This window comes from Stenotrophomonas acidaminiphila, from assembly GCF_014109845.1.
GTDB lineage: Bacteria > Pseudomonadota > Gammaproteobacteria > Xanthomonadales > Xanthomonadaceae > Stenotrophomonas > Stenotrophomonas acidaminiphila.
The window spans coordinates 1811164-1866396 of the sequence record NZ_CP043567.1 but is presented as its reverse complement, the minus strand read 5'-3'; the positions used below and the strand labels follow the sequence as shown (position 1 = coordinate 1866396).

At 68.5% G+C, this 55233-nt stretch carries 57 protein-coding genes and 1 pseudogene (2 of these 58 cut by a window edge); 35 read left to right on the top strand and 23 right to left on the bottom strand.

What is annotated here, in order from left to right; genetic code table 11:
* On the top strand, positions 1-702 hold the 3' end of the coding sequence (gene ybaL, locus F0P95_RS08555; RefSeq protein WP_182336570.1) for a YbaL family putative K(+) efflux transporter. It extends 996 nt beyond the left edge of the window; the window shows 702 of its 1698 coding nt (coding positions 997-1698); its start codon lies off the left edge, out of view; its stop codon occupies positions 700-702.
* A gap of 23 nt (positions 703-725) precedes the next feature.
* Here the strand turns inward: ybaL and F0P95_RS08550 are convergent, their stop codons facing one another.
* Positions 726-1631: a LysR family transcriptional regulator gene (locus F0P95_RS08550; protein WP_182336568.1), complete on the bottom strand. Its 906-nt coding sequence runs from the start codon at positions 1629-1631 to the stop codon at positions 726-728.
* A 122-nt stretch (positions 1632-1753) separates the two neighbouring features.
* Here F0P95_RS08550 and F0P95_RS08545 point away from each other — a divergent pair, with 122 nt between their 5' ends.
* Complete coding sequence (locus F0P95_RS08545) at positions 1754-2404, top strand: NAD(P)-dependent oxidoreductase (RefSeq protein WP_182336566.1); 651 nt, start codon at positions 1754-1756, stop codon at positions 2402-2404.
* A gap of 90 nt (positions 2405-2494) precedes the next feature.
* On the opposite strand, the gene F0P95_RS08540 is transcribed toward F0P95_RS08545, so the two are convergent.
* Positions 2495-3781, bottom strand: coding sequence for an O-acetylhomoserine aminocarboxypropyltransferase/cysteine synthase family protein (locus tag F0P95_RS08540; RefSeq protein WP_182336564.1), 1287 nt, complete (start codon positions 3779-3781; stop codon positions 2495-2497).
* A 32-nt stretch (positions 3782-3813) separates the two neighbouring features.
* On the opposite strand from F0P95_RS08540, the gene F0P95_RS08535 reads away from it, so the two are divergent.
* Positions 3814-5469 (top strand): recombinase family protein, encoded by a 1656-nt coding sequence (locus tag F0P95_RS08535; protein WP_182336562.1) that lies wholly within the window; start codon positions 3814-3816, stop codon positions 5467-5469.
* A 98-nt stretch (positions 5470-5567) separates the two neighbouring features.
* On the opposite strand, the gene F0P95_RS08530 is transcribed toward F0P95_RS08535, so the two are convergent.
* The 4 genes from F0P95_RS08530 to F0P95_RS08515 all read right to left on the bottom strand — a co-directional run bounded on the left by F0P95_RS08530 (position 5568) and on the right by F0P95_RS08515 (position 7442).
* The gene (locus F0P95_RS08530) at positions 5568-6398 is read right to left on the bottom strand and encodes a hypothetical protein (protein ID WP_182336560.1); all 831 of its coding nucleotides are present in this window, start codon (positions 6396-6398) and stop codon (positions 5568-5570) included.
* A gap of 21 nt (positions 6399-6419) precedes the next feature.
* Positions 6420-6560 carry a hypothetical protein gene (locus tag F0P95_RS08525; RefSeq protein ID WP_180847868.1) on the bottom strand — a complete coding sequence of 47 codons (141 nt, stop codon included), beginning with the start codon at positions 6558-6560 and terminating at the stop codon, positions 6420-6422.
* Positions 6561-6609: 49 nt separating this feature from the next.
* Positions 6610-6849 carry a hypothetical protein gene (locus tag F0P95_RS08520; protein ID WP_182336558.1) on the bottom strand — a complete coding sequence of 80 codons (240 nt, stop codon included), beginning with the start codon at positions 6847-6849 and terminating at the stop codon, positions 6610-6612.
* A gap of 245 nt (positions 6850-7094) precedes the next feature.
* Positions 7095-7442, bottom strand: coding sequence for a hypothetical protein (locus tag F0P95_RS08515; protein WP_182336556.1), 348 nt, complete (start codon positions 7440-7442; stop codon positions 7095-7097).
* 270 nt (positions 7443-7712) lie between these two features.
* Here F0P95_RS08515 and F0P95_RS08510 point away from each other — a divergent pair, with 270 nt between their 5' ends.
* A complete protein-coding gene (locus tag F0P95_RS08510) occupies positions 7713-8081 on the top strand; it encodes a helix-turn-helix domain-containing protein (protein WP_232528955.1) in 369 nt (122 codons plus the stop codon).
* On the opposite strand, the gene F0P95_RS08505 is transcribed toward F0P95_RS08510, so the two are convergent.
* On the bottom strand, positions 8071-8637 hold the full coding sequence (locus F0P95_RS08505) for a recombinase family protein (RefSeq protein ID WP_182336554.1): 567 nt from the start codon (positions 8635-8637) through the stop codon (positions 8071-8073). The genes F0P95_RS08510 and F0P95_RS08505 overlap by 11 nt on opposite strands.
* 104 nt (positions 8638-8741) lie before the next feature.
* Between F0P95_RS08505 and F0P95_RS08500 the strand changes: the two genes are divergently transcribed.
* On the top strand, positions 8742-9482 hold the full coding sequence (locus F0P95_RS08500) for a hypothetical protein (RefSeq protein ID WP_182336552.1): 741 nt from the start codon (positions 8742-8744) through the stop codon (positions 9480-9482).
* Positions 9483-9818: 336 nt separating this feature from the next.
* Here the strand turns inward: F0P95_RS08500 and F0P95_RS08495 are convergent.
* A protein-coding gene (locus F0P95_RS08495; RefSeq protein WP_139349468.1) for an IS3 family transposase occupies positions 9819-10975 on the bottom strand; the annotation gives its coding sequence in 2 pieces (ribosomal slippage) (positions 9819-10735 and positions 10735-10975; 1158 coding nt in all).
* A gap of 1193 nt (positions 10976-12168) precedes the next feature.
* Positions 12169-14754 (bottom strand): ATP-dependent chaperone ClpB, encoded by a 2586-nt coding sequence (gene clpB / locus F0P95_RS08490; protein ID WP_182336883.1) that lies wholly within the window; start codon positions 14752-14754, stop codon positions 12169-12171.
* A 384-nt stretch (positions 14755-15138) separates the two neighbouring features.
* Between clpB and F0P95_RS08485 the strand changes: the two genes are divergently transcribed.
* The 8 genes from F0P95_RS08485 to F0P95_RS08450 all read left to right on the top strand — a co-directional run bounded on the left by F0P95_RS08485 (position 15139) and on the right by F0P95_RS08450 (position 23058).
* Positions 15139-15633: a sigma-70 family RNA polymerase sigma factor gene (locus F0P95_RS08485; RefSeq protein WP_182336551.1), complete on the top strand. Its 495-nt coding sequence runs from the start codon at positions 15139-15141 to the stop codon at positions 15631-15633.
* Positions 15623-16624, top strand: coding sequence for a FecR domain-containing protein (locus F0P95_RS08480; RefSeq protein ID WP_198422032.1), 1002 nt, complete (start codon positions 15623-15625; stop codon positions 16622-16624). Before F0P95_RS08485 ends, F0P95_RS08480 begins: the two co-directional genes overlap by 11 nt.
* A gap of 119 nt (positions 16625-16743) precedes the next feature.
* Positions 16744-19548, top strand: coding sequence for a TonB-dependent receptor plug domain-containing protein (locus F0P95_RS08475; RefSeq protein WP_182336549.1), 2805 nt, complete (start codon positions 16744-16746; stop codon positions 19546-19548).
* A 16-nt stretch (positions 19549-19564) separates the two neighbouring features.
* Positions 19565-19864 carry a hypothetical protein gene (locus tag F0P95_RS08470; RefSeq protein WP_182336547.1) on the top strand — a complete coding sequence of 100 codons (300 nt, stop codon included), beginning with the start codon at positions 19565-19567 and terminating at the stop codon, positions 19862-19864.
* 5 nt (positions 19865-19869) lie between these two features.
* Positions 19870-21042 carry a cytochrome-c peroxidase gene (locus F0P95_RS08465; RefSeq protein WP_182336545.1) on the top strand — a complete coding sequence of 391 codons (1173 nt, stop codon included), beginning with the start codon at positions 19870-19872 and terminating at the stop codon, positions 21040-21042.
* A gap of 54 nt (positions 21043-21096) precedes the next feature.
* Positions 21097-21435, top strand: coding sequence for an HvfA family oxazolone/thioamide-modified RiPP metallophore (locus F0P95_RS08460; RefSeq protein WP_182336543.1), 339 nt, complete (start codon positions 21097-21099; stop codon positions 21433-21435).
* A 16-nt stretch (positions 21436-21451) separates the two neighbouring features.
* Positions 21452-22300, top strand: a complete 849-nt coding sequence (locus F0P95_RS08455; RefSeq protein ID WP_182336541.1) for an HvfB family MNIO-type RiPP peptide maturase — start codon at positions 21452-21454, stop codon at positions 22298-22300.
* Positions 22297-23058 (top strand): HvfC family RiPP maturation protein, encoded by a 762-nt coding sequence (locus F0P95_RS08450; RefSeq protein WP_182336539.1) that lies wholly within the window; start codon positions 22297-22299, stop codon positions 23056-23058. The genes F0P95_RS08455 and F0P95_RS08450 overlap by 4 nt, the downstream gene beginning before the upstream one ends.
* A 157-nt stretch (positions 23059-23215) precedes the next feature.
* Here F0P95_RS08450 and F0P95_RS08445 read toward each other — a convergent pair whose 3' ends face one another.
* The 3 genes from F0P95_RS08445 to F0P95_RS08435 form a co-directional block, all read right to left on the bottom strand.
* Complete coding sequence (locus F0P95_RS08445) at positions 23216-24067, bottom strand: energy transducer TonB (RefSeq protein WP_182336537.1); 852 nt, start codon at positions 24065-24067, stop codon at positions 23216-23218.
* A 332-nt stretch (positions 24068-24399) separates the two neighbouring features.
* Positions 24400-26007: a SulP family inorganic anion transporter gene (locus tag F0P95_RS08440; protein WP_182336535.1), complete on the bottom strand. Its 1608-nt coding sequence runs from the start codon at positions 26005-26007 to the stop codon at positions 24400-24402.
* A 77-nt stretch (positions 26008-26084) separates the two neighbouring features.
* Positions 26085-26558, bottom strand: coding sequence for a DUF3574 domain-containing protein (locus tag F0P95_RS08435; RefSeq protein WP_182336533.1), 474 nt, complete (start codon positions 26556-26558; stop codon positions 26085-26087).
* Positions 26559-26752: 194 nt separating this feature from the next.
* Between F0P95_RS08435 and F0P95_RS08430 the strand changes: the two genes are divergently transcribed.
* The 4 genes from F0P95_RS08430 (at position 26753) to otsA (ending at position 33258) form a co-directional block, all read left to right on the top strand.
* On the top strand, positions 26753-29188 hold the full coding sequence (locus F0P95_RS08430; RefSeq protein ID WP_182336531.1) for a TonB-dependent receptor plug domain-containing protein: 2436 nt from the start codon (positions 26753-26755) through the stop codon (positions 29186-29188).
* A gap of 95 nt (positions 29189-29283) precedes the next feature.
* The gene (gene otsB / locus F0P95_RS08425) at positions 29284-30027 is read left to right on the top strand and encodes a trehalose-phosphatase (RefSeq protein WP_182336529.1); all 744 of its coding nucleotides are present in this window, start codon (positions 29284-29286) and stop codon (positions 30025-30027) included.
* 85 nt (positions 30028-30112) lie between these two features.
* Entirely contained in the window at positions 30113-31894 is a 1782-nt protein-coding gene (locus F0P95_RS08420) for a glycoside hydrolase family 15 protein (RefSeq protein ID WP_182336527.1), read from the top strand.
* The gene (gene otsA / locus F0P95_RS08415; protein ID WP_182336525.1) at positions 31891-33258 is read left to right on the top strand and encodes an alpha,alpha-trehalose-phosphate synthase (UDP-forming); all 1368 of its coding nucleotides are present in this window, start codon (positions 31891-31893) and stop codon (positions 33256-33258) included. The genes F0P95_RS08420 and otsA overlap by 4 nt, the downstream gene beginning before the upstream one ends.
* 79 nt (positions 33259-33337) lie before the next feature.
* Here the strand turns inward: otsA and F0P95_RS08410 are convergent, their stop codons facing one another.
* The 4 genes and pseudogenes from F0P95_RS08410 to rluD form a co-directional block, all read right to left on the bottom strand.
* On the bottom strand, positions 33338-33766 hold the full coding sequence (locus F0P95_RS08410; RefSeq protein ID WP_182336523.1) for a thiol-disulfide oxidoreductase DCC family protein: 429 nt from the start codon (positions 33764-33766) through the stop codon (positions 33338-33340).
* Positions 33767-33830: 64 nt separating this feature from the next.
* A pseudogene (locus tag F0P95_RS08405) lies at positions 33831-34355 on the bottom strand (DUF4166 domain-containing protein); the annotation flags it as partial.
* Positions 34352-35131: a peptidoglycan editing factor PgeF gene (gene pgeF / locus F0P95_RS08400; RefSeq protein ID WP_182336521.1), complete on the bottom strand. Its 780-nt coding sequence runs from the start codon at positions 35129-35131 to the stop codon at positions 34352-34354. The gene pgeF and the pseudogene F0P95_RS08405, both read right to left, overlap by 4 nt.
* 3 nt (positions 35132-35134) lie before the next feature.
* Entirely contained in the window at positions 35135-36118 is a 984-nt protein-coding gene (gene rluD, locus F0P95_RS08395) for a 23S rRNA pseudouridine(1911/1915/1917) synthase RluD (RefSeq protein ID WP_182336519.1), read from the bottom strand.
* A 111-nt stretch (positions 36119-36229) separates the two neighbouring features.
* Here rluD and F0P95_RS08390 point away from each other — a divergent pair, with 111 nt between their 5' ends.
* Positions 36230-37114: an outer membrane protein assembly factor BamD gene (locus F0P95_RS08390; RefSeq protein WP_182336517.1), complete on the top strand. Its 885-nt coding sequence runs from the start codon at positions 36230-36232 to the stop codon at positions 37112-37114.
* Positions 37115-37426: 312 nt separating this feature from the next.
* Here the strand turns inward: F0P95_RS08390 and F0P95_RS08385 are convergent, their stop codons facing one another.
* Genes F0P95_RS08385 through F0P95_RS08375 form a run of 3 tightly spaced genes read right to left on the bottom strand, consistent with a single transcriptional unit; the run spans position 37427 to position 39278 of the window.
* Positions 37427-37747: a hypothetical protein gene (locus tag F0P95_RS08385; RefSeq protein ID WP_054663800.1), complete on the bottom strand. Its 321-nt coding sequence runs from the start codon at positions 37745-37747 to the stop codon at positions 37427-37429.
* The gene (murA, locus tag F0P95_RS08380; protein ID WP_182336515.1) at positions 37744-39015 is read right to left on the bottom strand and encodes a UDP-N-acetylglucosamine 1-carboxyvinyltransferase; all 1272 of its coding nucleotides are present in this window, start codon (positions 39013-39015) and stop codon (positions 37744-37746) included. The genes F0P95_RS08385 and murA overlap by 4 nt, the downstream gene beginning before the upstream one ends.
* A gap of 32 nt (positions 39016-39047) precedes the next feature.
* Complete coding sequence (locus tag F0P95_RS08375) at positions 39048-39278, bottom strand: BolA family protein (protein WP_054663793.1); 231 nt, start codon at positions 39276-39278, stop codon at positions 39048-39050.
* 52 nt (positions 39279-39330) lie between these two features.
* Here F0P95_RS08375 and F0P95_RS08370 point away from each other — a divergent pair, with 52 nt between their 5' ends.
* From F0P95_RS08370 to F0P95_RS08295, 16 genes are all read left to right on the top strand, one after another.
* The gene (locus F0P95_RS08370; RefSeq protein WP_182336513.1) at positions 39331-40332 is read left to right on the top strand and encodes a KpsF/GutQ family sugar-phosphate isomerase; all 1002 of its coding nucleotides are present in this window, start codon (positions 39331-39333) and stop codon (positions 40330-40332) included.
* 63 nt (positions 40333-40395) lie between these two features.
* Entirely contained in the window at positions 40396-40944 is a 549-nt protein-coding gene (locus tag F0P95_RS08365; protein WP_054663788.1) for a KdsC family phosphatase, read from the top strand.
* A complete protein-coding gene (gene lptC / locus F0P95_RS08360) occupies positions 40941-41516 on the top strand; it encodes an LPS export ABC transporter periplasmic protein LptC (protein ID WP_182336511.1) in 576 nt (191 codons plus the stop codon). The genes F0P95_RS08365 and lptC overlap by 4 nt, the downstream gene beginning before the upstream one ends.
* On the top strand, positions 41485-42024 hold the full coding sequence (gene lptA / locus F0P95_RS08355; protein WP_182336509.1) for a lipopolysaccharide transport periplasmic protein LptA: 540 nt from the start codon (positions 41485-41487) through the stop codon (positions 42022-42024). Before lptC ends, lptA begins: the two co-directional genes overlap by 32 nt.
* Complete coding sequence (gene lptB / locus F0P95_RS08350) at positions 42024-42743, top strand: LPS export ABC transporter ATP-binding protein (protein ID WP_182336507.1); 720 nt, start codon at positions 42024-42026, stop codon at positions 42741-42743. Before lptA ends, lptB begins: the two co-directional genes overlap by 1 nt.
* A gap of 42 nt (positions 42744-42785) precedes the next feature.
* Positions 42786-44204 (top strand): RNA polymerase factor sigma-54, encoded by a 1419-nt coding sequence (locus F0P95_RS08345; protein WP_182336506.1) that lies wholly within the window; start codon positions 42786-42788, stop codon positions 44202-44204.
* A gap of 58 nt (positions 44205-44262) precedes the next feature.
* Positions 44263-44577 carry a ribosome hibernation-promoting factor, HPF/YfiA family gene (hpf, locus tag F0P95_RS08340; protein WP_054663771.1) on the top strand — a complete coding sequence of 105 codons (315 nt, stop codon included), beginning with the start codon at positions 44263-44265 and terminating at the stop codon, positions 44575-44577.
* A 24-nt stretch (positions 44578-44601) separates the two neighbouring features.
* The gene (locus tag F0P95_RS08335; protein WP_182336504.1) at positions 44602-45054 is read left to right on the top strand and encodes a PTS sugar transporter subunit IIA; all 453 of its coding nucleotides are present in this window, start codon (positions 44602-44604) and stop codon (positions 45052-45054) included.
* The gene (gene hprK, locus F0P95_RS08330; RefSeq protein WP_054663764.1) at positions 45051-46001 is read left to right on the top strand and encodes an HPr(Ser) kinase/phosphatase; all 951 of its coding nucleotides are present in this window, start codon (positions 45051-45053) and stop codon (positions 45999-46001) included. The genes F0P95_RS08335 and hprK overlap by 4 nt, the downstream gene beginning before the upstream one ends.
* On the top strand, positions 45998-46876 hold the full coding sequence (gene rapZ / locus F0P95_RS08325; protein ID WP_182336502.1) for an RNase adapter RapZ: 879 nt from the start codon (positions 45998-46000) through the stop codon (positions 46874-46876). The genes hprK and rapZ overlap by 4 nt, the downstream gene beginning before the upstream one ends.
* A 65-nt stretch (positions 46877-46941) precedes the next feature.
* Positions 46942-47334 (top strand): PTS sugar transporter subunit IIA, encoded by a 393-nt coding sequence (locus tag F0P95_RS08320; RefSeq protein WP_182336499.1) that lies wholly within the window; start codon positions 46942-46944, stop codon positions 47332-47334.
* Complete coding sequence (locus tag F0P95_RS08315; protein ID WP_054663755.1) at positions 47327-47596, top strand: HPr family phosphocarrier protein; 270 nt, start codon at positions 47327-47329, stop codon at positions 47594-47596. Before F0P95_RS08320 ends, F0P95_RS08315 begins: the two co-directional genes overlap by 8 nt.
* A 55-nt stretch (positions 47597-47651) precedes the next feature.
* A complete protein-coding gene (gene ptsP / locus F0P95_RS08310; RefSeq protein WP_182336497.1) occupies positions 47652-49376 on the top strand; it encodes a phosphoenolpyruvate--protein phosphotransferase in 1725 nt (574 codons plus the stop codon).
* Positions 49377-49540: 164 nt separating this feature from the next.
* Complete coding sequence (gene mgtE, locus F0P95_RS08305) at positions 49541-50902, top strand: magnesium transporter (protein WP_054663749.1); 1362 nt, start codon at positions 49541-49543, stop codon at positions 50900-50902.
* Between the two features lie 70 nt (positions 50903-50972).
* Positions 50973-51239: a hypothetical protein gene (locus tag F0P95_RS08300; RefSeq protein WP_182336496.1), complete on the top strand. Its 267-nt coding sequence runs from the start codon at positions 50973-50975 to the stop codon at positions 51237-51239.
* 67 nt (positions 51240-51306) lie between these two features.
* Positions 51307-52107, top strand: coding sequence for a carboxylesterase family protein (locus tag F0P95_RS08295; RefSeq protein ID WP_232528949.1), 801 nt, complete (start codon positions 51307-51309; stop codon positions 52105-52107).
* A gap of 34 nt (positions 52108-52141) precedes the next feature.
* Here the strand turns inward: F0P95_RS08295 and F0P95_RS08290 are convergent, their stop codons facing one another.
* Genes F0P95_RS08290 through F0P95_RS08280 form a run of 3 tightly spaced genes read right to left on the bottom strand, consistent with a single transcriptional unit; the run spans position 52142 to position 54134 of the window.
* Positions 52142-53092, bottom strand: coding sequence for an aspartate carbamoyltransferase catalytic subunit (locus F0P95_RS08290; protein WP_054663740.1), 951 nt, complete (start codon positions 53090-53092; stop codon positions 52142-52144).
* A gap of 15 nt (positions 53093-53107) precedes the next feature.
* Positions 53108-53575 (bottom strand): Holliday junction resolvase RuvX, encoded by a 468-nt coding sequence (gene ruvX / locus F0P95_RS08285; protein ID WP_182336491.1) that lies wholly within the window; start codon positions 53573-53575, stop codon positions 53108-53110.
* Positions 53568-54134 carry a YqgE/AlgH family protein gene (locus F0P95_RS08280; RefSeq protein WP_182336489.1) on the bottom strand — a complete coding sequence of 189 codons (567 nt, stop codon included), beginning with the start codon at positions 54132-54134 and terminating at the stop codon, positions 53568-53570. Before F0P95_RS08280 ends, ruvX begins: the two co-directional genes overlap by 8 nt.
* A gap of 98 nt (positions 54135-54232) precedes the next feature.
* On the opposite strand from F0P95_RS08280, the gene F0P95_RS08275 reads away from it, so the two are divergent.
* The gene (locus F0P95_RS08275; protein WP_182336487.1) at positions 54233-54778 is read left to right on the top strand and encodes a DNA-3-methyladenine glycosylase I; all 546 of its coding nucleotides are present in this window, start codon (positions 54233-54235) and stop codon (positions 54776-54778) included.
* Between the two features lie 86 nt (positions 54779-54864).
* Here the strand turns inward: F0P95_RS08275 and F0P95_RS08270 are convergent, their stop codons facing one another.
* On the bottom strand, positions 54865-55233 hold the final stretch of the coding sequence (locus F0P95_RS08270; RefSeq protein WP_198422031.1) for a hypothetical protein. It continues 3369 nt past the right edge of the window; the window shows 369 of its 3738 coding nt (coding positions 3370-3738); its start codon lies off the right edge, out of view; its stop codon occupies positions 54865-54867.

The following is a 55233-nucleotide window of genomic DNA, read 5'->3' as shown; positions in this document are numbered from 1 at the left end:
CATTCCAAGGCCACGGCGCTGACCATTTCCGCGTCGCTGGCGCAGATCGGCGAGTTCGCCTTCATCATCGCCGGGCTCGGCGTGGCGCTGAAGATCCTGCCCGCTACCGGGCAGTCGCTGGTGCTGGCCGGCGCGCTGGTGTCGATCATGCTCAACCCGCTGGTGTTCGGCCTGCTCGACCGCTGGCAGGCGCGGCACAAGGAAACCCTGCCGGTGCCGGAAGCGCCGGACATCCCGCCCGGGCCGTCGCTGGACCTGCACGACCACGCCATCGTCATCGGCTACGGCCGGGTCGGCAGCACCCTGGCGCAGGTGCTGCGCGACCGCGGCGTGCCGGTGCTGGTGATCGACGACAACCGCGACCATGTCGAGCGCGCGCACGCCGCCGGCATCCCCGGCATCCGCGGCAGCGCCGCCGCCGACCTGGTGCTGGCCGAAGCCCATCCCGAACGCGCCAGCATCGCCATCCTCGCCATCCCGCAGCCGCTGGAAGCAGGCGAAGCGCTGGCCAAGCTGCGCGCGATCAACCCCAACCTGACCCTGCTGGCGCGCGCGCACAGCGATGCCGAGGTCAAGCACCTGCTCGAGCACGGTGCCGACGGCACGGTGCTGGCCGAGCGCGAACTGGCGCACTCGCTGGCGGAAATGGTCATGGCCACGCCGCCGTACCGCGCGCTGCGGGCAGGCGCCGCCGCCGGCTGAGCGGGCCGCGATGCCGGGGCCGCTCAGGCCCCGCTGTCGCCAACGCCGGGTATGCCCGCCAGGTAGCGGCCGAGCAGCTCGATCGCCTGGCGCACCTTGGCCGGCTGGGTCTGCCGGTGCGGCGTCACCGCCCACACCGGCAGCGCCGGAACGTCCCATTCGGGCAGCAGCCGGACCAGCCGGCCATCGGCCAGCAGCGGCATGACGTCCAGGCAGGTCAGTACCGCCACGCCCAGCCCCGACACGCACAGCTGGCGCACTGCCGGCTGGTTGTGGCTGACCAGGCGCGGATGCGCCGGCACCCGCCGCGCCTGCCCCGAGGCGCGGTGCCGCCACGCCAGCCCCGGAACCTGCGCCAGGCCCAGCCATTCACCGGCCGGCACCTGCAACGGATCGGCCGGCGGGCCATGCCGCCGCAACCAGTCCGGCGCGGCGCAGGGCCAGCGTTGCAGGGTCCCCAGGCGCTGCGCCATCCAGTCGCTGTCGGGCAACTGGCCGAAGCGCAGCGCCAGGTCGATCCGGGCCTGCACCAGGTCGGTCCAGCCATCCTCGAAATGCAGGTGCAGGCGCAGTTGCGGGTTCTCACGCAGCCACGCCCCCAGTGCCGGCCCGACATGGTCGGCCATGCCCAGCGGTGCGGACAGGCGCAGTTCGCCGCTGGGCGCGTGGCGGGCCGCCGACAGCTCGGCCGCGGCCTCGCCGGCGGCATCCAGCAGGCGCGCGCAGGCCGCGTAGTAGCGGCTGCCGACGTCGGTCAGCGACAGCTGCCGGGTCGAACGGTGCAGCAGCGCGACGCCGGCCTCCTGCTCGAGCGCGCGCACCTGCTGGCTGATCGCCGAGGTACTCATGCCCAGCGCCCGCGCCGCGGCGCTCATGGAGCCGTGCTGGACCACCTGCGCGAACAGCGCCATGCGCCTGAGATTCTCCATCGCTCCTCCTGCCGCCGCGCCATCGTGAAGCGTGGCTTCAAGGTGATTGTGGCGCCGGGGGACTGCCGCCGCCACCATGCCGGGAGGACACTGTGGGCCTGCCATCCACACGAGGAATCGCCATGAAAGTCGCCCTGATCGGTGCCACCGGCTTCGTCGGCCGCGCCCTGCTCGAAGAACTGCTGTCGCGTGGCCACGAGGTCACCGCGCTGGCCCGCCACCCGGAGAAGCTCGCCGCGCGCGAACGCCTGCGCGTGGTCCGTGCCGACGTGAGCGATGCCGCACAGGTACAGGCCGCGGTGGCCGGCAACGACGCGGTGCTCAGCGCCTACAACGCCGGCTGGGGCAACCCGGACATCTACCACGACTTCATGCAGGGCTCGCGGGCGATCGTCGCCGGCACCCGCGCCGCCGGGGTGAAGCGTTACCTGGTGGTGGGCGGCGCCGGCAGCCTGTACACCGCCGACGGCGTGCAGCTGGTGGATACGCCGTCGTTCCCGCCGGCGTTCCACGACGGTGCCCGCGCCGCGCGCGACGCGCTGGAAGACCTGAAGGGCGAATCGACCCTGGACTGGACCTTCCTCAGCCCGCCGGTGGCCTTCCACGACGGCGGCCCGACCGAGCGCACCGGCCGCTACCGCACCGGCAGCGACACGCCGCTGATGGCCGCCGACGGCCCCGGCACCATCAGCCCGGCCGACCTGGCCGTGGCCCTGGTCGACGAGCTGGAGCAGCCGCGGCACCTGCGCCAGCGCTTCACCATCGCCTGGTAAGGCCGCCTGCGCGCTGCGCGGCGGCGGGTGGCGCAGCGGACGCGCGCCACCCGCGCCCGGGGAGCGCGGGGACCGGTTGAACTCGCGCGCTCAGGCCTGCGCCAGCGCCTGCTCCAGGTCGGCCAGCAGGTCGTCGATATGTTCGATGCCGACCGACAGGCGCACCGTGTCCAGCGTCACCCCGGCCTTTTCCAGCTCGGCCGCATCGAGCTGGCGATGGGTAGTGGAGGCCGGGTGCGTGGCCAGCGACTTGGCATCGCCCAGGTTGACCAGCCGGGTGAACAGCTGCAGCGCGTCGAGGAAGCGCGCCCCCGCCTCGCGGCCGCCGGGCAGGCCGAAGGTCAGCACCCCAGAGCCGTGCCCGCGCAGGTACTTGCGCACCAGCGCATGCTCGGGGTGATCGGGCAGCGCCGCGTAGTTCACCCACGCCACCTTCGGGTGCCGCTGCAGGAAGGACGCGACCGCCAGCGTGTTGCTGTTGATCCGGTCCATGCGCAGCGCCAGGGTCTCGATGCCCTGCAGGATCTGGAAGGCGTTGAACGGCGAGATCGCCGCGCCGGTGTTGCGCAGCGGCACCACGCGTGCGCGGCCGATATAGGCTGCCGGCCCCAGCGCCTCGGTGTAGACCACCCCGTGGTAACTCACGTCCGGCGTATTGAGCCGCGGGAAGCGCTGGCTGTGTTCGGCCCAGGGGAAGCGCCCTGAATCGACGATCGCCCCGCCCAGGCTGGTGCCATGCCCGCCCAGGTACTTGGTCAGCGAATGCACCACGATGTCGGCGCCGAAATCGAACGGGCGCAACAGGTAGGGCGTGGCCACGGTGTTGTCGACGATCACCGGCACGCCGTGCGCGTGCGCGATCGCGGCGATGGCCTCGATGTCGGTGATGTTGCCGCGCGGGTTGCCGATGGACTCGACGAACACCGCCTTGGTGCGGGTATCGATCAGCGCCGCGAACGCCTGCGGATCCCGGTAGTCGGCGAAGCGGGTCTGGATGCCGAACTGCGGCAGCGTGTGCGCGAACAGGTTGTAGGTACCGCCATACAGCGCGCTGGAGGCCAGGATGTTGTCGCCGGCCTCGGCGATGGTCTGGATCGCGTAGGTGATGGCCGCCTGCCCGGACGCCAGTGCCAGTGCGCCGACGCCACCTTCGAGCGCGGCGATGCGCTGCTCCAGCACGTCGGTGGTGGGGTTCATGATGCGGGTGTAGATGTTGCCCTGCACCTTCAGGTCGAACAGGTCGGCGCCGTGCTGGGTGTCGTCGAAGGCATAGGCCACGGTCTGGTAGATCGGCACCGCCACCGCGCGGGTGGTCGGGTCGGGACGGTAGCCGCCGTGCACGGCGATGGTTTCGGGCTTCCAGTTCGGCGTGGACATCACAGGCTTAGGTATATGCCATATTGCACCCCATGGCTAACGCATACACATACATCCGCTTTTCTACGCCGGACCAGCAACGAGGAGATAGTCTGCGAAGGCAGGCAGAGGCTGTGGGCCGCTTCGTCTCCGAGAACAATCTGACGCTCACCAAGAGCGCGGCGTTCCAAGACCTTGGGGTGTCAGGCTATCGCGGAGCCAATTTGAAGAGCGGGCTTGGCAACTTCATAGCCGAGGTGAACTCCGGGCAAGTTCCGAAGGGCTCCTACCTGATTGTCGAATCACTGGACCGCCTGTCACGTCAGAAAGTCATGGACGCGCTGACGCTGCTGGTGACATTGATTGATAAGGGCATCAAGGTCGTCACCCTGAATGATGCCGGTCCGCAAATCCTCGACAAGGATGCCGGCCTTCCTTCTCTCGTGCTTGCCCTAAGCACCATGCATCGGGCCAACAGCGAGTCCGAGATGAAGTCTCAGCGCGTGAAAGCTGCTTGGGCCAATAAGAGGAAGAACGCCGGCAATGTACCGGTAAGTTCTCGCGGACCGGAGTGGCTGAAGTTCAACAGCCTTACCAAATCGTTTGAGCCAATCCCGGAACGAGTCACTTCCATCCAGAAAATCTTTGAACTGGCGGACAGCGGCATTGGGAGGAACCGGATTGTTAAGTACTTGAATGGAAATGGCTACCCGAGCTTCCGGAATCCTAGCCAAGGCTGGCAACCGTCTTCAGTCGCTAAGTTGCTCAAGAATCGCGCGCTAATCGGCTACTACCAGCCTTTCCGCCTTATGTACGACGAGCAAACGGGCACGAGATATCGTACCCCTGAGGGTGATGAGGTCCCGGACTACTACCCGGCTGTCATTGATGTTGACTTGTTCCGCCGCGTCAGCTCGAGGAAGTACACCCCAGTGATACCACTGAAAGGCAGACAAGGGGAAAGTCTTTCGAACTTGTTCACGGCGATGGTGTACTGCAAGTGGTGTGGCGCTCCAATGACGTTCACCAACAAGGGACCGGGAAGGAAGGGGGGAGCGTACCTTGTTTGCTCAAAGGCACGACGAGGCAAGGACTGCACTTATCGCTCATGGCGATACGACGATGCCGAGATGTACATCTTGTACGCGCTAAGACAGCTGGATATCGGCGCAATCCTCACGGGAATTGACATCGATGGCCGTCTGAAGGAAATACGGAACGAGCTTGCGCTAGTTGCATCCCAACTTGATTCCAACCAGAAAAAGCTGGACGGCTACGAAAATGAGCTATCGCGAAGCAAGGATGTCCCTTCAAGAACCATCCTGAAGATAGTCAAGGCTCTAGAGGAATCGATAGACGAGGGAAAAGAGACTCTAGAGCGACTTCAGGCTGAAGAGAGAAACCTTGATGCACCCACGGAAGATGCAAGTACATTCGCCGAAAAGCTCTTGACGCTCTATACGGAAATGAACGGAGTCGCCCCCACAGAACGCTACCTTATCCGAGTCCGACTTAGAGAGCGCATCTCACGAATCATAAGCAGAATTGAACTCCTACCCGTAGGTAGGGGTGACCCCGACATGATAGACAATGCTCCTAAGCAAAAGAAAATCTTCTTATCTTTCCGGGATGGCAAGCGGAAGCTAGTTCTTCCAATCGGAAAGAATGGCGTTCACATGGTGGACTTGCCTGAGAGCAAGACCACCTAAGTTAGTGAGTTGAACGCCTTCATGGATATCTCCGCTCGCTCGACAGAAGCACCTAAAAAAGCGAATTCCCGCAGAGCCAAACTTGTAACGGCAAGGGCTTAGCCCTCTGGCACAAATCGCCCCTCGCTATAGCGCCAAGCCTTTCTTGCCGGAAGGTTTCGAACCTTGACAGCACCGCCATTCACATCGAGGTAGTAGTTGCTGCCATTCCTGTTGACGTATCCGGGCAGAGTCGTGGCGCTGACATCCCGCCATTGCCGACCGTCGAAGCGCTCTACGGTCAGGAATGGTGTGCCTACATTGTTCTCGGTGTACATGACCAGCGTATCGGACGAACCGGACGGCAAGAGCATCTGCGTGCTTGCACCCAACTCGGCAAGGCCGCTGACGGCATCCACGCGCGAAAAATCCGACATCGACAGGCTGGAGTAGTCTGGGTGCGTTTTCAGAGCTGCAATAGCGTCATGGATGCTCTTGAAGCTTGGTGTGACTGCCGATGACTCGTCGCCGCAATCCGAAGCTAGAGGAGATGTGGTCCGGTTCGCCGTAACAAGCATCAAGCGGGCTTCCAATCGCTCCTCATACATCTCATCCTCAGGCAGCGTCCGCAGGCCCGATAGAAAGATGGACGCCACTCCTTCCGCGCTGTAGGTGCAACCGGACCGGAGTGCAACTTGTGCAAGTCTGAGCAGTTTTGCTCCTTCGGCAGGATTGGAAACACACAGGGCGCCACCGAAATGGCGTAGCTGAGGACTCCGTGCGGTCGATGCAGCATCCAGCTGGAAACAGAGGTTTATTCCCTCATCCGTCTCTTCCTGCGATGCATCGCGATACTCCCATTTCCCACTGACCGCCAAAGGAGCTACCTGTGCCTGCGATACCAACGGGAACAGCACCATGGCAACTACCAGCGCGATTCGATTCAACATGCCTTCTTTCCTTGGGTCGGGTCAGTTCGAGTACGGCAGGCGATAGACGGACTGCGCCTTGTAGCCGGGGTTCTGAGCTTCGGCGGTACGTCGGGCTTGGTCAGGGGTGCTGGCGTGGACCGTCACCACGAACGTGCCGCTGCCACCACCGGGACGACCCATCTTCACTTCATACGTTGCCATTGCGGTTCGCCTTCATTTTTCTGAGCAGTTAGAGGGAGAGCGTGGAAACGATGTCCTTTGCGCTCGGCGCGGAGACCAACTCGCGGACCACCTTGTAGGCGGGGATGCTGTCCTGTACGTCAGCACACACCAAAGTCGCGGCCCCTTCTTCGTAGTACACGGCCGCTATGCGCTCCTCTCCCGGATTAAAGGTGACCGAGGTCATGCCTGATGCGCTGTGGGACCGACCAATCACGCGTCCCTGCCTGTCGAAGGATGCGCATTCCATGTTCACTCCTCGCGGTCCGTCGCTAAAGTTTCTCATCACGCAGTTGTAGCTAACGGGGCCACGTCTTTCGCATGAAGATGCACGCACGTATCCAAATGACACCAGCTCACTGGGTCCGGCGACGGCAGCCAGCCTGTCGCATCCGGCCAGTGAAAGAAGAAGGAAGACAAGAGAAAGCGAACGGGTAGCGCCCATGATGTTCCTCGTCGGTGTGAGATAGGGATAACTGCCGAACCAGCCGAAACTCAACGTCGTTGCAGGTCGGCCTCACAGTTGGGGCAGGAATGGATATCCCGGCCACCCGAAAGCGCCAGAGCGCTTGCCAAGCCGCCCACGATGACAGCAGCCATCATCCCGATACCGCCAAACAGGACAGAGGCAATGCTTGCCGCAATCGCGGCTAGCAGGATGCTTCCCCACCAAGTGGCATACCAAGGTTTGATGCGCGCTTTGATGCCCATCGGACCTACGTAGCCGCATTCGAGGCAGGTGATACGCTCCGCGTGCTGGTGGTACTTCTTCAAGTTCTGCCGGATGTGCTCGGGCAGGACCTCGGGCGGAGTGGAAGTTCCACTAGGCTCGTTCTGACTCATCTATGTCCCCTGTAGTTCGCAATTCCATGCAACGCGCCATAGGCGCGACCGACTAACTCACTTGCACCTTAAAACCAGCCGACCACCCTCAAAACCTTGCTGGGCAAGGCTTTCAGGGCAAGTGTCAGCACCCGTTCCTGCGAGAACAAACAAGTCGCCGGACGGCATTCCGGCCAGTCTAGATTCCCCGCACTTAGCGAGTATGGAATTTCATAACCAATAGAGTCAAGGCACGCCGAACGACACGAGTGCGGAAGCTCCATATTTTTGATGGCCCAGAATTCGCGGGCCATCGGCATGAAAGGCTTTGGTGACAGACTGCGCGAAGCGCGAACTGCAGCCGGCATGACGCAGGAACAACTTGGCTTCGCCTTGGGAGTCACGAAGGCGTCAATTTCGGCATGGGAGAACGGGCGCGAAACCCCAAGCTTCCGAGTGCTGCCGGAGCTACGGAATGCGCTGAAGCGCTCGCTTGACGAGCTTATTTGTGGGGTCGGCGCGACCAGCGCCGCCAAGCCCCACGACGGAGATGCGGCCGAACTGAGGGCTGGCAGCGTTCATGAGCGAACGCTACTGGTTCGCTTCAGGGCACTTCCTGCGAAGAAGCGCGAAGCCTTCTTGGAGATGCTCAAACCGTAGCGCTGGGCTGCAACGCCCTATACACGCTACTACGGCTGATTCCGAAGCGCTCCTGAAGTTGTCCGATGCTAAAGTTCTCTTCCGCACGCATCTTGCGGATGCGCTCCTCCTGAGCATCGGTCAACGCCTTCCTGCGACCGAACTTGACGCCCTTCCGCTTTGCCAGCGCAATGCCGTCAGCTTGGCGTTCAGCACGAATGTCTGCCTCAAACTCAGCGAACGCACCCAGCAGGTTGAACATCAACTTCCCTTCGGAGGTCGATGTGTCCAGTCCTTGGTCCAGCACCTGCAAGCTGACGCCCTTCCGCCTCAGTAGGTCGGCAATCTTCGCCAAATCGATGACGCTCCTTGCGATACGGTCGAGGCGGCTCACGACCAGCACATCCCCCTCCCGGACGTACTCAAGGGCCGCCTGAAGCTCCGGGCGGTTGTCTGCCTGCCTGCCTGAGCGCTTCTCCCGGTACACCTTGGTGCAGCCAGCCTTTGCAAGCTTCTCAAGCTGCACATCCAGCGACTGCCCCTGCGACGAAACCCTTCCGTAGCCGACCTTAGCCATTCGCCAGTCCCAAAATCTCTAACAGATTGCGATACTATCATTTTGGAATGACTTTTGGAACGCCAACAGGAGCGTCCCAATGGCTATACAAAGTGAGACATGGAATGGCAGTCTTCACGGCGCCACTTTCAGGCGAGCCAGGACTACAGGGGAACATGATGACCGGGAAAGGCGACGCAACTCACAACAACAGGACATCCGGCCCAAATAGCGGATACAGGGCAGTAACTTCCCTTCTCCTAGCCGTTGCCACATTCGCCGGCATTACGTCCTGCAGCAAGAACGACAACTCAAGCCCACCTATTGAGGCAGCGGCAACCACCGATTCGCCACCAACTGAGATGACCACTACGGACACCGCAACTTACACATCCGCTATTGGCTTCCCGCCAGCGCAGGCGTGTAATTTCCTCTCAGGAAATCCCGCGTTCTCGAACCCGAGCAGCTATACGCCGTTCTTCCCCGAAATGAAGAATGACTATGCCTGCGGAACGAAGTACTACGAAGTATTGTCTAACCCTGCAGGCCTCTCGAACAACCTGTCCTACTACGTCCGAGGAACACCTGAATCGGCCAAGCGAATTCGCATCCTGCTAAACGTAAACGACGAATCCACGTTTGCTACAGCCAACAACGTGTTTCAAAAGGCAAGCTCCGACCTGTTCAAGTCCGCCTTCCACCGCGACATTGAGCAAGACATCAGCATTGCGCTTGGAACGTCTACACCGGGCAAATGGATGGTGGATGGTTACTCAGTACAACTGGACAAGACTGTATGGCCTACCGGGAAAGGCTTTGAACTGAATTTCATCATTCGCGACCCTGCATACAACCCTGAGTTGTAAAGGCACTGAGGGGAGCACGGCCGTCTAGGAAGATTGGTGGAAGGAACCAGTGCTCTTCAGACAAAAACATTTCCATCCAACATGCGGCGAGTCCTTTCACTATAACTTTTCCGCATTGCTGCAATCACTTCAAATGATAAATCAGGGGAGAGCTGACTCCCCTGAGCTATCTGATAGCGATGTACCTTGAGGCATATGCCTCCATGCGAAGTGAATCCAGTTCTTAAATCGAAGCCCGGGTAGGTACAAACTTCACGAGAACACCGTCGATGTTGTATTCGCATTTCTTTAGGGCGTAGTTCGTCAACCGCTCCCTGTTGTGCTCCTCCAGGGGTTCTACCCCGAAATCACGGACTGTTTGGAAAGGACTGAAAACTTCTGGTCCTGCTTGACCCGGCGCCGTCGCATCCTGGGGTTGTGGCGGCGCTCGATATATTCGAACACATCGGACCGGGCGGCATCGAGTGTGGGATACGTTGTGCGATAGATCCGCTCGCGTTTGAGCAATCCGAAGAAGCCTTCGCAGGCGGCGTTGTCACCACAATGCCCCACCGCACTCATCGAACAGAGCAGGCCATTGGCGGCCAGGTAATCCTGGTAATCGCCGCTACGAAATTGGCTGCCACGGTCGGAGTGCAGGATCAGCCGATGCTGCTCCTGACGCTGCCAAACCGCCATCTGCACGGCCCTGATCACCATCTGCCTGTCCTGCCGATGATGCATCGACCAGCCCACAATGCGCTGGTCAAACAGGTCCAGCACTACGCACAGATACAGCTTGGCCTGCTGGGTCTTGATCTCGGTGATGTCGGTCACCCACTTGGTTTCCGGCTCCGAGGCGCTGAAATCACGCTCCAGCAGGTTGCGCACGCCCGGCGGTGTCAGGGCCGGTTGAGCGCGCTGGCCACGCCGTTTCTGGCGCGGCCAGCCTTGAAGGCCTGCCAACGCCATCAGCCGGGCAACCCGGTTCCGACTGGCCGTCAGCCCTTCCTCGACCAGATCTTCCTGCATGCGGCCGGCACCCAGCGTGCCCCGGCTGTCCTGATGCAGCACATGGATACGGCCCAGCAAGCGCTCGTTATCGCATTGACGAGGGCTGGGCAGTCGTTTGCTCCAGTCGTAGTAGCCACTGGTCGATACCCGCAGGCAGCGGCACATCAGACGAACCGGAAACTCATCGCGGCAACGTTCGATCACCTGATACCTCAGGATGATCCCTTGGCAAAGAACGTCGCCGCTTCGCGCAAAAAATCCCGCTCCTTGGTGATCCGGGCCAACTCGCGTTTGAGCCGGGCAACCTCCTCGTCACGCGGGCTCCCGGTACCAGCAAAGGCGGCTTTCCCCGCCGTCTGCGCCTCCCGCTTCCAGCGGGTCAGCAGGCTGTCACGGATGCCCAGCTCACGGGCTACCTGGGCGCAGCTGACACCGGGCCGACTGGCTTGCTCCACCGCGCCACGCTTGAACTCGGCACTGAACTTGCGACGCTTTGACATGAACACTCCTCATGGCCTCGATCGGCCTTCTTGTAAGTGTCCGTGAAAACGGGGGTGAACCCAGTTCGACGTACCAATCATCACTGATGGGACAGTTGATTTTTGGGTCGCCACAGAATCGTCCTGAAGACCGCCAAAGCTTCCGGACCACCTCCCTGTGGTCCTTCGGGCTTCCGGGCAGACGCATGAGGCAATGGATGTGCGTTCCTTGTCGAACCCCAGCCGGTGATGTGCTCCACATCATTTCCGTACCGTAGTCCTCGACCATCGGACACATAGCGATTCGCTTCTTCGACTTCTTACCGAACAGGTGGCACTTGAGCTTGTGGGCGAAGGCACCAAACGCCTTCTCCGCAAACTTGTAGCTCACCCCATCGTCCCCGGCGAAGGTCAGCGTCACCATGACGTTGTGCTCCTCGCGAAGGAGCCAGTCAGCGGTCTGCACCTGTAGGGCTGTTCTCGATTTCTTTGAATCCGTGTCTTCCACTGCTATGCCTTCAAGAGCACTTCTTGTCGCTCTCATGCACTACTTATCAGTGGCAGAATTAAAGTGCATTTTCGATTTCTGCCGCGATGTATCCGGACTGCAACCTGACGTTATCAATGTCGGTGACATCGGCACTAGGAACCGCGAGCGGTGGAGGTGAAAGCAGCGGATGGAGCAGGCAGGTACGCTTAGAGCACCTACCGTACTGCTACCGATAGGTGCCATGCATAAGCCACAGACCATGACAAAGGCGTCCAAAAGGATTCCGCATCCATCTAGGCGCGTTGCTCATCCGCGTATCGTTGATTCGCCAGAACCCTCAAAACATTGAGGCATTCTCGACGCAGTCGGGAGCCGCCCCGGCTTAGCTAACGCCTTGCTCAAGGGCATCGCGCTTGAAGAGCGGCGAATCGCAGCGCGAGGGCTTCCGGGGCGGCGTACACACGATAGACGCGACTCGCCTCGTCCCGTAACCGGAGAACGCCTCGAGACCCCGTCAGAACAGGCCTATTGCTCGGATGATGGCAGATTCAACTGGGGTGTAATAGGTTACTTTTTTCTCGATGCGGGTGTGGCCCATGACCATAGCCGAGCCGATGCCGGCCATGGCCGCTGGTTGCAACGGTTACCGCTGATCCGTGGTGATCAGCCGATAACCCGCAGGCATGAGCGGACACCCCGCGTACGGGGTGTCCGCCAGGCGCGATCAGCCCTTGGCGAAACGCAGCTGGCCGCCAGCGGCCTCGACGTGGATGGTGTCGCCGCTGGCGAACTCGCCGCCGAGGATCCTCGACGCCAGCGGGTTTTCGAGCTGCTGCTGGATCGCGCGCTTGAGCGGGCGGGCGCCATACACCGGGTCGAAGCCGACGTTGCCCAGCAGGTCGAACGCCGAATCGGCCACCTCCAGCTTCAGCCCGCGCTCGCCCAGCCGCTTCTCCAGCCCGCGCATCTGGATGCGCGCGATCTGCTTGATCTGCTGCTTGTCCAGCGGGTGGAACACCACGATGTCGTCCAGCCGGTTGATGAACTCCGGGCGGAAATGCGCCTGCACCACGCCCATCACCGCCGCCTTCATCTGGATGTAGGCCTCCGGCGAGTCGTCGCCGCTCATCTCCTGGATCTGGTGCGAGCCGAGGTTGCTGGTCATCACGATGACGGTGTTGCGGAAGTCCACGGTGCGGCCCTGGCCGTCGGTCAGGCGGCCGTCGTCGAGCACCTGCAGCAGGATGTTGAACACATCCGGGTGCGCCTTCTCCACCTCGTCCAGCAGGATCACGCTGTACGGGCGGCGGCGCACCGCCTCGGTGAGATAGCCGCCTTCCTCGTAGCCGACGTAGCCCGGGGGCGCACCGATCAGGCGCGCCACGCTGTGCTTCTCCATGAACTCGCTCATGTCGATGCGCACCATCGCGTCGGACGAATCGAACAGGAAATCGGCCAGCGCCTTGGTCAGCTCGGTCTTGCCCACGCCGGTGGGGCCCAGGAACAGGAACGAGCCGCTGGGACGGTTCGGGTCGGACAGGCCCGCACGCGAACGGCGCACCGCGTCGGACACCACGCGGATCGCCTCCTCCTGGCCGACCACGCGGGTGTGCAGCACCTGCTCCATGCGCAGCAGCTTGTCGCGCTCGCCTTCGAGCATCTTGCTGACCGGGATGCCGGTCCAGCGCGCGACCACCTCGGCGATCTCCTCGTCGGTCACCCGGTCCTGCACCAGCTTGAAATCCTTGCGCTCGACTTCCTGCGCCGCCGCCAGCTGCTTTTCCAGGTTGGGCAGCAGGCCGTACTGGATCTCGCTCATGCGCGCGAAATCCTGGCGGCGCTGCGCCGCCTCCAGCTCCAGCCGGGCCTGCTCGATCTGTTCCTTGATCCGGGTCGTGCCCTGCAGCGCGGCCTTCTCCGACTTCCAGATCTCGTTGAGGTCGGAAAACTCGCGCTCCAGCCCGTCGATGTCCGCCTCCAGGTCGGCCAGGCGCTTCTGCGACGCCTCGTCCTTCTCCTTCTTCAGCATTTCGCGCTGGATCTTGAGCTGGATCAGACGGCGCTCGAGGCGGTCCAGTTCCTCGGGCTTGGAGTCGATCTCCATGCGGATGCGCGAGGCGGCCTCGTCCATCAGGTCGATGGCCTTGTCCGGCAGCTGGCGGTCGGTGATGTAACGGTTGGACAGCGTGGCCGCGGCGACGATGGCCGGGTCGGTGATCTCCACGCCGTGGTGCACGGCGTACTTTTCCTTGAGCCCGCGCAGGATGGCGATGGTGTCCTCCACCGAGGGCTCGCCGACGAACACCTTCTGGAAGCGGCGCTCCAGCGCGGCGTCCTTCTCGATGTACTGGCGGTATTCGTCCAGCGTGGTCGCGCCGATGCAGTGCAGCTCGCCGCGCGCCAGCGCCGGCTTGAGCATGTTGCCCGCGTCCATCGCGCCGTCGGCCTTGCCGGCGCCGACCATGGTGTGCAGTTCGTCGATGAACAGGATGATCTGGCCCTCGTTCTTGGCCAGGTCGTTGAGCACGCCCTTGAGCCGCTCCTCGAACTCGCCGCGGAACTTTGCGCCGGCGATCAGCGCGCCCATGTCCAGCGACAGCACGCGCTTGCCGCGCAGGCCCTCGGGCACCTCGTCGTTGACGATGCGCTGGGCCAGACCCTCGACGATGGCGGTCTTGCCCACGCCGGGCTCGCCGATCAGCACCGGGTTGTTCTTGGTCCGGCGCTGCAGCACCTGGATGGTGCGGCGGATCTCCTCGTCGCGGCCGATCACCGGGTCGAGCTTGCCGCTCTCCGCGCGCGCGGTCAGGTCGATGGTGTACTTCTCCAGCGCCTGGCGCTGCTCCTCGGCGTTCTCGCTCTGCACGGTCTCGCCACCGCGCAGCTTGTCGATCGCCGCTTCCAGCTTCTTCCTGTCGGCACCGGCCGCGCGCAGCGCCATGCCGGCCGCACCGCCGTCGTCGGTGGCGGCCAGCAGGAACCACTCGCTGGCGATGAACTGGTCGTTGTGCTGCTGGGCCAGCTTGTCGGTGGCGTTGAGCAGGCGGCTGAGGTCGTTGCCCATGGACAGGTTGCCGGCCTGGCCGGAGACCTTGGGCAGCGCGTCCAGCGCCTCGCCCAGGCGCTCGCGCAGCAGCGGCACGTTGACCCCGGCCTGGGCCAGCAGCGGCCGGCTGCTGCCACCGGCCTGGTCGAGCAGCGCGGCCAGCACATGCACCGGCTCGATGATGTTGTGGTCGCGGCCCACGGCCAGCGACTGCGCATCGGCCAGGGCTTTCTGGAAGTTGGAGGTGAGCTTGTCCATCCGCATGGTGATCATCCCGAATCAGGGGCCGGCGCCGCCGGCGATACTCGTTCAGATGCGGTTGCGGCGGTGTGATTCAAGCCCGCCACCGGCAGCCATTCAGCCGCAATCGTCCCGTCTTTCCAGTATCAGACACGGTGGGGGCGACGCCTTTGATCCCGCGCAATCACCTTGCGCCTCCGCGAGCTTCGCCCATGCCGCCAACGCCGCTCCCGCACCCCCTGCCACAGCGGGAATCCGTCCGGCAGTCGCACCCGTCAGCGGCCCAGCTGGTCAAGCAGCGGCAGCACCGTCATAATTGATAACGATTCTCAATTGTTATTGACCAACGGATCAGGCCACGCCGCCGGAAGGTGAACAGGCGCCCCAGTCCCACTTCCTGTGACCCTCATGGCGGCCCGATCCGAAACCCTCGTCACGCTCTACCGTGACCACCACGCATGGCTCCGCGGCTGGCTCGCCGGCCGGCTCGGCTGCCGCGAAGTCGCGGCCGACCTCGCGCAGGATACGTTCGCGCGGCTGATGGCCAGGCGCGACCTGCAGGGCGTGCTGGAGCCGCGCGCCTACCTGACCACCGTCGCCAAGGGCCTGATGGCCAACTGGTGCCGCCGCCAATCGCTGGAGCGCGCCTATCTCGAAAGCCTGGCGGCACTGCCCGAACCAAGCATGCCCTCGGCCGAGCATCAGGCGCTGGTCCGCGAGGCCCTGCACCTGATCGACGCCATGCTCGACAGCCTGCCCGGCGATGCCCGCCAGGTGTTCCTGCTGGCGCAGTTCGAAGGCATCGGCTACGACGAAATCGCCCGCCGGCTCGGCATCTCCCTGAGTACGGTCAAGCGCCACATGAAGCGCGCCCTCGTCGGCTGCCTGTCCCATGTGCCCTGACACGCCGCACCGGGAAGACCCGCCGGTACCGGCCGCGATGGAGCAGGCCGCGCTGGAGCAGGCCGCCGAGTGGATGCTGCGCCTGCATGACGGGGCCGGCAGCGAGGCCGACCGCCTGGCCTGCGAGCGCTGGCGCTGCGCAGCGCCCGCCAACGCCCGCGCCTGGGCGCGGGTGGAGCGCCTGCAGGACCTGTTCGGCCAGGTGCCGCCCGCCATTGCCCTGCCGGTGCTGAGCCGCCCGGCCGACGCGGGGCGCCGCAACGCGATCAAGCATCTGGCGCTGCTGTTGAGCGCCGCCCCCGGCGGCTGGCTGGGCTGGCAACTGTGGCAGCGCGGCGACTGGAGCGCCGACCAGCGCACCGCCACCGGCGAGCGCCGCCGGCTGCGCCTGCCCGATGGCAGCCGGGTCGAACTGGACACCGCCACCGCGCTGGACCTGCGCTTTGACGCCAGCGCGCGCGGCGTGCGCCTGCGCGAAGGCAGGATCCTGGTGGAAGCCGCCGCCGATCCGCTCTCGCCGCCGCGCCCGTTCCGGGTACGCACCGCCTTCGGCAGCCTGCAGGCGCAGGCAACCCGTTTCGAAGTCCGCGCCCTCGGCGACCGCCACCGGGTCATGGTGCTGGAAGGGGCCGTCCGCCTGGGCTTCGGCCTGCCCACCGTGGCAACCCGGATGATCAATGCCGGGCAACTGGCCTGGTTCGACGCCCATGGCTGCAGCGCTTCGCTCGACGCCGACCCTGCGCAGGCGGCCTGGGTCGGCGGCATGCTCGCGGCCGACCGCATGCCGCTGGGCGAGCTGCTCGGGGAACTGGCGCGCTACCGCAGCGGCCGCCTGCGCTGCGACCCCGAGGTGGCCGCACTGGCCGTTTCCGGCGCATTTCCGCTCGACGACATCGAGCGCAGCCTGGCGATGCTCGAAGCCATCTACCCGCTCGCCGTGCGCCGGGGCGCAGGCGGCTGGTGGATCACGGTAGGCCCGCGCGGGGCTTGACCCCCGGCCCTTCCGCGCCGCATCCGGCGACGGCAAACGCGTCGAATGGAAAACGCCTGACACTTTTTGCGGTCTCGCGTGGCAAGCACTACGTATCCCCTTCATTCCGAACATTCCCCATGCGCCGACTGCCCTCCCCGTTCCGCGTCAGCCTGCTCGCAGCCGCCCTCGCCGCAACCCCGCTGTCACCCTTCGTTCCCGCAGCCGCTGCCCGGTCCGGGACGAACGCCGAGCTGCCGGCCGGTCCGCTCGGCCGCTCGCTGGCCGCCTTCGCCAGCCAGCGCGGCATCGCCCTGGCCTACCAACCGGCGCTGACCACGGGCCTGCAGGCGCCCGCGCTGCGTGGCCCGGTCGGCGACCGTGAAGGGCTGGAACGCCTGCTGGCGGGCTCCGGCCTGCGCCTGATCGCCCTGTCCGACGGCAGCTACACGCTGGAAAAGGCACCGGCCGGCAACGGCACGATAGCGCTGGCACCGCTGCGCATCGGCGCGCAGCGCGCCTTCCCCTATTCGGAAGGTGCCGTGCTGGACCAGGCCTACATCCAGGACACCAACAAGGGCAACGGCGACCTCGCCACCCTGCTGCGCATCAACCCGGCGGTGCAGTCCGGCGAAACCGCGCGCAGCTCGCGCAACGGCGGCGAAATCCGCCCGGCCGACATCAGCATCAACGGCGCGCCGTTCTACCAGAACGCGTTCCTGCTCGACGGCGTCAGCGTCAACAATGACATCGACCCGGCCAACGCCTTCACCTCCGTCGCCGACGTCAACAACATCAACGACGTACCCAGCCAGTCGCAGGGCATCGCCATCGACACCGACATGCTGGAAAGCGTGACCGTCTATGACAGCAACGTGCCCGCCAGCTTCGGCAACTTCACCGGCGGCGTGGTCGATGCACAGACGCGCAAGGCCGGCGACGCACTCCACGGCAAGGTCTGGTTGCGCATGGCGCGCTCGGCCTGGGACGAGGTCATCATTCCACGCGGCCAGGAAACCACCTGGGACCAGTCGGCCACGTTCGCTTACCAGCCCAGCTACGACAAGTACAAGTTCGGGGTGCGCCTGGAAGGCCGCACCGCCGCCGGCATCGGCATGATCGGCACGCTCACCCGCACGCGTTCGGACATCCCGCTGCGCGGTTACAGCGCAGGCAACGCCAGCACGACCGATGCCAACAGCAAGACCCAGACCCGCGAAAACACCGCCGCCACCCTCAATCTGGACTGGAGCAACGGCGAAGGGCTGACGCTGGGCGCGAACCTGGTCCATGCGCCCACCGACGACCGCTACTTCATCATGAACGCCAGGGACGCCTGGTTCGACATAAAGCAGGGCGGCCCCGTGCTCAGCCTGCGTGCCAACCTGGAACGCGCCGCGTGGTCGTTCAACAACACGCTCAGCTACAGCGACCTGGAAAGCTCGCGCCGCAGCCAGGTGGACTACTGGAAGGCCTGGGCCAGATCCGACGCCCACGACTGGGGCGTGAACAACAGCAGCTTCGAGGGCAGCTGGGGCAACATCGACCAGCACGACCGCAAAACCGGCTACCGGTTCGAGGCCAACCGCGCGGCCTTCGACTGGGGCGCCAGCCGCCACACGCTGCAGTTCGGCGCGTCCTACCAGCAGCGCAAGGCCGACTACGAGCGCCTGAACGACCACTTCAGCTACCTGCAGCCCTACGCCACCACCCGTTGCGCCTTCAGCAACGGCAGCGTGGACAGCGACGGCTGCTCGCTGTCTCCGGTGCATGCCTCCACCGGTACGGTCGCGGCCCCCATCCTGGTGGCCGGCCAGGGCCAGTACTTCCGCCGCCTGACCACCTACCACGCCGGCAGGTTCAGCGTCAGCGGCAGCGAATGGGCCGGCTGGGTGCAGGACGACATCCGCATGGGCAACTGGAGCGTGCGTCCCGGCCTGCGCGTGGAGGACGACAACATCTGGAACCGGACCACGCTGTCGCCGCGCCTGGCCACGTCCTGGGACATCCTCGGCAACCGCGAATCGGTGCTGACCGCAGGCGTCAACCGCTACTACGGGCGCAATTTCTTCAGCTACCTGCTGCGCGAAGGCCGCGAACGCCTGACCGAGATCAAGCTGCGCACCAGCAGCAGCACCTCGTGGGACAGCGTGACCGGAACCCTGGCGACCTCGACCAACCGCATCTCCGAGGTGGACATCCCCCACACCGACGAATGGACCCTCGGCTTCGACCAGCACTGGAAGGGCTGGGACGTCAGCCTGAAATACGTCAACCGCGACAACAAGGACGAAGTGCTGCGCCAATCGGTGCGCAGCGGCGACGCCAGCGGCTACTACTCCACCAGCGTCTACCAGTACGTCAACAAGGGCCGCAGCCGGAGCAGCATCCACACCTTGAGCGCCGCCCCGGCGCAGACGCTGGACTGGGGCCGCAGCCATACCAGGCTGCAGTTTGCCTTCGACTACACCGACACCAAACGCAACTACACCGACTACCAGACCAGCTGGAGCGATGCCAGCGACGAGCGGGTCCTGTACAAGGGCGAGCCGGTGTGGCTGTACGACCTGCCGGCCAGGGACTTTGCGCGCAAGTGGACCGCTCGCCTGTCCACCCAGACCCGCCTGCCGCTGGGGCACGGCGAATTGCTGTGGAGCAATTTCCTGCGCTACCGCGCCGGCTTCCGCGACATCGTCAGGGACGGCAGCGGCGACTACAACGGCGAGAGCCTGGACGCCTACGTCGACCGCGACTACCCGCGCGCCTTCACCTTCGACAGCACCTTCGAATACACCCTGGAGCTGCCACGCGAGCAGCAGGCCTATGCCCGCGTCGAAGTCGCCAACATCCTGAACCGCGCCAACAAGATCAGCGGCACCACCTCCAGCTCGATGTACTACGAGGCTGGCCGCAGCTTCTGGCTGGAACTGGGTTACAGGTTCTGACCGGGAGATGCAGACGATGAGCACGCCTGCCGCGTTGCATGTCCGACCGGCCCGCATCGCCGACGCGCGGATCTGGGCAGCGTTGGCGATGGTGGCATTGCAGATCGTGCTGCTGCCCCCGCCGGGTGTGTCCATTGGCACTGCGCATGCCCGCAACGTGTTGGCCGGCGGCAGCCTGTTGTTGGCTGCCGCCGGCCTTCTGCCCGGGCGGGTGCCGCTTCCCTTTGCAGACCGTATCCGCCGGCCACTGCGCCTGCCGATGATTCCAGTCTGGCCGGTGGCGGCACGCCTCTCCATGATCGCCACCGGGTTCTGACTCGAATGCCACGCATCCTTTCTCCATCACGCCTGCTGCCCGCCACCCTGCTGTTGTGCTCGGTGGGCAGCCTGTACGTCGCCCAGGCGCAAACCGGCGCCAATGCGCCGGACGCCACACCCACGCTGGAGCAATGCCGCCAGCGCATCGCACCGAGCGCGCCGGGCATCGATTTCGATTGCCTGCGCCGCGTCTATGCCCTGCCGGTCGCGCAATGGCCCGCGCCCCACATCGACGAGGGCGTGCAATGGCAGGAGCTGGCGCCGCTGCCGAAACGCCCTCCCGAGCCGGCCGACAACCCGGGTACCCCGGAAAAGATCGCACTGGGCAGGAAGCTGTTCGAGGATCCACGCCTGTCGCGCTCCGGGCAGATCGCCTGCGCCAGCTGCCACGACCGCCAGTTGGGCTGGGGCGATGGCCGCAAGGTGTCCTTCGGCCACGACCGCCAGGCCGGCAAGCGCAACGCGATGAGCGTGGCGATGGCCGCGTATGCGCATCCCCTGTTCTGGGACGGACGCGCCGCCACGCTGGAAGAACAGGCCGCGTTTCCGATCCAGGATTCCCGGGAAATGGCCTTCACCACCCGGGAGCTGGAGCGCCGCCTGAACCGCAGCAAGGATTACCCGGCCGAATTCGCCCGCGTGTTCGGCAGCCGCAGGATCAGCGTGCGCGAAGTAGGCCAGGCCATCGCCGCCTACGAGCGCACGCTGGTGCCACGCAACAACCGCTTCGACCGTTTCCTCGAAGGCAACCGCAACCTGCTCGGCGACCAGCAGCTGTGGGGCCTGCACCTGTTCCGCACCCATGCGCGCTGCATGAACTGCCACAGCGGCCCGGCCCTGACCAACAACGGCTTCCACAACCTCGGCCTGCACTTCTATGGCCGTCCGCAACAGGACCTGGGCCGCTACGAAATCACCGGCGACCCCGCCGACAGCGGCAAGTTCCGCACCCCTTCGCTGCGCAACGTGAGCAGTACCGGACCGTGGATGCATACGGGCGGATTCACCCAGATGCGCGGTATCGTCAACATGTACAACGTCGGCATGCCGCGCCCGCAACCGACGCCGGAACAGGCCGACGACCCGTTGTTTCCGCAACCGGACCCGCTGCTGAAAGTGCTGGACCTGCACAAGACCGAGCTGGAAGCCATCACCGAATTCCTGCAAAGCCTGTAGCCTGCCTTCGCAATTCCCTCATTCCTTGCGGCCCGGCCGCACCCGGAGACTCCCATGCCTGACGACACCTCGACCTCCCGCATCCTCCGCTCGGCCCTGACCGGCAGCCTCGCACTGGCCGGCTCCACCTTCGCCGTGCAGGCGCTGGCCGGCGGCTACGCACAGGATGCAGCCGCCAGCCCGCAGGCCGCCCCGGCCGTGGCGAAGAAGGCCCAGGAAGGCAAGTGCGGCGAAGGCAAGTGCGGGGCCCACGCACCCGCTACCCCCGCCACTCCTGCGGCCGCCCCGGCCCCGGCTCCTGCCCCTGCTGCCAACGCCAAGCCCAAGCCGCAGCAGGCACAGCCCGCCACGGATGCGGCTGCCGCCGCACCATCGCCACGCGCCGGGCGCTGACGTTACGGCCTTCGGCATGCCGGCCCCCGCCTCCTCCCTGCCTGCCGCATCGGCCGGACTCGGCCTGCGGCGGGACCTGCTGGCGGAGCTGGCCGCAGCGCCCGATGGCGCCTTCGATTTCCTCGAATGCGCGCCCGACAACTGGGTCGGCATCGGTGGCCCACCGGGCGAGGCACTGGCCGCGCTGGCCGCCCGTCATCCGCTGACCTGCCACGGCCTGTCGCTGTCGCTGGGCGGGCCGGAGCCGCTGGACCGGGAATTCCTCGCCCGCACCCGTGCCTTCCTCGACCGCCACCGCGTACGCCACTACAGCGAACACTTGAGCTACTGCACCGACGAGGGCCACCTGTACGACCTGCTGCCGCTGCCCTTCACCGAAGCGGCCGTGCGCCACGTGGCCGCACGCATCGGCCAGGCCCAGGACCTGCTGGGGCGGCGCATCGCCGTGGAGAACATCGCCTACTACGCCGCCCCTTGGCGCGACATGGACGAGGCCGACTTCATCAATGCGGTGCTCGATGCGGCCGACTGCGATCTGCTGCTGGACGTCAACAACGTGCAGGTCAACGCCGTCAATCACGGCTATGACGCCGCCGGTTTCATCGCGCGCATGCCCTCCCGGCGGGTCGCGGGCTACCACGTTGCCGGGCATCTGGATGTCGCGCCGGATCTGAAGGTAGACACCCATGGCAGCGCGGTGAGCGAGCCGGTCTGGGGGTTGCTGGCGCTGGCCTTCGACCTCCACGGCGTACGCCCCACCCTGCTGGAGCGCGACTTTGGTTTTCCGCCGCTGCCCGAGCTGCTGGACGAAGTGGCGCGCATCCGCCGCATCCAGGCCGCCGCCATGCCCGGGCGGCCGCGATGAACCAGGACACGTTGCGCCGGCAGCAGTTGCAGTTCGCCCACCATCTCCGCGACCCGGACCATGCGCCGCCACCGCCCGGCATCGAGGCGCGCCGGCTGGCGCTGTACCGCGAGCTGGTCCTCGGCAACCTGCAACGCATGCTGGACGCCGCCTTCCCCGTCTGCCGGACCCTGCTCGGGGAAAACGCATGGCAAGCCCGGGTACGCCACTTCCATGCCCGGCACCGCTGCCAGAGCCCGCTGTTCGCCCGGATCCCGTCCGAATTCGTCGCCTACCTGCAGACCCCACAGGCCGAAGCACCGGCCTGGCTGGTCGAACTGGCGCACTACGAAGCAGTCGAACTGACCCTGCAGACCGCCGACGATCCGGCGCCGGCGCACCTCACGGAGGGAGACCTGCACACCGGCACCCCGGTGTTGTCGCCATGGCTGCGCGCGCTGGCCTACCGCTGGCCGGTGCATCGCCTCGGCGGGGATCGGCTGCCCGAGGACACGCCGCCGGCCATGCCGACACTGCTGCTGGTGTGGCGTGCGCCAACCGGCGAGGTGTGTTTCGCCGAGCTCAGCCCGGCCAGTTTCCGCCTGCTGGAATGGCTGGCCCAGCCACGACCGCCGAGCGCGGCCGAAGCACTTGCCCGGTTGGCCGGTGAAACCGCCGCGCCCGATCCCGCCGCATTCATGGCAACCGGGTACGACCTGCTGCGGCACTGGCGGCAGCAAGGCGTCGTGCTCGGCATCCGGCCCGACCCGGCCGATTGACCGGCGCGGGCTTCGACGCCGCGGGCGCCCTTGTCATCCGCACGCCAGGGTGGAGCGCAGGAGGCGCCGGATATGCCCGCACACGTCCGCCCGGAAGGGCCACGACCCGGTGAGCAGGTGTGCTTGCGGCCGCAGCAGCGCCGCGGCGTGCTGCGCTTCAGCGCAGGAAGAACTCCACCGGCACTTCCAGTTCCACCGGGTCGGGCAGCGAAGCCGGTGGCGCTGGCAGCGGCTGCGCGCGATGGAAGGTCTGCAATGCCTCCTCGTCGAGGGACGCATGGCCGCTGCTGCGTTGCAATGCCACCGACAACACGCGCCCCTGCCGGTCGATGCGCACGTGCACGTAGGCCACCCCTTGCTGCCGCGCGACCTGTGCCGCGCGCGGATAGTGGCGGAACCGCTCCAGCCGGGCCAGCACCTCGCCGGTCCAGTTCGCCTGCGTTCTGCCCGCATGGCGCGGCGCCGGCGGCAGCGAGGGTGCGGGCGGCGCAGCCTGCTGGCTGCGTTCGGCGGCTTGATCCGGCGACGCGGGCGATGAGGACGGCTCCGGTATCGCTTCGGCAACCATGTCGGGAAACTGCGCGGCCGCAGGCATGGCCTCGGCCAGCACCCGTTCGGAAGTCGGCGGCGCCAGCGCGGCGGAGGAGCGCGGCGGCGACGCCGTGCTGTCGGGGGTCGGCGTCGGTGCCTGCAACTGCGCCACCGGCATCGCCGGGGCCGCGGGCGGCAGCAGGCTCAACTGCACCCGCACGGTCTCCTCCGCAACCTTCGCCGGCACCGGCATCCGTGCCCAGCCCCCCAACACGCCCACCGCTACGGCCAGGTGCAGCAGCACGGTGCTTGCCGCCGCCAGCCAATGCATGCGCTGCTCATGATCGGCCAGCGTGCATTTCGCACGCATCATGCCGGCCCGGCCGGGCGGCGCGCTCAAGGCAGCCCCTCCCGGGCGCCTCCGCATCGGGAGGATCTCCGCTGCCGCCGGCGCCCCGTAGATCGCGCCGGCCATCATGAACATGATAATCATTCTCAAATTATACCCGGGGCACGGGCTCCCAGGCACATGCCCCCGCGCAGGCACCGCACCCTGCCGGCTGTCCGCTGAAACGGATTCCCCGGCTGCCCCGCGCGCACCGATACCTTGCGAATCAACAGGAAGATCGCCCGCCCCCTGCCGGCAACGCCCCCTCATCCGAAGCGAGGCGACAGCCCGGCAACGCCAATGGGCAGTGCCCGCAATCCCGGCTGACTCACCCGGCCGCCTTGCCGGAAACCGGATGGCCCCTGCCCGCTCCGTACTTCGTTCGATCGCCGCCCCGGATCACCCGGAGCGCGGGACCGGGCTTATCCCTCTGCCCGGGCGCCCTTGCCTCCTGCTGGCCGGAACGAACCGAGCAGGGCCAGTACCGCCGCCAGCGCCACGTAGGCGCCGGCGAACTGCCAGCTGATGCTCCGCTGCAGCCCCTGCAGTGCCCACGGCAGGTACACGCCGCCGCGCGGATCGACCGAGTGGATCAGGCCGAACAGGGTCAGCAGCGCGGCCACCAGCAGCAGCACCGAGGCGCGCCGCGGCTGCTGCTCGATCATCGCCACCAGCATGGCGATCCACAGCATCGCGGTGATGATGAAGCCGTTGCCCAGGGCGAAGATCACCGCCAGTTCCGGCAGGCCATGGCCGTCCAGCGTGGTGGTCAGCTCCAGCAGCCGCTCCGGCGCGATCCAGCCCGGGGCCTTGATCGCCAGCAGGTAGGCCACCGAGGGCAGGAAGCCGAGCACCATCGCCGCGGCATGCCGCTTAGGCGTGGCCTCGAACGCCTGGGTGGTGATGTCGATGGCCACGTACACGATGATCGGCGCCAGTACCGCCAGCGGCAGCCACTGCACCAGCCCCGAGATCACCCCGAGCATGCCGCCGATGCCGACGAACAGGCCGGTCAGCAGCGTGTAGCCGCTGCGTGCGCCCATGTGCTTGTAGGCCGGCTGGCCGATATACGGGGTGGTCTGGGCGACGCCGCCGCAGAGCCCGGCCACCAGCGTGGCCACGGCCTCGACCAGCAGGATGTCGCGCGTGCGGTAGTCGTCGCCGGCCGCGCGCGCGCTCTCGGACACGTTGATGCCGCCGACCACCATCAGCAGGCCGAACGGCAGCAGCAGCGGCAGGTAGTCCAGCGCCGCCGGCAGGCCGTCGATGAAGCCCAGCGTCGGCAGCGGCAGCACCACCTGCGGCGGCGTCCACTGCGGCAGGGCGAAACCCGGTGCCCCCAGCCCCGCCAGTCCCAGCCCGTAGTACAGCGCGGTACCGACGACGAAGGCCACCAGCACCCCCGGTGCGGGTACCGGCAGGCGCCCCTTGGCGACCAGCACGTACAGCAGCAGGCCCAGGGTGACGAAGCCGGCCACCGGCGAGCGCAGGGCCTCCAGCAGCGGCAGCAGTCCCATCAACACCAGCGCGATGCCGGCGATGGAGCCCAGCAGCGCGGCCCGCGGCAGCGCGCGGGTCACCGCCTCGCCGAAGAACGACAGCACCAGCTTGAGCACGCCCATGATCACCAGCGCCGCCATGCCCAGCTGCCAGGTGGCCATCGCCGCAGCGTGCGGTTCCATGCCCTGCTGGCGGAAGCCGGCGAAGGCCGGGCCCAGTACCAGCAGCGCCATGCCGATGCTGGTCGGGGCGTCCAGCCCCAGCGGCATCGCGGTGACATCGTCGCGGCCGCTGCGCGCGGCCAGCCGCCGCGCCATCAGCGTGTACAGCAGGTTGCCCACCAGCACGCCGAAGGCGGTACCCGGGAACATGCGCCCGAACACCACCTCGGCCGGGAACTGGAAGATGCCCACCAGTGCCATGGCGATGAAGCCGAGGATGGACAGGTTGTCGACCACCAGGCCGAAAAAGCCGTTGAGGTCGCCGGCGACGAACCAGCGCGGGCGCGGGGCTGCGGAGTGGGGAGCCATGGATGGACCAGCGAAAAGAAGGAGGAAAACCACTGCCGGGACACGGATGCCACGCCCCGGCCCGGCTCACGCGATGCTCAGAACGAGACGTCCACCGCCTGGCGCGCCCACAGCACCGACTGGTGGCCGGTGGCCTGCTTCCATGCCAGGCGGATCGCCTCGATGTCGTTGCGGCGCTGCGGCGTGTCCTCGTGCAGCACCACCAGCACCTTGGTGCGCAGCCGCTCGGGTCCGGCCGCGCCGCGGAACAACCACTGGCCGTACGCATCGAACACGGTCAGGCCGTCGGGGAAGCGCGGCGTCACTTCGCCGTCGAGGAACGCGCGCCACTGCGCCTGGCTGATCGCGTCGGTCTGCACGCGGCTGGATTCGCCGTCCTCCCGGCCCACGCCGAAGTACAGCTCGCTGCGCACCCAGTGCGCGCCCTCCGCCGGGCGCGCGGCGTCGCCATGCAGCGCGGCGGTCGCCGCCGGCGGCTCAGCGGGAGGGGCGGCGGCGGCAACTCCGGCCAGGCACAGCAGCAGCGGGAACAGGAAAGCGGATGACTTCATGGATGACCTCTGGAAGGCCCCGCAAGGATGGCGTACCCGTCCCTGCAGCGGCATATCACGTTTACGGATGAGCTGATGCCACGCGGGGCTTGCACCGGGCAGCGGCATCACGCGAAGATAACATATCGCTCCATCCGGATGAATGTAACAAAGCATCCGGACTCCCTTCCCCACGTCACCCCGGAGTTCCCCCCATGGCCCGTATTTCCCCGGCACCGCTCGGCCTGGCCGTCGTGCTGGCATTGTCCTCGCCCGCCTATGCCCAGGAGGCATCCGGCCCGGCGACCACGCTCGACACCGTGATCGTCACCGGCACCCGCGCCAGCGACCGCACCGTACTGGAATCCACCTCGCCGGTGGACGTGCTCACCGCCGAGGACATCCGCAAGGCCGGCGTGGTCAACGGCGAACTCGGCAGCGCGCTGCAGGCGCTGCTGCCGTCGTTCAACTTCCCGCGGCAATCCAATTCCGGCGGTGCCGACCACGTGCGCGCGGCGCAGCTGCGCGGGCTGTCGCCGGACCAGGTGCTGGTGCTGGTCAACGGCAAGCGCCGCCACAACTCGGCGCTGGTCAACACCGACAGCAAGATCGGCAAGGGCACCACGCCGGTGGACTTCAACGCCATCCCGGTCAGCGCCATCAAGCGCATCGAAGTACTGCGCGACGGCGCCGGCGCGCTGTACGGCTCCGATGCGGTGGCGGGGGTGATCAACGTGATCCTCGACGACGCCCCCGAGGGCGGCGCCATCGAAGCCAGCTTCGGTGCCCACCATACCGACCTCAAGCCGATCGGCCGCACCCTGACCGACGGCCAGACCGGCTTTCTCAGCGCCAAGGTCGGCACCGCGCTGGGCGATGACGGCGGCTTCCTGCGCGTCGGCCTGGAACTGAAGAACCGCGAAGCCACCAACCGCGCCGGGTTCGACCAGATCCCGCCATGGGAGGCACAGACCCCCGACAACCTGGCCCTGGCCGGCAAGCGCAACTACGCCCTGGGCGACGGCGCCAGCAAGGATCTCAACGCCTGGTTCAACACCGAAATCCCGTTCGGCGCCACCTCCAAGGCCTATGCGTTCGGTACCTACAACCAGCGCGATACCGAAGGCGCCAACTACTTCCGCTATCCCGACGGCGAAGCCAACTGGAAGCAGCTCTACCCGCACGGCTACCGCCCCGTCTCCGAAGGCGAGAACCTCGACGTGCAGCTGGTGGCCGGTGCGCGCGGCCAGTGGGGCGAGTGGAACTACGACGCCAGCCTCGACCACGGCCGCAACGAGTTCACCTACCGCCTGCGCGATTCGCTCAACGCCTCGCTCGGCCCGGCCAGTCCCACCCGCTTCAAGACCGGCGATTACGCGTTCGAGCAGACCGTGGCCAACCTCGATGTCGGCCGCATCTTCGTGCGTGCGGACGACAGCCACAGCCTCGGCTTCGGCGTGGAAGCGCGCCACGAACGCTACGGGACCGGCGCCGGCGACCCGGCCAGCTACGCCGCCGGCCCGTACACCGACCGCCCGACCGGCTCGCAGGCCGGCGGCGGCCTGACCCCGCAGGACGAAGCGCACCTCACCCGCGACGTGGCCAGCGCCTACACCAGCCTGTCCTCGACCTTCGGCGAGAAATTCTCCACCGACATCGCCGCACGCTACGAGCACTACCAGGACTTCGGCGGCGAGCTCACCGGCAAGCTCGGCGCACGCTATGCGTTCGCTCCGGCGTTCGCGCTGCGCGGCGCCATCTCCAACAACTTCCACGCGCCGTCGCTGAGCCAGACCGGGTTCGAATCCACCTCCACCGGCTACACCGCCGGCGGCCAGCTGGTGCAGGGCCGGCTGCTGTCGGTGAACAACCCGATCGCGCGCGCGCTGGGCGCCCGCGACCTGAAGCCGGAGAAGTCGATCAACTACAGCCTCGGTTTCACCAGCCAGATCGGCAACCACCTGGACCTGTCGCTGGACCTGTTCCAGATCGACATCGACGACCGCATCGCGCTGTCGGAGAGCATCACCGGCGACGCACTGACCGACTTCGTGCAACAGCGCTTCGGCGTGGGCGGGCTGGAAAGCGCGCACTACTTCGTCAATGCCGCCGACACCCGCACCCGCGGCGCCGAGTTCGTCGCCAACTGGCGGCAGACGCTGGGCGGCGGCGACCTGCTGCTCACCGGCACCTGGAGCTACGCCAGGACCGAGCTGAAGAACGTGCTGGCCACGCCGCCGCAGCTGCTCGCGCTGGATCCGGGCTACGTGCTGTTCGGCGTGGAGGAAAGCAATACCCTCACCGATGCCGCGCCGCGCACCCGCGCACAGCTGGCGGCGAGCTGGGCCGACGACCGCTGGTCGCTCAGCAGCCGCCTGAGCCGCCATGGCAGCGCCCGCCGCGTGTTCGATTTCGGTGGCGGCTTCACTCCGACCCAGACCTATGGCGCGGAATGGCAGCTGGATGCGGAAGTGGAATACCGCATCACCCCGGCGTGGAGCGTGGCCGTCGGTGGGCAGAACCTGACCGACAACTACCCGGACCGCTCCAACCAGGACATCCACTACTTCGGCAACCTGCCCTATGACGTGTTGTCGCCGATCGGCAGCAACGGCGCGTACTGGTACGGCCGCGTGCGCTACGCGTTCTGACCCTGTGCTGGAAACCGGGACCAGCGCCCGGTTTCCAGCTGTCCCACGGCGCTGCGATAACTTTCTGCTCACGCCGCGCATGGCATGGTGGGCGCATGCTCAAAGCGTCCATCAGCCCGCCTCCCGCGCTGGATCCGGCGTGCGCATTGTTCCTCGATGTCGACGGCACGCTGGTCGGGTTCGCCGCGCAACCTGAAGATGTGCGCCTGTCTCCGGGCGTCCGTGACTGGATCGCCCGCATCGGCGAGCGCCTCGACGGCGCCCTGGCACTGGTCAGTGGCCGCCCGCTGGCACAGCTGGACCAGTTGTTCGCGCCCTTGCGGCTGCCGGCCGCCGGCCTGCACGGGACGCAGCTGCGGCACGGCACCGAAGCCGCGGTACCGGCCACCGAGACCGCGCACTGGCTGCACGAACTGCACGTGCAGGCGATGCGCTTCGCGCATGCGCATCCCGGCGTGCGCGTGGAAGCCAAGGGCCAGGCCCTGGCCCTGCACTGGCGCAACGCCCCGGATGCCGCGCAGGCGGTGGACGCGTTCGCGCGCGCACAGCTGCCGCGGCTGCCGGGCGTGCGCCTGCAACCGGGCAACCACGTCGTCGAACTGGTGTCTGCCAGCCACGACAAGGGCACCGCGATTACCGCGCTGATGGGCGCGGCGCCATTCGCCGGGCGCTACCCGGTGTTCGTCGGCGACGACCTCACCGACGAGTACGGCTTCGCCGCGGCGACGCGGCTGGGCGGTTACGGGATCCTGGTCGGCGACCGTTCCCCGACCCAGGCGCGCCACGCCCTGCCGGACGTGGCCGCGATGCACGACTGGCTGCGCGCGGGCGCGGCCTGATGCCATGCCGCGCCACCGGGTCACCGGTCGCATGCGCGGTCGCACCCCGGGGAGGCCTGGCCTCCCCACCAGCATGGAGGAAGCGATGCTTCAAGCCAACCTCGAGATGGGCGTCATCGGCAATGGCAGTTTCGGCGCCCTGATCGACCGCCATGCCCGCGTGGCGTGGAGTTGCCTGCCCGCGTTCGACGGCGATCCGGCGTTCTGCGCGCTGCTGTCGCCGCGCGAACATGACGGCGGCGACTTCGCCATCGAGTTGGAGGACTACGCCGGCAGCGAGCAGCACTACATCACCAACACCGCGATCCTGCGCACGGTGCTGCGCGACGCCCATGGCGGCCAGGTGGAAGTGATCGACTTCGCCCCGCGCTGGCGCCGCAACGACCGCTTCTACCGTCCGCCGAGCCTGATCCGGCGCATCCGCCCGCTGGCCGGCAACCCGCGCATCCGCGTGCTGGCGCGGCCGCTGGCCGACTGGGGCGCACGCGTTCCCGAATGCACCTGGGGCAGCAACCACCTGCGCTGGCTGCTGCCGGATTTCACCCTGCGCCTGACCACCGACGTGCCGGTGCGCTTCATCCGCGAGGCGCTGCCGTTCGTGCTCGCCCACCCCATGGAACTGGTGCTGGGCGTGGACGAGCCGCTGGACCGCTCGCTGGCCAGCTACGCGCAGGAAGCGCAGCAGCGCACCGAGGACTACTGGCGCGAATGGACCCGCTACCTGTCCATCCCGCTGGAATGGCAGGACGCGGTGATCCGCAGCGCCATCACCCTCAAGCTGTGCCAGTACGAGGACAGCGGCGCGATCATCGCGGCGATGACCACCTCCATTCCCGAGGCCCCGGGCAGCGCCCGCAACTGGGATTACCGCTATTGCTGGCTGCGCGATGCCGCCTTCGTGGTGCGCGCGCTCAACCGGCTGGGCGCGACCCGGACGATGGAGGACTTCCTGCGCTACATCTTCAACCTGGCCACCACCGACGGCAGCCTGCAGCCGCTGTACGGCATCGGTCTGGAGGAACGGCTCGACGAGCACGAGGTGCCATCGCTGGCCGGCTACCGCGGCATGGGCCCGGTGCGGCGCGGCAACCTGGCCTGGCTGCAGCGGCAGCACGATGTCTACGGTTCGGTGGTACTGGCCTCGACCCAGTTGTTCTTCGACCAGCGCCTGAAGGATCCCGGCGACGTGCATACCTTCGCCCGGCTCGAACCGCTGGGCGAACGCGCCTATGCCCTGCACGACGTCCCCGACGCCGGGCTGTGGGAATTCCGCGGCCGCACCGCCGTGCATACCTATACCGCCGCGATGTGCTGGGCCGCCTGCGACCGCCTGGCCAAGATCGCCGTGCGCCTGGAACTGCACGAGCGCGCCGCGCTGTGGCGCGAACGCGCCGACCACATCCGCGGGCGGGTGCTGGCGCACGGCTGGAACGCGCGGCTGGGCCATTTCACCGACACCCTCGACGGTACCCACCTGGATGCCTCGCTGCTGCTGCTGGCCGATATCGGCTTCGTCGACGCGGACGACCCGCGCCATGTCGCCACGGTGGAGGCCATCGGCCGCGGCCTGCGCCGCGGCGACGCGCTGTTCCGCTATGTCGCCCCCGATGATTTCGGCGCGCCGGAAACCAGCTTCACCATCTGCACGTTCTGGTACATCGACGCACTGGCCGCGATCGGCCGCATGGACGAGGCCCGCGCCCTGTTCGAAAGCGTGCTGGCGCGGCGCAACCACCTCGGGCTGCTGTCCGAGGACCTGGCCTTCAGCGACGGCGAGCAATGGGGCAACTTCCCGCAGACCTACTCGCACGTGGGCCTGATCACCGCCGCGATGCGGCTTTCGCGCAGCTGGCAGGAGGCCTCGTGAGCCGCCTGGTGGTGGTTTCCAACCGGGTCGCGCTGCCCGGCGAGAACCGCGCAGGCGGCCTTGCCGTGGCGCTGCAGGCCGCGCTGAAGGAACGCGGCGGCCTGTGGTTCGGCTGGAGCGGGCGCAGCGTGGCCGGGCCCAGCGGGCAGCTGCACGAACACAGCGACGGCAACATCCGCTACGCCACCCTGGACCTGTCCAGGGCCGACCTGGACAACTACTACAACGGCTTCTCCAACCGCGCGCTGTGGCCGCTGCTGCACTTCCGCCTGGACCTGGTGGACTACGACCGCAGCAAGCGCGAGGGCTACTGGCGGGTCAACACGCTGTTCGCCGACCGGCTCGCGCCGATGCTGCGCGACGACGACATCGTGTGGATCCACGACTACCACCTGATCCCGCTGGCGGCGCTGCTGCGCGAGCGCGGCATCGGCTGCCGCATCGGTTTCTTCCTGCACGTGCCGGTGCCTTCGGCCGACCTGGTGCAGGCCTTGCCCGAACACCACTCGCTGTTCTCGGCGCTGTATGCCTGCGACCTGCTCGGCTTCCAGACCCGGCGCGACATGGACCGCTTCCAGTCGTGGGTGCGCCTGTTCGGCGGCGGCCGCGTCATCGACGAGGCGCACATCCAGGCGCCCGGCGGGCGCCGCGTGCGCATCGCCGCGTTCCCGATCAGCATCGACACCGCGCACATCGCGCGGCAGGCGCGCGCGGCCACCGGCAACAGCCCGGTGCGCGCGCTGCGGCACAGCCTGCAGGAGCGCAAGCTGGCCATCGGCGTGGACCGCCTGGACTATTCCAAGGGCCTGCCCGAGCGCTTCCACGGCTTCGAGCGCTATCTGGCGCGCTACCCGCAGCAGAAGGGCAGCATGACCTTCCTGCAGATCGCGCCGGTCTCGCGCGGCAGCGTGGCCGAGTACCGCACGCTGCGCAGCGAACTGGAACAGCTGGCCGGGCATATCAACGGCAGCCACGCCGAGGCCGACTGGACCCCGCTGCGCTACGTCAACCAGAACTACGCGCACAGCACCCTGACCGGCTTCTACCGCGAAGCCGCGGTGGGGCTGGTGACGCCGCTGCGCGACGGCATGAACCTGGTGGCCAAGGAGTACGTTGCCTCGCAGGACCCGGACGATCCCGGGGTGCTGGTGCTGTCGCTGCTGGCCGGTGCCGCCGACGAACTCAGGCAGGCATTGCTGGTCAACCCGCACGACCTGGACGGCGTCGCCGACGCCATCGCCACCGCGGCGAACATGCCGCGCGGTGAACGCATCGAGCGCTGGCAGGCGATGATGGAGCACCTGCGCGAGTACGACATCAACCGCTGGCGGCGCGACTACCTGCAGGTTTTGGAGGGCGGCTGAGCGACGCGGCCGCCGGCAACCCGGGCATGCACCGGAAACGGCGTCGTTCCCGCGCCGCCGCGGTAACGCCCTGCCCCGCCTAATCCAGGAAACGCTGAACCTGCTCCGGCGATGGCAGGTAGCAGCTGCCATGGCGGCCGAACCAGCGGTAGCGGTTGCGCGCCAGCCAGCGGTAACCGCGGTCGCGCAGGCGGCGCGGCAGCAACCGCGCCAGTGCCGCCAGCCGCCACGGGCCGCCGAGGCCGGCCAGCACGCGCACGATGGCGTCGGTATCGGTATGCGCGTGCCCCTGCTCGACCAGCAGGAACGACAGCGGATCATCCGGATCGAGGCCATGGGCGCGCATCAGCCGGCGCCCGTGCGCGCCCTGCATCGCCGCGAAGCGGTAGCGGCCGTGGCGGTCGAAACGCAGCAGGAAGCGCACCCAGCGGCTGCACAGCGCGCAGACGCCATCGAACACGATCACCGGCGCAGGACCGGCGTCGGAGTCGGGCGTCCCTTCACCCATGGCCGCGGCCTCCGTCGATGCGGCCGGAGGCGGGGACGTCCGGTTCTGCCTCCCGGTTTTCGATCGGCAGCAGCCAGCCTTCGTAGCGGATCAGCGGCCCGACCAGCGGCATCGCCACGTCCACCAGGAACGCGTAGCGGTCGCCGTCCGCGCGCTCGCGGCAGCGCACCCGCGCGAACCAGCGGGCGGGCAGCGGCACGACGCCGAAGGCCCAGGCACGCTCGGCGCGCCAGTGGATCTCACCGTCCACGGCTTCCAGCGCGAAGCGGAAGCGCACCGCGCCCAGGCGTTCGCACAGGCGTCCCTGCCGCGCCCACAGCCGCGAGGCCATGCGCGCGTCGCCGAACCGGCGGTCCCAGCGCTCGCCGGCGCCATCGATCACGAACTCGACCGTCACCGGTACCGCCTCCGCATCCGGCGGCAGCCGCGCCAGCCAGGCGCAGGGCGCCACCAGCCAATGGCGGCCGCGGCGCACGCATGCCTGGCCACCCCAGCGCTGCCGGCGCGGCACCGAATGCAGCGCGCGCAGTACCGGCGGCAGCTGCGCGAACGCGGTGCCCAGCACCCGCTCGAACAGCGGCCGGTTCACCGCGCCATCCACACCAGCGTGGCCATGCGTCCGCTGCGACGATCGCGGCGGTGCGAGAACCAGCGCGCGGGATCGGCGATGGTGCACTGGTCGCCGCCGTGGATCGCCGCAGCGTCCATGCCGGCGGCCTGCAGCCGTTGCCGCGCCAGCGCGTACAGGTCCACCCGCCAGTGGCCGGGCCGGGTGCCGGTGAATGCCGTTTCGGCAGCGGCCGAATGCGCCAGGAAGGCATCGCGCACGTCGGCGCCGATCTCGTAGTGCGCCGGCCCGGCGGCGGGGCCGAGCCAGGCGATGACATCGGACGCCGGGGCATGCATCGCCGCCAGCGTGGCCTCCAGCATGCCGTCGGCCAGCCCGCGCCACCCGGCGTGGGCGGCGGCCACTTCGTCGCCCGCGCGGCTGGCGAACACCACCGGCAGGCAGTCGGCGGTGAGGATCGCCAGGACCACGCCGGGCACCGCGGTCACCGCGGCATCGGCCACCGGCTCGCCATCGGCGGCCTGCGCCACGGCGGGCGCGTCGAAGCGCAGTACGCCGGTGCCATGCACCTGGCGCAGCCAGTGCGGCGCCGAGGGCAGGCCCGCCAGCCGCTGCAGTTCATCGCGGTTGCGCTGTACCTGCCGCGGGTCGTCGCCTTCGGCCGAGCTGCGGTTGCCCAGGTTGAAACTGTCGAACGGCGGCTGCGAGCCACCCGCGCCGTGGCGCAGCGTGGTGAACGCGCGTACGCCCGGGGCGGCCGGCCAGGCCGCCGGCAGCAGCGGCAACGCGGCGGCCATGGTTCAGCGCCGCTCGCGTTCGGCGAACAGGATGCTGTCCTCGCGCAGCGCCTTCATCAGCGCCAGCATGTCGGCCGGCACCGGCGCGCTGTTGCGGATCGCCTCGCCGGTGATCGGGTGCGTGAATTCCAGCGTCTCGGCGTGCAGCGCCTGGCGCTTGAAGCCGCGCAGCTGCGAAACCAGTTCGTCGGTGGCGCCCTTGGGCAGCTTCAGCGCGCCGCCGTAGAGCGGGTCGCCGATGATCGGGTGCTTCAGGTGCGCCATGTGCACGCGGATCTGGTGGGTACGGCCGGTTTCCAGCCGGCATTCCAGCGCGGTATGGGCGCGGAAGCGCTCGCGCAGGCGGTAATGGGTGACCGCATCGCGGCCGTCCTCGCGCACGGCCATGCGCAGGCGGTCGCGCGGGTGGCGGTCGATCGGCGCATCGGCGGTGCCGCCGGACACCAGCGCGCCGCTCACCACGGCCAGGTACTGGCGGTGCACCTCGCGCGCGGACAACTGCTCCACCAGCGCGGTCTGCGCCTGCAGGGTGCGGGCCACGACCATCACCCCGCTGGTGTCCTTGTCCAGCCGGTGGACCACGCCGGCGCGCGGCACCGATGCCAGCGACGGGTCGCGGAACAGCAGCGCGTTGACCAGGGTACCGGTGGGGTTGCCGGCCCCCGGGTGGACCACCAGCCCGGCCGGCTTGTCGATCACGAAGACATGCTCGTCCTCGTACAGGACCGACAGCGGGATGTCCTCGGGGATGGCGTCGGTCTCGGTGTCCAGCGTCGCATTCAGGGTCGCCAGCTCGCCGCCGCGCACCGGATCGCGCGGACGGGCCGGGACGCCGTCGAGCAGCGCCGCCCCGGACTTGATCCATTCACTCAGGCGGGAACGGGAGAATTCGGGGAACAGCTCGGCCAGCACCGCGTCGAAACGGCGGCCGGCGGCGGCGTCGGGCACCCGCGCCTGGCGGGAAGGAAGGGAAGCGTTGTCGGACATGGCAGGGGTATCGGCGGAATTCGGGGGGTCCCGGCGACAGGAATCAGTCGCAGGACAGGTCACTAGGCTATCATCGCCCCTTCGTATTCCTGCCGCGTCCCGCCCCGACCCATGATCCGACGCTCCCCGCTGCTGTCCGCTCCCGTCCGCATCACCGCCCTGCTGCTGGTCCTGGTCTTCGCCGCCACCGGCTGCCATCGCGGCGCCAAGGGCAAGAACGCCGATGAGGGCATGCCGGTCGAGACGCTCTACGAAAAGAGCCACAGGCTGATGGAAGGCGGCAACTGGTCCGGTGCCGAAACCAGCTTCAGGCGGCTGATCGCCCAGTACCCGTACGGCCCGTACACCGAGCAGGCGATGATCGAAAGCGCCTATGCCCAGTACAAGGCCGGCAAGAACGACGACGCGGTGTCCAGCATCGACCGCTTCATCCGCACCTACCCGACCCACCGCAACATCGCCTACCTGTACTACCTGCGCGGGCTGGCCAACGGCAACAGCGACACCGTGTTCCTGCGCCGGGTGTGGTCGCTGGACTCCAGCCGCCGCGACCTGTCCACGCCGCGCCAGGCCTACGCCGATTTCAACATCGTCACCGAGCGCTACCCGAACAGCCGCTACGCCGCCGACGCGCGCCAGCGCATGATCGAGCTGCGCGACGTGTTCGCCCAGCACGAGATGGACAACGCCCTGTACTACGCCCGCCGCGGCGCCTGGGTCTCGGCCGCCGGCCGCGCCACCTACCTGCTGGAAACCTACCCGCAGAGCGCCTTCCAGAACGACGCGGTGGCCCTGCTCGGCGAGTCCTACGTCCACCTGGGCAACAAGACCCTGGCCGACGACGCCCGCCGCGTGCTCGAGCTCAACGAGCCCGGCCACCCATGGCTGCAGGGCGAATGGCCGAAGTACCCGTGGATCGCGCGCAAGCTCAACCCGTTCGCCGGCGAGAAGTCCGCCGCCACCGGCCAGCGCAACGCGCGGATGAACCGCAAGTAATCCGCGCCGGCCACGGCCGGGTCGCACGTACGACGCCCCGCAAGGGGCGTTTTGCGTTCCTGGGGAAGGCGAGCGCCCGCGCCAGCGGCCACGACCGCGCCGGGCGCGCAGGCAGCCAGGGGCGCCGGGCAACGGCCCGGTGCCCAGTCGCAGGGTCGGCAAGGCGTCCGGGACAGTCCCGCGCGCACTGCGCCACGGGTTGCCGGGCGCGGCCGGCAGGGGCTGCGGCGGATGCCCGACACGAGGTTCGCGGGGCGGCGCCAGGCCCTGCCTGGCACCGCGTCGCGGCGCAGTGCGCCGCGACAGGGCCGGTTACGGCTTGGCGGCAGCCGCGTCGTCGGCCTTGAACACGGTCCTGCAGTCGCGGCGGAACTCCTCGCCGGTGCTGCGCCAGGCGAAGCTGCGGCAGTGGCGGTTGCCTTCCTGGGTATCGGCCACCTTCACCGCGTAGAACGCCTGGAAGAACTCGTCGCGGCTGACCTGGCCGTCGCCGTTCCAGTCCATCTGCTCCTTCTCCACGCCGCGGGTGATGGCGATGCCGGCGTACCAGGCCCAGCCCAGCCAGCCCAGCGCCAGCAGCACCAGTACCAGCAGCGCGCGGCGGCGCGGGGTGAATCTGCCGCGCAGGATCATGACACGCGCCGGATGCGGGCGCCGAGCGCACCGAGCTTTTCCTCGATGTTCTCGTAGCCGCGGTCCAGGTGGTAGATGCGGTCGATGGTGGTATCGCCATCGGCCACCAGCCCGGCCAGGATCAGGCTGGCCGACGCGCGCAGGTCGGTGGCCATCACCGGCGCCCCGCTCAGCCGCTCGACACCGCGGCAGATCGCGGTATGGCCCTCGACCTGGATGTCCGCGCCCAGGCGCAGCAGCTCGTTGACGTGCATGAAACGGTTTTCGAAGATCGTCTCGTTGATCACGCCCACCCCGTCGGCGACGCAGTTGAGCGCCATGAACTGCGCCTGCATGTCGGTCGGGAACGCCGGGTACGGCGCGGTGGTCAGGTTGACCGCCCTGGGCCGCCGGCCCTGCATGTCCAGGGTGATGGTGTCCTCGGTGGTCTCGATCTTCGCGCCGGCCTCGACCAGCTTGGCCAGCACCGCGTCGAGCGTGTCCGGGCGGGCGTTGCGCATCACCACGCGGCCGCCGGTCATCGCCGCGGCGACCAGGAAGGTGCCGGTCTCGATGCGGTCCGGCAGCACCGCATGGCGGCCGCCGTCCAGGCGCTCGACGCCCTCGATCACCAGCCGTGCGGTACCCAGCCCCTCGATCTTCGCGCCCAGCGCGATCAGGCAGTGCGCCAGGTCGGTGACTTCCGGCTCCATCGCCGCGTTTTCCAGCACCGTGGTGCCTTCGGCCAGCACCGCGGCCATCAGCACGTTCTCGGTGCCGGTGACGCTGACCATGTCGAAGGTGAAGCGACCGCCCTTCAGGCGCTCCGCGCGCGCCTTGATGAAGCCGTTCTCGACGGTGATTTCCGCGCCCAGCGCCTGCAGCCCCTTGATGTGCTGGTCCACCGGGCGCGAACCGATCGCGCAGCCGCCGGGCAGCGACACCTCCGCCGCGCCGTACTTGGCCAGCAGCGGGCCGAGCACCAGGATCGAGGCGCGCATGGTCTTGACCAGTTCGTACGGCGCCACGTGCTGGTTGACGCTGCGCGGGTCGACGACGATCGCGCTGCCGCGCGACAGGGTGCCCTGGTCGATGGTGACCTTGGCGCCCAGCTCGCCGAGCAGCTTCACCGTGGTGATCACGTCGTGCAGGTGCGGCACGTTGGTGATCTCCACCGGCGCATCGGCCAGCAGGGTCGCGCAGAGGATCGGCAGGACGGCGTTCTTGGCGCCGGAGACATTGACTTCACCGTTCAGCGCGTTGCCGCCGGTGACCACGATTTTCGCCATGTGTATGAGGCCAGTAGGTAGGAGGGGCCGGCTCAGCCGGCTTCGCCGGGAGTGACGGTTTTCAGGGCCAGCGCATGGATCGCACCGCCCATCAGGTCGCCCAGCGTCGCATAGACCATGCGGTGGCGGGCCAGCGGCAGCTTGCCGGCAAAGGCCTCGCAGACCACGGTGGCCTCGAAGTGCACGCCGTCATCGCCGCTCACCTGGGCGCGGGCGCCCGGCAGGCCGGCTTCGATCAGGTTCTGGATGGTCTCGGCGTCCAAGTCGCTTTCCTAATAAAATGAACGCCCATTCTACTCCCCGAGTGGCGCCCGCATGGCTGCTTCCCCCCTTTCGCCGGACTCGCTGCACGACGCCGACCTGATCGCCAGCGGTCGCCGCGTCTTCGAGATCGAGCGCGCCGAACTGGACCGGGTCGGCGGCCGTATCGGCACCGAGTTCGCCGCCGCCTGCCGGCTGATCCTGGGCTCGCGCGGCCGCGTGGTCGCCACCGGCATGGGCAAATCCGGGCACATCGCGCGCAAGATCGCCGCCACCCTGGCCTCCACCGGCACCCCGGCGTTCTACGTGCACCCCGGCGAAGCCGGGCATGGCGACCTGGGCATGATCACCGCCGACGACGTGGTGCTGGCGCTGTCCTACTCCGGCGAGTCGGACGAGGTGCTGATGCTGCTGCCGGTGCTCAAGCGCCAGGGCAACCCGCTGATCGCCATGACCGGCCGGCCGCAGTCCAGCCTGGCCAGCGCCGCCGACATCCACCTGGACGTGAACGTGGACCACGAGGCCTGCCCGCTGGCGCTGGCGCCGACCTCCAGCACCACCACCTCGCTGGCCATGGGCGACGCCCTGGCCGTGGCCCTGCTCGACGCGCGCGGCTTCACCGCCGACGACTTCGCCCGCTCGCACCCGGCCGGCAGCCTCGGCCGGCGCCTGCTGCTGCACATCACCGACGTGATGCACGGCGGCGCCGACCTGCCCAGCGTGCGCGAGGACGCCAGCCTCAGCGAGGCGCTGATGGAGATGAGCCGCAAGCGCCTGGGCATGACCGCCGTGGTCGACGCCGGCGGCCGCCTGGTCGGCCTGTTCACCGACGGCGACCTGCGCCGCGCCCTGGACACCGACCTGGACGTGCGCACCGCCGGCATCGCCCAGGTGATGACCCGCGCGCCGCGCACCATCGGCGCCGACCAGCTGGCGGTGGAAGCGGCGCGCATGCTGGAGCAGTACAAGATCAACGGCCTGATCGTCGTCGACGGCGAAGGCCGCGCCGTCGGTGCCCTCAACATTCATGACCTGTTGCGGGCAAAAGTGGTTTAAAAGCCCGCACAATCACGCTTCCGGGCCCGATGGCCCGCCCCGCCGCAACGGATCGCCCGCACCATGTCCTGGTCTCCCCTCGCCCACTTTCCCGCCGAACTGCATGCCGTCGCCGCCACCATCCGGCTGGCGTGCTTCGACGTGGACGGGACCCTGACCGACGGGCGCCTGTACTACGACCACGCCGGCAACGAGAGCAAGGCGTTCTTCGTGCAGGACGGCCTGGGCCTGAAGCTGCTGCAGAAGCACGGCATCCACCCGGTGCTGATCACCGCGCGCAACAGCCTGTCGGCGCAGCGGCGCGGCGCCGACCTGGGCATCGACACCCAGATCGCGGTCGGCGACAAGCTGGCCAGCGTGCGCGCGCTGTGCGGGCGCTTCGGCATCGGCCTGGAGCAGGTGGCGTTCATGGGCGACGACCTGCCCGACCTGGCCCCGCTGTGCGCGGTCGGGCTGGCGGTGGCGCCGGCCAACGCGCACCCGCTGATCGCCGGGCGCGTGCACTGGCAGACCCGCGCCGAGGGCGGCCGCGGCGCCGCGCGCGAGCTGTGCGACGTGCTGCTGGCGCTGCAGGGCCGGCTCGATGCGGTCGTGGCGGAGTACGCGCGATGAACTGGCGCATGGTCATCGGCACCGGCCTGCTGCTGGCGGCGCTGGCCAGCGGCTGGTCGGCATGGCGGCACCGCGGGACCCAGGCGCCATCGGGCGCCTCGCAGGTCCGCGCCGATTACGTGCTGGGCGATTTCGAGATCGTCACCCTCGACAAGGACGGCAAGGAGGCAGCCACGCTGCGCGCGCCGTCCATGGAACGCAACGCCGCCGACCAGACCTCGTCCATCGTCCGGCCGCTGTTCCTGCTGCCCGACGCCGAGGGCCGGCACTGGCAGCTGCGCGCCGACACCGGCTGGGTCAGCCCCAAGGGCGAGGAGCTGCGCCTGCGCGGCAACGTCGCCGGCGACAGCCCGCAGGACGGCGGCACCCCGCCGACGACCTTCCGCACCACCGCGCTGGACGTGTTCCCCGAACGCAGCCTGGCCCGTACCGCCGAACCCGTCACCATGGCCCGCCCGGGCCTGCGGCAGACCGGCGTCGGCTTCGAGGCCGACCTGAAATCCCGGCAGTATTCCCTCCTTTCCCAGGTCAAGACCCGTTATGAACCCAATGCTGCCCGCCAGGCTCGCTAAGCTCGCGCCGACCGTCCTGCTCGCCGCCGCGCTCGTTCCCGGCGTGGCCGCGGCCAGGGAATCGGACCGCAACCAGCCCATGGACATCGTCGCCGACCACAGCGAGGGCAACCTGGCCGGCGGCAACGGCAAGTACCGCTTCAGCGGCAACGTGGTCATCGTCCAGGGCACGCTGGAGATCCACGCCGACGCCGCCGACGTGATCCAGAAGAACGGCGAGACCGAACGCGTCGTGCTCACCGGCAAGCAGGCCACGCTCAAGCAGCAGATGGACGACGGCACCTGGATGAACGCCCGCGCCGACAACATGGACTACAACGTCAACAGCGAGGTGATCGTGCTGACCGGCAACTACAAGGTCGACTCCGAGCGCGGCTCCAACGCCGGCCAGCGCATGGTCTACAACACCCGCAGCGGCGACATGCAGAGCGGTGGCGACGGCACCCGCGTGCGCACCGTGATCCAGCCCAGGAACAAGGCGCCGGCCGCGGCGGGAGAGAAGAAGTAATGCTCGTCGCCGAAGGCCTGCGCAAGCGCTACAAGAACCGTGAGGTCGTGCGCGAGTTCGGCCTGTCGCTGGATGCCGGCGAGGTGGTCGGCCTGCTCGGCCCCAACGGTGCCGGCAAGACCACCTGCTTCTACATGATCGTGGGGCTGGTCGAGAGCGACGCCGGCCGCATCGTGCTGGACGGCCGCGACATCACCGGCGAGCCGATGTACGCCCGCGCCAAGCTGGGGGTCGGCTACCTGCCGCAGGAGCCGTCGGTGTTCCGCAAGCTCAGCGTGGCCGACAACATCCGCCTGGTGCTGGAGCTGCGCGAGGACCTGGACGCCGATGGCCGCGAACGCGAACTGTCGGCCTTGCTGGACGAGCTGCAGATCAGCCATGTCGCCGACCAGGCCGGCGCCAGCCTGTCCGGCGGCGAGCGCCGCCGCTGCGAGATCGCCCGCGCGCTGGCCGCCAAGCCGCGCCTGATCCTGCTCGACGAACCCTTCGCCGGCGTCGACCCGATCTCGGTCGGCGAGATCCAGCGCATCGTCACCCATCTCAAGCAGCGCGGCATCGGCGTACTGATCACCGACCACAACGTCCGCGAGACCTTGGGAATCTGCGACCGCGCGTATATCCTCAACGAGGGCAGCGTGCTGGCGCAGGGGGCGCCGGACGAACTGCTGTCCAACACCGACGTCCGCCGCGTCTACCTTGGAGACAGCTTCACGCTCTGATCCAGCCGCGGCAGGCCGGTCCTCCTTCTGCCTGGAACCGGGATGAAAGCACGGCTGCAGACATCGCTTGGACAGCAGCTGGTCATGACGCCGCAGCTGCGCCAGGCCATCCGCCTGCTGCAGATGTCCAGCGCCGAACTGGAACTGGAACTGTCCGAGGCGGTGGAGAGCAACCCGCTGCTGGAATGGGCCGACGAGGCCGCGCCGGGCGAGCCGGCGGGCGAAGCGGATCCCCCCCCTGCGGTGGCCGATGCCGGCGACGGCCGCGCCGACGAGGGCATGGAATGGCCCGGCGAAGGCGAGCAGTGGAGCGGCGGCCAGGGCGGCTCGTTCGACGACAACGACGGCGACGCCAGCGAGCGCGTCGCCGAAGCCGACACCCTCGCCGACCACCTGCTGTGGCAGCTGCACCTGTCCCACCTGAGCGCGTGCGACCGCGCCATCGGCGTCGCCCTGATCGACGCGCTGGACGAGGACGGCTACCTGCGCGAACCGCTGGCATCCATCGCCGAAACGCTGCGCCCGGACATCGCCGCCGGCGAGGACGAGATCCTCACCGTGCTGCACCGGATCCAGCGTTTCGATCCGGCCGGCATCGGCGCCCGTACCCTGGGCGAATGCCTGGCGCTGCAGCTCGATGCCCTGCCCGCCGCCACGCCGGGCCTGTGCCTGGCCCGGCAGATCGCCGCGGGGCCGCTGGAGCGCCTGCCGCGGGCCGGCATCCCCGGCATCGCCGCCGAACTGCGGCAACCGGCCGAGGCCGTCGAACAGGCGGTGCAGCTGCTGCGCACGCTGGACCCGCGCCCGGGCCGGCAGCTGGGCGAAGTGTCCCCGGACACCTATGTCGTTCCCGACTGCGTGGTCTGGCGCCAGCGCGGCGTCTGGAAGGCCGCCCTTGCCAGCCATGCCGGCCCGCGGGTGGTGATCCACCGCGGCTACGAGCAGCTGATCCGCCGCTGCGGCGATGCCGACGCCAGCTACCTGCGCGGCCAGCTGCAGGAGGCGCGCTGGCTGCTCAAGGGCCTGGAAGCGCGCGGCGAGACCCTGCTGCGGGTGGTCAACAGCCTGCTGCACCACCAGGCCGGGTTCCTCGAGTTCGGCGCCCAGGCGCTGCGGCCGCTGACCCTGCGCGAGATCGCCGCCGAGCTGGACCTGCACGAATCCACCATCTCCCGCACCATCGCCCGCAAGCACGTGCGCACGCCGCGCGGCACCCTGCCGCTGCGCGCGTTCTTCGCCTCGGGCATCGATACCGATGGCGGCGGCGAGGCCTCCAGCACCGCGATCCAGTCGATGATCCGGCGCCTGATCGAAGCCGAGAACCCGCGCAAGCCGCTTTCTGACGCCAAGCTGGCCGACATGCTCAAGAGCAGCGGAATACCGGTGGCGCGCCGCACCGTGGCGAAGTATCGTGAAGCCATGAACATCTCCGCCTCCCACGAACGCGTACGCCTTGTCTGAAACGTTCGCGGCGGGCGGCAGGGTTCATTGGCAACCAAAGAACCACAGGAGGCATCCGATGCGTATCGAAACGTTTGGCAAAGACGTGGAAGTCACCCCCGCCCTGAAGGAGTACGTGGAAACCAAGCTGCAACGGCTGGGCAAGCACTTCGACCAGCACTGTGAAGTCAGGGTGACCCTGTCGCTGCAGAAGAACGAGCACCATGTCGATGCCAGCGCCAATCTCCCCGGCCAGACCCTGCACGCCGAGGCCGGTGGCCAGACCATGTACGCGGCGATCGACGTGCTGGCCGACAAGCTGGACAGGCTGGTGATCAAGCACAAGGAAAAGCATCTGCCACACGCCTCCCATGCACTGCGCGACAATGGCTGACATCCGTCACCGTCCGTTGCAGTCATGCCCCTGAATGACCTGATGGCGGCCGTGAGTACCCGGGTACTCGCGGCCGCCGACCGCGACAGCGCCCTGCGCGCCGCCGCCAGCCTGCTTGCCTGCCGCGAAGCCGGCGCCGACAGCATCTTCCGCAGCCTGTGCGACCGGGAGAACGTCGGCAGTACCGCCATCGGCCATGGCATCGCCATCCCGCATGGCCGCTCCCCCACCCTGCAACACCCGCGCGGCGCCTTCCTGCGGCTGCTGCAACCCATCGATTTCGGCGGCGCCGAACCGGTCGACCTGGTGTTCGCCATGGCGGTGCCCGAGCACTACACCCACCAGCACCTGATGCTGCTGTCCGAGCTGGCGGAGATCTTCTCCGACGCCGACGTCCGCGATGCCCTGCGCGCGGCCAACGACGGCAGCGCGCTCAAGCAGATCCTCGACCATCCGCAGCGGATCCGTCCCTCATGAACACCCGCATCACCGCCCGCGAACTGTTCGACCAGCAACGCGAGAAGCTGGACCTGCGCTGGGCCGCGGGCCAGGCCGGCGGCAACCGCGAACTGGACGCCGGCGACACCGTCGCGCGGCGCCCGTCGCTGGCCGGCTACCTCAACACCATCTACCCGAACAAGGTGCAGATCCTCGGCACCGAGGAACTGGCCTGGCTGGACTCGCTGGACTCGCGCCAGCGCTGGGAAGTGATCGAGCGCATCATCCAGGCGCGGCCGCTTGCGCTGGTCATCACCAAGAGCCACGGCTGCCCGGAGGACCTGCGCGCGGCCGCCGACGAATCGCAGACCCCGCTGTGGGTGTCGCCGCGGCGCGGCCACGAACTGCTCAACCACCTGTCCTACCACCTGGCGCGCACGCTGGCGCCGCGGATCATCCTGCACGGCGTGTTCATGGAGATCTATTCCATCGGCGTGCTGATCACCGGCGAGGCCGGCTCGGGCAAGAGCGAACTGGCGCTGGAGCTGCTCAGCCGCGGCCACCGGCTGGTGGCCGACGACGCGCCCGAATTCACCCAGATCGCGCCGGACGTGCTCGACGGCACCTGCCCGGAACTGCTGCAGGACCTGCTGGAAGTGCGCGGACTGGGCGTGCTCAACGTGCGCCAGATGTTCGGTGACACGTCTGTAAAGAAGAACAAGTACCTTCGGCTCATCGTCCACCTGACCAAACCGATGACCGAACCCGGCAGCTACGGCTACGAACGCCTCACCGGCGACTCCGGCAAGCGCCACGTGCTCGACCTGGACGTGCCGCTGATCACCCTGCCGGTGATGCCCGGCCGCAACCTGGCGGTGCTGACCGAGGCGGCCACGCGCCTGCACATCCTGCGCACCAAGGGCATCGACCCGGCGGCGATGTTCATCGCCCGCCACAGCAACCTGCTGGAGCAACGCACCCCATGAACGCCACGCCGGCCCCGTTGCTGGTCATCGTCAGCGGCCTGTCCGGTTCGGGCAAGTCGGTGGCGCTCAAGACCTTCGAGGACCTGGACTACTACTGTTCGGACAACATCCCGGTGGACCTGCTGCCGGAGTTCGTGCGCGGCGTGCTCGGCGAACGCACCGACGACCGGCCGCGGCGCCTGGCGCTGGGCATCGACGTGCGCGGCCGCAGCGACCTGAGCCAGCTCGCCAACTGGCGGCAGCGGGCGCGCGACCACGACATCGATGCGACCCTGCTGTTCTTCGAGGCCGACGACGACACCCTGCTGGCGCGGTTCGCCGACACCCGGCGGCGGCATCCGCTGAGCCAGCTCGGCCTGTCCCTGCCGGAGGCCATCGTCCGCGAGCGCGAACTGACCGCGCCGCTGCGCCGCGAGGCCAACGCCGTCATCGACACCAGCCGGCTCAACGTGCACCAGCTGCGGCGCAAGCTGATCACCGAATACGCGCTCGGCCACGGCAGCGGCCTGTCGCTGCTGTTCGAGTCCTTCGCCTACAAGCGCGGGGTCCCGGCCGAGGCCGATTTCGTGTTCGATGCCCGGGTGCTGCCCAACCCGCACTGGGACCCGGAACTGCGCTCGCTGACCGGCCGCGACCGCGAGGTCCGCGAATACCTGGACGCGCAGCCGGAAGTGGTGCGCTATGCGGCCCAGCTCGAGGACCTGCTCGATACCTGGCTGCCCAAGCTGGGCAACGATACCCGCAGCTACGTGACCGTCGCCTTCGGCTGCACCGGCGGCAAGCACCGCTCGGTATACCTGGCCGAGCGCCTGGCCCGGCATGCGCGCGCGCAGGGCTGGCCGGACGTGGCCACCTTCCACCGCGAACAGGACTGAATGGCGCGCGCAAAGCGCGATCCAGGCGCTATCGCGGACTGCATCCGACCTGTTAACGTTCAGTAATGACCTGCGGCATTCTTCTCGTGACCCATCCCGGCGTCGGCTCTTCCCTGCTGGAAGTCGCCACCCGCCTGCTGCGCCAGCTTCCACTCAATGCCGAGGCCTTCGAGGTTCCGTTCGACGCGGATCTCGACGCGCAGCTGCCGCTGGCCTCGGCGGCCATGCGCCGGGTGGAGGGTAACGACGGCGTGCTGGTGCTGACCGACCTGTACGGGGCCAGCCCGAGCAACCTGGCCGCGCGGCTGGCGCGGCTGGGAACGCCGGTGCGGCGGGTGTCGGCGCTGAGCCTGCCGATGCTGCTGCGGGTGATGAATTATCCGGAACAGGGACTGGACCAACTGCCCGCCACCGCCGCGGCGGGCGCCCGAAATGGAGCCATCATCGACGATGCTTGAACGCGAACTCACCGTATCCAACCGCCTGGGCCTGCATGCCCGCGCGACCGCCAAGCTGGTGCAGCTGCTGTCCGGCTTCCGCGCCAATGCCACGCTGGTGGCCAAGGGCCGCGAGGTCAACGCCAAGAGCATCATGGGCGTGATGCTGCTGGCCGCCGGCCAGGGCACGCCGGTCACGGTGCGGGTACAGGGCGAGGACGAGGCCGACGCGATGGCGGCGGTCGTGGATCTGTTCGAGCGCCGCTTCGACGAGGACAGCTGATGGCGGCGGACGCGGCGTCGGTTCCTGCCCGCACCACGCCGGGAGGCGTGGCGGCATGACCGCGCTGCGCCTGCATGGCCATGGCGCATCGCGCGGCAGCGCGCTCGGCCGCGCCCGCGTGCGCCTGCCGCATGCGCAGGAAGTCACCGAAAAGCGCATTCCCGCCAGCGCCGTCGACGCCGAACTGCAGCGTCTGCACCAGGCCATCGAGTCGGCCCGCGCGGAGATGCGCGAACTGCGCCAGCGCCTGCAGGGCGCGCTGCCGGCCGAGGTCGGCGAGTTCCTCGACCTGCACGCCATGCTGCTGGACGACCCGGAACTGCTGCTGGCGCTGGACGAGCGCATCCGCAGCCAGCGCTACAGCGCGGCCTACGCCCTGCGCCTGCAGCGCGACACCCTGGCGCAGGTGTTCGAGGGCATGGAGGACGACTACCTGCGCAGCCGGCTGGACGACCTGGACCACGTCATCGGCCGCATCAACGCGTTCCTGCACAAGCGCCCGGCCGGCATGAAGGGCCTGGCGGGCGAGATCCTGGTGTGCGAGAACGTCGCCCCCTCGGAGCTGGCGCAGCTGCAGTCGCAGGGCGTGGTCGGCATCGTCACCAGCGCCGGCAGCCCGCTGTCGCACAGCGCCATCCTCGCCCGCAGCCTGCACCTGCCGCTGGTGGTCGGGGCCAGCGGCGTGCTGCACCGGATCAACGACGGCGACGTGCTGATCCTGGACGGCGGCAGCGGCGAAGTGGTGCTGGAACCGGCTGCCGACGACCTGCGCCAGTACCGCCAGCGCCTGCGCGAACTGGCGCGCGAACAGCGCGAGCTCGGCCACCTGCGCTCCAAGCCGAGCCGCACCCTGGACGGGGTGGACATCACCCTGCTGGCCAACGCCGAATCGCGCGAGGACGTGGCCCACGCGCACACCCTGGGCGCGCACGGGCTGGGCCTGTACCGCACCGAATTCCTGTTCCTGCAGCGCAACGGCCTGCCCGACGAGGAGGAACAGTTCCACCACTACCGCGACGCCGTGCTCGGCATGAGCGGCCGGCCGGTGACCATCCGCATCCTCGACCTGGGCGCGGACAAGGCCGATCGCAGCGGGCTGGTGCTGGGCCGCGAAGAAAACCCGGCGCTGGGCCTGCGCGGCATCCGCCTGCTGCTGGCGCATCCGAAAGTCGCCGACACCCAGCTGCGCGCGCTGCTGCGCGCATCCGGTTACGGGCCGGTGCGCATCCTGGTGCCGATGGTCAGCACCCGCGAGGAGATCCTCGCGCTCAAGCGGCGCATGACCCGGCAGGTGGCGGCGCTGCGCGAGGAAGGCCACGTCCTGGCCGAGCACGTGCCGGTCGGCGCGATGATCGAGGTACCGGCCGCGGCCATCGCCCTGCCGACCTTCATCGACCAGGTCGATTTCCTGTCGGTCGGCACCAATGACCTGGTGCAGTACCTGCTCGCGGCCGATCGCAACAACGAGGCGGTCGGCGACCTGTACTCGCCGCTGCACCCGGCGGTACTGCAGCTGCTGGCGCAGGTGATCGGCACCGCACGCACGCACGGCACGCCGTTGTCGGTGTGCGGCGAGATCGCCGGCGACCCGCGCATGACGCCGCTGCTGCTGGCCCTGGGCCTGACCGAGTTCAGCCTGCACCCGGCGACGCTGCTGGAGGTGCGCCGGGCGATCCGGGACTGCAACCATGGCGAGCTGCGCGCGCGCGCCGGCAAGCTGCTGCAGGCGCGCGACCGCCGCGGCATCGAGCGCTGGCTCGCAGGCACCTGCACGCCCTGAACGCCGGCGCCCGCACACCGCTCCCGGCCGGTGCCGCCGCCGGCGCCCGGGCGCCACGCACCCACGCAGAGGGTGTGCACTGAAACACCGGCGCGTGATAATGACGCGCCCGACACCTTCCTTGCCGCATCCTGCATCGCGGCCCTCCCGTTCCCGGAGTCCCGATGGCCGAAGCCGTACGCCACGACAAGACCGCGCGCCAGCTGCGCATGCTTTCCGACGCGCTGGACAGTGGCCGGCTGGGGCCGGTGCGGCGGCTGGTCAACACGCTGGCGCCGGCGGAGATCGGAAACCTGCTCGAATCGCTGCCGCCGGGCAAGCGCGAGGTGGTGTGGGGCCTGGTCGACCAGGAAGACGACGGCGAGGTGCTGGTCCACGTCGGCGAGGAAGTGCGCGAAAGCCTGCTGGCCGACATGGACCCGGACGAGATCATCGCCGCGGTCGAAGACCTGGACATCGACGACCTGGCCGACCTGGTCGAAGACCTGCCCGACACGGTCATCGACGAAGTGCTCAAGTCGATGGACCGCGAGAACCGCGAGCGGCTGGAGCAGGTGCTGTCCTACCCGGAGGACACCGCCGGGCGCCTGATGAACCCCGACGTGGTCACCGTGCGCGCCGACGTCAACATCGACGTGGTGCTGCGCTACCTGCGACTGCGCGGCGAACTGCCCGACCACACCGACTACCTGTACGTGGTCAGCCGCCGCCACCAGTACCTGGGCCGGGTGTCGCTGGCCTCGCTGGTCACCCACGAGGACAGCACCCCGATCAACCGCCTGGTCGACGACGAACAGCCGGCCATCGACGTGGGCGAGAGCGCCGACGAGGTCGCGCGGCAGTTCTCCGACCATGACTGGGTGTCGGCACCGGTGGTGGACGACAACAACATCCTGATCGGGCGCATCACCATCGACGACGTGGTGGACATCATCCGCGCCCAGGCCGAGCACCAGGCGCTGGGCGCGGCCGGCCTGGACGAGGACGAAGACCTGTTCAGCCCGGTCTGGCGCGCGATGCGGCGGCGCCTGGTGTGGCTGTTCGTCAACCTGTGCACGGCGTTCGTCGCCGCCAACGTGGTCGGCCAGTTCGAAGGCACCATCGACAAGCTGGTGGCGCTGGCGGTGCTGATGCCGATGGTCGCCGGCCTCGGCGGCAACGCCGGCACCCAGGTGCTGGCGCTGATGGTGCGCGGCCTGGCGCTGGGCCAGGTGGGCGCCTCCAACGTGAAGGCGCTGCTGTGGAAGGAACTGCGCGTGGCCCTGCTCAACGGCCTGCTGATGGGCGCGGTGCTGGGGCTGATCGTGCTGGTCTGGTTCCACAACCCCGGGTTGTCGCTGGTGATCTTCATCGCCCTGACCTGCAACCTGCTGCTGGCGGCGTCGGCCGGGGTACTGATCCCGATGACGCTCAAGCGGCTGGGGTTCGACCCGGCCCTGGCCAGCGGCATCTTTCTGACCGCCATCACCGACTCGATGGGGTTCTTCACCTTCCTCGGCCTGGCCACCCTGGTGCTGCTGCGCTGAGCGGCGCCCCCCGCAAACGCGTCCGGCACTGCGGCCGGCCACCCTGTGACCCCCACGCCGGATATCCCCGATGACCACCACCCTCAGCGACTACTACCAGCCCGGATGGCGCGACCATCGCCACACCTGCCCCGCCTGCGAATGGCAGGGCAGCTCCCGGCAGATGGAGCTGGAACTGCACGACGAGCAGAGCGAGTACGCCTGCCCGCAATGCGAGTTCCCGTTGCTGGTGGTGCTGCACCCGGACCTGCCACAGATCCAGGCCGCCGCCGCGGCCGGCAATGCCGAGGCCGCCGGACAGCTGGCCATCCTGGCCAGCGCGCCACGCCGCGGATGATGCGGCGCACCGGGCACCGGCCTGCCATCGCCGCTACGATGCCGGCATCCCCGGCACGGAACGTCCCATGGCCTTGCCCCGTCTGCATCACCTTGCCCCGCTCGTGCTGATGGCCGTCGCTGGCGGCTGCGCCTCGCTTGCCGGCAGCGGCGATGGCCGGTTCGTCGCCCGCAGCGTCGAGTTCGATGGCGTGCGCATGCCCTACCAGGTATTCGTCCCGGCGGCCTCCGCGCGTGGGCCCGGTGCGCTGCCGGTGGTGCTGTTCCTGCACGGCTCGGGCGAACGCGGCGACGACGGCAGGCGCCAGACCGAGGCCGGGCTGGGCCCGTACCTGCGCGCCCATGCGGCGGATTTCCCCGCGCTGGCGGTGCTGCCGCAGGTGGCCAGGGGCGAGGAGTGGAGCGGACGCAACGCGCGCCTGGCGGTCGCCGCGCTCGATGCGGCGATCCGCGAATTCGGGGCCGACCACGGGCGCCAGTACCTGACCGGCATGTCGATGGGCGGCTACGGCAGCTGGAACATCGCCCTGGCCGACCCGGGGCGCTTCGCCGCGCTGGTGCCGGTATGCGGCGCGGTACGCCCTCCGCGCGCGGAACGGCCGGGCCTGCGGGTCGAGGCCGTGGCCACGGAGGCCGACCCCTACCAGGCCATGGCCCTGCGCCTGAAGGACACCCCGGTCTGGATCTTCCATGGCGCGCGCGACGACGTGGTGCGGCCGGACGACGACCGCCGGCTGCATGCCGCCTTCCAGCAGGCCGACGCGCGCGATGTGCGCTACACCGAGTACCCGCAGGGCAACCACAACGCCTGGGACGCCACCTACGCCGACCCGGCGATGTGGCAGTGGCTGTTCGCGCAGCGCCGGTAACGGCCGGCCGCGGGCCGGCGCCGCAACGCGCCGCTCAGCCCAGCAGGGTTTCCAGCACCGCCATGCGCACGGCCACGCCGTTGGCGACCTGGCGCAGCACCCACGACTGCGGGCCGTCGGCCACTTCGTCGGTGACTTCCACGCCGCGGTTGATCGGGCCCGGATGCAGGACCGCCGCGTCGCTGGCGGCACGCCGCAGGCGCGTGGCGGTGAGGCCGTACTCGGCGTGGTACTGCTCCAGCGACGGCACCAGGCCTTCTTCCATGCGCTCGCGCTGCAGGCGCAGCATCATCAGCGCGTCGGCGCCTTCGAGCATGGCATCGAAATCCTGGCCGACCACGCAGCCGCGCAGCGTGTCTTCGTCCGGCAACAGCGACTGCGGGCCGCAGACGCGGATTTCGCCCACGCCCAGCGTGCGCAGCGCATGCAGGTCGGTGCGCGCCACGCGCGAGTGCTTCACGTCGCCGACGATCAGCACCTTCAGTTTCGAGAAGTCCGGGCCCTTGGCCTGGCGCAGGGTCAGCATGTCCAGCAGGCCCTGGGTCGGGTGCGCGCTGCGGCCGTCGCCGGCGTTGACCAGCGCGGTGCCCTCGCCCGCGGCGGCGGCCAGCTCGGCCACCGCGCCGTCGTCGGGATGGCGCACCACGAAGCCGCGCACGCCCATCGCCTCGAGGTTGCGCAGCGTGTCGCAGGCGGTCTCGCCCTTGCGCGTGGACGAGGTGGAGGCGTCGAAGTTCAGCACGTCCGCGCCCAGCCGCTGCGCGGCCAGCTGGAACGAACTGCGGGTGCGGGTGGACGGTTCGAAGAACAGCGTGCACACCGCGGTGCCGGCCAGCACCCCGCGCTTGTTGCCGACACGGCCCACCGCCGCGTCGCGGATCTGCCCGGCGCGGTCCAGCAGCTGCAGCAGGTGTTCGCGCGGCAGCCCCTCCAGGGTCAGCAGGTGGCGCAGGCGTCCGTCGGCATCGAGTTGGGAGGCGGTCATGGCAGGTCTTGGGGGTCAGGAAACGGGAGTGGCGTCGCCGGGGGCGGACAGCCAGCGTTCGATGATGACCGCGGCGGCGACCGCGTCCAGGTTGGCGGCGTCGCGACGGCGCTTGCGGCCCTCGGCGCGCTCGGTGGCGAAACGTCGCGCGGCCTCCACCGAACTGGAGCGCTCGTCCACCAGCAGCACCGGCAGCCGGTAGCGCTGCAGCAGTTGCCGGGCGAAGGCCTGCGCGCGCTTGCGGTTGGGCTGGTCGTCGCCGTCCAGGGTCAGCGGATCGCCGACGATCAGGCCATGCGGGCGCCATTCGCGCTGCAGCCGGTCGAGCGCGGCCCAGTCGGGGCCGTCGCCACGCACGTCGACCACCGCCAGGGCCCGCGCGCCCACGCCGTAGGCGCTGCCGATGGCCACGCCGATGCGGCGCGAACCGACGTCGAAGCCCAGCACGGTGCTGTCGGTCGAAAGCGGCGCCGGATCAGGCATGGCCGCTGTACCCGGCCAGGCGGAACAGGTCCACGCCGATGCGCGAGGCGGCCAGTTGCCAGCGCTCGTCCAGCGGCGCATCGAACAGCACCTCCGGGTCGGCCGGCACGGTCAGCCAGCTGTCCTCGGCCAGTTCCTGCTCCAGCTGCCCGGCCCCCCAGCCGGCGCAGCCCAGGGTGACCAGCGCATTGCGCGGGCCATCGCCACGGGCCATGGCCTCGAGGATGTCGCGCGAGGTGGTCAGGTACAGGCCCCGGCCCACCGCCAGGCTGGAATCCCAGTCGCGGGCATCGTCGTGGATGACGAAACCGCGCCCGGTGTGCACCGGGCCGCCATTGAGCACCGGCACGGCGCGCAGGCGCTCGTCGCCGGTGTCGATCTCCATCTGCGAGAGCACTTCGCCCAGGGTGTATTCCGAGGGCTGGTTGACCACTACGCCCATGGCGCCGTTGTCGTCGTGCTGGCAGATCAGCGCGACGCTGCGCGCGAATCCCGAATCGGTCAGCGAGGGCAAGGCGACCAGCAGGTGATTGGCCAGATTGTCGAAGTGCGTGGACATGGCGGCATTCTACCGTCAGCCACGCAGCGGCGCCCGCAGCGCGCCGCCGGCGCAGGCATGCACGCCTATACTGGCCCGCCCAGGGTCCATCGCCGCCCATGAGCGCCTATTGCGACATCGCGCCCGGTCATCCGGTCCACGCCCACTACCACGCCCGCGAGTACGGATTCCCGCAGCGTGCGGAGCAGGAACTGTTCGAGCGCCTGCTGCTGGAGATCAACCAGGCCGGGCTGAGCTGGGAAACCATCCTGCGCAAGCGCGAGGGTTTCCGCCGCGCCTACCACGGCTTCGACGTGGATGTCGTGGCGGCCTACGGCGAGGCCGACATCGCCCGCCTGCTGGGTGACGCCGGCATCATCCGCAACCGGCTCAAGGTCCTGGCCGCCATCCACAATGCCGGGGTGATCCGCGGCCTGCGCGACTCGCATGGTGGCTTCGCGCGGTGGCTGGACGCGCACCACCCGCGGCCCAAAGCCGACTGGGTGAAGCTGTTCAAGAAGACGTTCCGCTTCACCGGCGGCGAGATCACCGGCGAATTCCTGATGAGCCTGGGCTACCTGCCCGGCGCGCACCGCGATGATTGCCCGGTGATGGCCGACATCCGCGCGGCGTCGCCGCCGTGGCTGGGCGGCGCCGGCGGCTGATTGCGCCCGGCGCCGGCCGGCGCCGTTCCGCCAGGCCCCGGCCCGGGCGCCTGGCGCACACCTGCCGCGCTTGCGCGGCGGCAGGCTCAGTAGCGACCGCTCAGGTTCACGAACCAGCCCTTGTGGTCGTAGTCGAAGTCGGTCAGGTCGTCGCTGAACTCGGTGAAGTTGTAACCGGCGCCGATGCGGAAGTTCCCGCTCAGGTCGCGGTCCACGCCCACCAGGAAGCCCTGCCGGGTGCCCCCGTCCTTGACCTGCAGCTGGCGGTATTCGCCCAGCGCATGCCACTGCGCGCGCAGTTCGTAGCGCGCCTGGATGGCGCCGAAGGTGGTGGCCGAATCCAGCCACACGCCGGCCCCGCGACCCATGCGCACCTCGCCTTCACGGCGGGCCAGCTTGCCGGCGAATTCCCAGTGCTGGTCGTGGCGGTAGACGCCCTCGAACGAGACGATCTG

Coding starts and splice junctions, on each gene's coding strand:
- F0P95_RS08550 (WP_182336568.1), bottom strand. CDS start 1,631: ATGGAGAATCTCAGGCGCATGGCGCTGTTCGCGCAGGTGGTCCAGCAC.
- F0P95_RS08545 (WP_182336566.1), top strand. CDS start 1,754: ATGAAAGTCGCCCTGATCGGTGCCACCGGCTTCGTCGGCCGCGCCCTG.
- F0P95_RS08540 (WP_182336564.1), bottom strand. CDS start 3,781: ATGTCCACGCCGAACTGGAAGCCCGAAACCATCGCCGTGCACGGCGGC.
- F0P95_RS08535 (WP_182336562.1), top strand. CDS start 3,814: ATGGCTAACGCATACACATACATCCGCTTTTCTACGCCGGACCAGCAA.
- F0P95_RS08530 (WP_182336560.1), bottom strand. CDS start 6,398: ATGTTGAATCGAATCGCGCTGGTAGTTGCCATGGTGCTGTTCCCGTTG.
- F0P95_RS08525 (WP_180847868.1), bottom strand. CDS start 6,560: ATGGGTCGTCCCGGTGGTGGCAGCGGCACGTTCGTGGTGACGGTCCAC.
- F0P95_RS08520 (WP_182336558.1), bottom strand. CDS start 6,849: ATGGAATGCGCATCCTTCGACAGGCAGGGACGCGTGATTGGTCGGTCC.
- F0P95_RS08515 (WP_182336556.1), bottom strand. CDS start 7,442: ATGAGTCAGAACGAGCCTAGTGGAACTTCCACTCCGCCCGAGGTCCTG.
- F0P95_RS08510 (WP_232528955.1), top strand. CDS start 7,713: ATGGCCCAGAATTCGCGGGCCATCGGCATGAAAGGCTTTGGTGACAGA.
- F0P95_RS08505 (WP_182336554.1), bottom strand. CDS start 8,637: ATGGCTAAGGTCGGCTACGGAAGGGTTTCGTCGCAGGGGCAGTCGCTG.
- F0P95_RS08500 (WP_182336552.1), top strand. CDS start 8,742: ATGGCAGTCTTCACGGCGCCACTTTCAGGCGAGCCAGGACTACAGGGG.
- clpB (WP_182336883.1), bottom strand. CDS start 14,754: ATGCGGATGGACAAGCTCACCTCCAACTTCCAGAAAGCCCTGGCCGAT.
- F0P95_RS08485 (WP_182336551.1), top strand. CDS start 15,139: ATGGCGGCCCGATCCGAAACCCTCGTCACGCTCTACCGTGACCACCAC.
- F0P95_RS08480 (WP_198422032.1), top strand. CDS start 15,623: ATGTGCCCTGACACGCCGCACCGGGAAGACCCGCCGGTACCGGCCGCG.
- F0P95_RS08475 (WP_182336549.1), top strand. CDS start 16,744: ATGCGCCGACTGCCCTCCCCGTTCCGCGTCAGCCTGCTCGCAGCCGCC.
- F0P95_RS08470 (WP_182336547.1), top strand. CDS start 19,565: ATGAGCACGCCTGCCGCGTTGCATGTCCGACCGGCCCGCATCGCCGAC.
- F0P95_RS08465 (WP_182336545.1), top strand. CDS start 19,870: ATGCCACGCATCCTTTCTCCATCACGCCTGCTGCCCGCCACCCTGCTG.
- F0P95_RS08460 (WP_182336543.1), top strand. CDS start 21,097: ATGCCTGACGACACCTCGACCTCCCGCATCCTCCGCTCGGCCCTGACC.
- F0P95_RS08455 (WP_182336541.1), top strand. CDS start 21,452: ATGCCGGCCCCCGCCTCCTCCCTGCCTGCCGCATCGGCCGGACTCGGC.
- F0P95_RS08450 (WP_182336539.1), top strand. CDS start 22,297: ATGAACCAGGACACGTTGCGCCGGCAGCAGTTGCAGTTCGCCCACCAT.
- F0P95_RS08445 (WP_182336537.1), bottom strand. CDS start 24,067: ATGATGGCCGGCGCGATCTACGGGGCGCCGGCGGCAGCGGAGATCCTC.
- F0P95_RS08440 (WP_182336535.1), bottom strand. CDS start 26,007: ATGGCTCCCCACTCCGCAGCCCCGCGCCCGCGCTGGTTCGTCGCCGGC.
- F0P95_RS08435 (WP_182336533.1), bottom strand. CDS start 26,558: ATGAAGTCATCCGCTTTCCTGTTCCCGCTGCTGCTGTGCCTGGCCGGA.
- F0P95_RS08430 (WP_182336531.1), top strand. CDS start 26,753: ATGGCCCGTATTTCCCCGGCACCGCTCGGCCTGGCCGTCGTGCTGGCA.
- otsB (WP_182336529.1), top strand. CDS start 29,284: ATGCTCAAAGCGTCCATCAGCCCGCCTCCCGCGCTGGATCCGGCGTGC.
- F0P95_RS08420 (WP_182336527.1), top strand. CDS start 30,113: ATGCTTCAAGCCAACCTCGAGATGGGCGTCATCGGCAATGGCAGTTTC.
- F0P95_RS08410 (WP_182336523.1), bottom strand. CDS start 33,766: ATGGGTGAAGGGACGCCCGACTCCGACGCCGGTCCTGCGCCGGTGATC.
- pgeF (WP_182336521.1), bottom strand. CDS start 35,131: ATGGCCGCCGCGTTGCCGCTGCTGCCGGCGGCCTGGCCGGCCGCCCCG.
- rluD (WP_182336519.1), bottom strand. CDS start 36,118: ATGTCCGACAACGCTTCCCTTCCTTCCCGCCAGGCGCGGGTGCCCGAC.
- F0P95_RS08390 (WP_182336517.1), top strand. CDS start 36,230: ATGATCCGACGCTCCCCGCTGCTGTCCGCTCCCGTCCGCATCACCGCC.
- F0P95_RS08385 (WP_054663800.1), bottom strand. CDS start 37,747: ATGATCCTGCGCGGCAGATTCACCCCGCGCCGCCGCGCGCTGCTGGTA.
- murA (WP_182336515.1), bottom strand. CDS start 39,015: ATGGCGAAAATCGTGGTCACCGGCGGCAACGCGCTGAACGGTGAAGTC.
- F0P95_RS08370 (WP_182336513.1), top strand. CDS start 39,331: ATGGCTGCTTCCCCCCTTTCGCCGGACTCGCTGCACGACGCCGACCTG.
- F0P95_RS08365 (WP_054663788.1), top strand. CDS start 40,396: ATGTCCTGGTCTCCCCTCGCCCACTTTCCCGCCGAACTGCATGCCGTC.
- lptC (WP_182336511.1), top strand. CDS start 40,941: ATGAACTGGCGCATGGTCATCGGCACCGGCCTGCTGCTGGCGGCGCTG.
- lptA (WP_182336509.1), top strand. CDS start 41,485: ATGAACCCAATGCTGCCCGCCAGGCTCGCTAAGCTCGCGCCGACCGTC.
- lptB (WP_182336507.1), top strand. CDS start 42,024: ATGCTCGTCGCCGAAGGCCTGCGCAAGCGCTACAAGAACCGTGAGGTC.
- F0P95_RS08345 (WP_182336506.1), top strand. CDS start 42,786: ATGAAAGCACGGCTGCAGACATCGCTTGGACAGCAGCTGGTCATGACG.
- hpf (WP_054663771.1), top strand. CDS start 44,263: ATGCGTATCGAAACGTTTGGCAAAGACGTGGAAGTCACCCCCGCCCTG.
- F0P95_RS08335 (WP_182336504.1), top strand. CDS start 44,602: ATGCCCCTGAATGACCTGATGGCGGCCGTGAGTACCCGGGTACTCGCG.
- hprK (WP_054663764.1), top strand. CDS start 45,051: ATGAACACCCGCATCACCGCCCGCGAACTGTTCGACCAGCAACGCGAG.
- rapZ (WP_182336502.1), top strand. CDS start 45,998: ATGAACGCCACGCCGGCCCCGTTGCTGGTCATCGTCAGCGGCCTGTCC.
- F0P95_RS08320 (WP_182336499.1), top strand. CDS start 46,942: ATGACCTGCGGCATTCTTCTCGTGACCCATCCCGGCGTCGGCTCTTCC.
- F0P95_RS08315 (WP_054663755.1), top strand. CDS start 47,327: ATGCTTGAACGCGAACTCACCGTATCCAACCGCCTGGGCCTGCATGCC.
- ptsP (WP_182336497.1), top strand. CDS start 47,652: ATGACCGCGCTGCGCCTGCATGGCCATGGCGCATCGCGCGGCAGCGCG.
- mgtE (WP_054663749.1), top strand. CDS start 49,541: ATGGCCGAAGCCGTACGCCACGACAAGACCGCGCGCCAGCTGCGCATG.
- F0P95_RS08300 (WP_182336496.1), top strand. CDS start 50,973: ATGACCACCACCCTCAGCGACTACTACCAGCCCGGATGGCGCGACCAT.
- F0P95_RS08295 (WP_232528949.1), top strand. CDS start 51,307: ATGGCCTTGCCCCGTCTGCATCACCTTGCCCCGCTCGTGCTGATGGCC.
- F0P95_RS08290 (WP_054663740.1), bottom strand. CDS start 53,092: ATGACCGCCTCCCAACTCGATGCCGACGGACGCCTGCGCCACCTGCTG.
- ruvX (WP_182336491.1), bottom strand. CDS start 53,575: ATGCCTGATCCGGCGCCGCTTTCGACCGACAGCACCGTGCTGGGCTTC.
- F0P95_RS08280 (WP_182336489.1), bottom strand. CDS start 54,134: ATGTCCACGCACTTCGACAATCTGGCCAATCACCTGCTGGTCGCCTTG.
- F0P95_RS08275 (WP_182336487.1), top strand. CDS start 54,233: ATGAGCGCCTATTGCGACATCGCGCCCGGTCATCCGGTCCACGCCCAC.